Source organism: Chloroflexota bacterium (assembly GCA_018825785.1).
Classification (GTDB): Bacteria; Chloroflexota; Dehalococcoidia; order JACVQG01; family JAHKAY01; genus JAHKAY01.
In genome coordinates, this window is sequence record JAHKAY010000036.1 from 1 (window position 1) to 52686 (window position 52686).

57 protein-coding genes and 8 tRNA genes are annotated in these 52686 nt (G+C 61.0%); 20 read left to right on the forward strand and 45 right to left on the reverse strand.

The window, feature by feature from the left end; translation table 11 throughout:
- The coding region (locus KJ624_05095; GenBank protein MBU2009198.1) for a tetratricopeptide repeat protein at nucleotides 1-400 on the forward strand (400 nt) is incomplete at its 5' end.
- Between the two features lie 37 nt (nucleotides 401-437).
- Here KJ624_05095 and KJ624_05100 read toward each other — a convergent pair.
- From KJ624_05100 to lepB, 5 genes are all read right to left on the reverse strand, one after another.
- Nucleotides 438-992, reverse strand: coding sequence for an aldolase (locus tag KJ624_05100; GenBank protein MBU2009199.1), 555 nt, complete (start codon nucleotides 990-992; stop codon nucleotides 438-440).
- 97 nt (nucleotides 993-1089) lie between these two features.
- Nucleotides 1090-1719, reverse strand: coding sequence for a transcriptional repressor LexA (lexA, locus tag KJ624_05105; GenBank protein ID MBU2009200.1), 630 nt, complete (start codon nucleotides 1717-1719; stop codon nucleotides 1090-1092).
- Nucleotides 1720-1857: 138 nt separating this feature from the next.
- Nucleotides 1858-2475: an imidazole glycerol phosphate synthase subunit HisH gene (gene hisH, locus KJ624_05110; GenBank protein MBU2009201.1), complete on the reverse strand. Its 618-nt coding sequence runs from the start codon at nucleotides 2473-2475 to the stop codon at nucleotides 1858-1860.
- A gap of 6 nt (nucleotides 2476-2481) precedes the next feature.
- Entirely contained in the window at nucleotides 2482-3042 is a 561-nt protein-coding gene (gene pyrE / locus KJ624_05115; protein MBU2009202.1) for an orotate phosphoribosyltransferase, read from the reverse strand.
- Nucleotides 3035-3616 (reverse strand): signal peptidase I, encoded by a 582-nt coding sequence (gene lepB / locus KJ624_05120; protein MBU2009203.1) that lies wholly within the window; start codon nucleotides 3614-3616, stop codon nucleotides 3035-3037. The genes pyrE and lepB overlap by 8 nt, the downstream gene beginning before the upstream one ends.
- Nucleotides 3617-3694: 78 nt before the next feature.
- Between lepB and KJ624_05125 the strand changes: the two genes are divergently transcribed.
- Nucleotides 3695-4456 (forward strand): SIMPL domain-containing protein, encoded by a 762-nt coding sequence (locus tag KJ624_05125; GenBank protein ID MBU2009204.1) that lies wholly within the window; start codon nucleotides 3695-3697, stop codon nucleotides 4454-4456.
- A gap of 7 nt (nucleotides 4457-4463) precedes the next feature.
- Here the strand turns inward: KJ624_05125 and KJ624_05130 are convergent, their stop codons facing one another.
- Nucleotides 4464-4739, reverse strand: coding sequence for a Smr/MutS family protein (locus tag KJ624_05130; protein ID MBU2009205.1), 276 nt, complete (start codon nucleotides 4737-4739; stop codon nucleotides 4464-4466).
- Between the two features lie 51 nt (nucleotides 4740-4790).
- Between KJ624_05130 and KJ624_05135 the strand changes: the two genes are divergently transcribed.
- Genes KJ624_05135 through ribE form a run of 6 tightly spaced genes read left to right on the forward strand, consistent with a single transcriptional unit; the run spans nucleotide 4791 to nucleotide 9692 of the window.
- Nucleotides 4791-5651: a dCTP deaminase gene (locus KJ624_05135; protein MBU2009206.1), complete on the forward strand. Its 861-nt coding sequence runs from the start codon at nucleotides 4791-4793 to the stop codon at nucleotides 5649-5651.
- A 13-nt stretch (nucleotides 5652-5664) separates the two neighbouring features.
- Nucleotides 5665-6783 carry a bifunctional diaminohydroxyphosphoribosylaminopyrimidine deaminase/5-amino-6-(5-phosphoribosylamino)uracil reductase RibD gene (gene ribD / locus KJ624_05140; protein ID MBU2009207.1) on the forward strand — a complete coding sequence of 373 codons (1119 nt, stop codon included), beginning with the start codon at nucleotides 5665-5667 and terminating at the stop codon, nucleotides 6781-6783.
- Nucleotides 6750-7391, forward strand: a complete 642-nt coding sequence (locus KJ624_05145; protein ID MBU2009208.1) for a class I SAM-dependent methyltransferase — start codon at nucleotides 6750-6752, stop codon at nucleotides 7389-7391. The genes ribD and KJ624_05145 overlap by 34 nt, the downstream gene beginning before the upstream one ends.
- Nucleotides 7372-7995 carry a riboflavin synthase gene (locus KJ624_05150; protein MBU2009209.1) on the forward strand — a complete coding sequence of 208 codons (624 nt, stop codon included), beginning with the start codon at nucleotides 7372-7374 and terminating at the stop codon, nucleotides 7993-7995. Before KJ624_05145 ends, KJ624_05150 begins: the two co-directional genes overlap by 20 nt.
- 4 nt (nucleotides 7996-7999) lie before the next feature.
- Nucleotides 8000-9220 carry a bifunctional 3,4-dihydroxy-2-butanone-4-phosphate synthase/GTP cyclohydrolase II gene (locus KJ624_05155; GenBank protein MBU2009210.1) on the forward strand — a complete coding sequence of 407 codons (1221 nt, stop codon included), beginning with the start codon at nucleotides 8000-8002 and terminating at the stop codon, nucleotides 9218-9220.
- Entirely contained in the window at nucleotides 9207-9692 is a 486-nt protein-coding gene (gene ribE, locus KJ624_05160) for a 6,7-dimethyl-8-ribityllumazine synthase (protein MBU2009211.1), read from the forward strand. Before KJ624_05155 ends, ribE begins: the two co-directional genes overlap by 14 nt.
- A gap of 9 nt (nucleotides 9693-9701) precedes the next feature.
- Here the strand turns inward: ribE and KJ624_05165 are convergent, their stop codons facing one another.
- From KJ624_05165 to KJ624_05205, 9 genes are all read right to left on the reverse strand, one after another.
- On the reverse strand, nucleotides 9702-9959 hold the full coding sequence (locus tag KJ624_05165; protein ID MBU2009212.1) for a translation elongation factor-like protein: 258 nt from the start codon (nucleotides 9957-9959) through the stop codon (nucleotides 9702-9704).
- Between the two features lie 68 nt (nucleotides 9960-10027).
- Nucleotides 10028-11485 (reverse strand): Asp-tRNA(Asn)/Glu-tRNA(Gln) amidotransferase subunit GatA, encoded by a 1458-nt coding sequence (gatA, locus tag KJ624_05170; protein MBU2009213.1) that lies wholly within the window; start codon nucleotides 11483-11485, stop codon nucleotides 10028-10030.
- The gene (gene gatC, locus KJ624_05175; protein MBU2009214.1) at nucleotides 11482-11769 is read right to left on the reverse strand and encodes an Asp-tRNA(Asn)/Glu-tRNA(Gln) amidotransferase subunit GatC; all 288 of its coding nucleotides are present in this window, start codon (nucleotides 11767-11769) and stop codon (nucleotides 11482-11484) included. The genes gatA and gatC overlap by 4 nt, the downstream gene beginning before the upstream one ends.
- Entirely contained in the window at nucleotides 11766-12635 is an 870-nt protein-coding gene (locus KJ624_05180) for a dihydroorotate dehydrogenase (GenBank protein MBU2009215.1), read from the reverse strand. The genes gatC and KJ624_05180 overlap by 4 nt, the downstream gene beginning before the upstream one ends.
- A 51-nt stretch (nucleotides 12636-12686) precedes the next feature.
- Nucleotides 12687-13394 carry a ZIP family metal transporter gene (locus KJ624_05185; GenBank protein ID MBU2009216.1) on the reverse strand — a complete coding sequence of 236 codons (708 nt, stop codon included), beginning with the start codon at nucleotides 13392-13394 and terminating at the stop codon, nucleotides 12687-12689.
- Nucleotides 13394-14407 carry a type I glyceraldehyde-3-phosphate dehydrogenase gene (gap, locus tag KJ624_05190; GenBank protein MBU2009217.1) on the reverse strand — a complete coding sequence of 338 codons (1014 nt, stop codon included), beginning with the start codon at nucleotides 14405-14407 and terminating at the stop codon, nucleotides 13394-13396. The genes KJ624_05185 and gap overlap by 1 nt, the downstream gene beginning before the upstream one ends.
- The gene (queF, locus tag KJ624_05195; GenBank protein ID MBU2009218.1) at nucleotides 14392-14811 is read right to left on the reverse strand and encodes a preQ(1) synthase; all 420 of its coding nucleotides are present in this window, start codon (nucleotides 14809-14811) and stop codon (nucleotides 14392-14394) included. The genes gap and queF overlap by 16 nt, the downstream gene beginning before the upstream one ends.
- Nucleotides 14808-16091, reverse strand: coding sequence for a phosphopyruvate hydratase (gene eno / locus KJ624_05200; GenBank protein ID MBU2009219.1), 1284 nt, complete (start codon nucleotides 16089-16091; stop codon nucleotides 14808-14810). The genes queF and eno overlap by 4 nt, the downstream gene beginning before the upstream one ends.
- Nucleotides 16088-16567, reverse strand: coding sequence for a TIGR00725 family protein (locus tag KJ624_05205; protein ID MBU2009220.1), 480 nt, complete (start codon nucleotides 16565-16567; stop codon nucleotides 16088-16090). The genes eno and KJ624_05205 overlap by 4 nt, the downstream gene beginning before the upstream one ends.
- A 92-nt stretch (nucleotides 16568-16659) precedes the next feature.
- On the opposite strand from KJ624_05205, the gene KJ624_05210 reads away from it, so the two are divergent.
- The gene (locus KJ624_05210; GenBank protein MBU2009221.1) at nucleotides 16660-16872 is read left to right on the forward strand and encodes a hypothetical protein; all 213 of its coding nucleotides are present in this window, start codon (nucleotides 16660-16662) and stop codon (nucleotides 16870-16872) included.
- A 59-nt stretch (nucleotides 16873-16931) separates the two neighbouring features.
- Nucleotides 16932-17759 (forward strand): hypothetical protein, encoded by an 828-nt coding sequence (locus KJ624_05215; GenBank protein ID MBU2009222.1) that lies wholly within the window; start codon nucleotides 16932-16934, stop codon nucleotides 17757-17759.
- 56 nt (nucleotides 17760-17815) lie between these two features.
- Here KJ624_05215 and pth read toward each other — a convergent pair whose 3' ends face one another.
- Genes pth through ligA form a run of 3 tightly spaced genes read right to left on the reverse strand, consistent with a single transcriptional unit; the run spans nucleotide 17816 to nucleotide 21761 of the window.
- A complete protein-coding gene (pth, locus tag KJ624_05220; protein ID MBU2009223.1) occupies nucleotides 17816-18400 on the reverse strand; it encodes an aminoacyl-tRNA hydrolase in 585 nt (194 codons plus the stop codon).
- Nucleotides 18397-19464, reverse strand: coding sequence for a hypothetical protein (locus tag KJ624_05225; protein MBU2009224.1), 1068 nt, complete (start codon nucleotides 19462-19464; stop codon nucleotides 18397-18399). Before KJ624_05225 ends, pth begins: the two co-directional genes overlap by 4 nt.
- Nucleotides 19461-21761 (reverse strand): NAD-dependent DNA ligase LigA, encoded by a 2301-nt coding sequence (ligA, locus tag KJ624_05230; GenBank protein MBU2009225.1) that lies wholly within the window; start codon nucleotides 21759-21761, stop codon nucleotides 19461-19463. Before ligA ends, KJ624_05225 begins: the two co-directional genes overlap by 4 nt.
- A 102-nt stretch (nucleotides 21762-21863) precedes the next feature.
- Here ligA and KJ624_05235 point away from each other — a divergent pair, with 102 nt between their 5' ends.
- Complete coding sequence (locus tag KJ624_05235) at nucleotides 21864-23126, forward strand: DUF1015 family protein (protein MBU2009226.1); 1263 nt, start codon at nucleotides 21864-21866, stop codon at nucleotides 23124-23126.
- Nucleotides 23127-23164: 38 nt separating this feature from the next.
- Here the strand turns inward: KJ624_05235 and serA are convergent, their stop codons facing one another.
- The 6 genes from serA to aroH all read right to left on the reverse strand — a co-directional run bounded on the left by serA (nucleotide 23165) and on the right by aroH (nucleotide 29495).
- On the reverse strand, nucleotides 23165-24745 hold the full coding sequence (serA, locus tag KJ624_05240) for a phosphoglycerate dehydrogenase (protein ID MBU2009227.1): 1581 nt from the start codon (nucleotides 24743-24745) through the stop codon (nucleotides 23165-23167).
- On the reverse strand, nucleotides 24742-25836 hold the full coding sequence (locus KJ624_05245) for an alanine--glyoxylate aminotransferase family protein (protein ID MBU2009228.1): 1095 nt from the start codon (nucleotides 25834-25836) through the stop codon (nucleotides 24742-24744). Before KJ624_05245 ends, serA begins: the two co-directional genes overlap by 4 nt.
- A 64-nt stretch (nucleotides 25837-25900) precedes the next feature.
- A complete protein-coding gene (locus tag KJ624_05250) occupies nucleotides 25901-27097 on the reverse strand; it encodes a tyrosine--tRNA ligase (protein ID MBU2009229.1) in 1197 nt (398 codons plus the stop codon).
- The gene (locus KJ624_05255) at nucleotides 27094-28047 is read right to left on the reverse strand and encodes a bifunctional riboflavin kinase/FAD synthetase (protein ID MBU2009230.1); all 954 of its coding nucleotides are present in this window, start codon (nucleotides 28045-28047) and stop codon (nucleotides 27094-27096) included. The genes KJ624_05250 and KJ624_05255 overlap by 4 nt, the downstream gene beginning before the upstream one ends.
- 33 nt (nucleotides 28048-28080) lie before the next feature.
- Nucleotides 28081-29118, reverse strand: a complete 1038-nt coding sequence (gene aroF / locus KJ624_05260) for a 3-deoxy-7-phosphoheptulonate synthase (protein ID MBU2009231.1) — start codon at nucleotides 29116-29118, stop codon at nucleotides 28081-28083.
- A complete protein-coding gene (aroH, locus tag KJ624_05265) occupies nucleotides 29115-29495 on the reverse strand; it encodes a chorismate mutase (GenBank protein ID MBU2009232.1) in 381 nt (126 codons plus the stop codon). The genes aroF and aroH overlap by 4 nt, the downstream gene beginning before the upstream one ends.
- A 251-nt stretch (nucleotides 29496-29746) precedes the next feature.
- Between aroH and KJ624_05270 the strand changes: the two genes are divergently transcribed.
- Nucleotides 29747-31018 (forward strand): serpin family protein, encoded by a 1272-nt coding sequence (locus KJ624_05270; protein ID MBU2009233.1) that lies wholly within the window; start codon nucleotides 29747-29749, stop codon nucleotides 31016-31018.
- A 21-nt stretch (nucleotides 31019-31039) separates the two neighbouring features.
- On the opposite strand, the gene KJ624_05275 is transcribed toward KJ624_05270, so the two are convergent.
- The gene (locus tag KJ624_05275; GenBank protein ID MBU2009234.1) at nucleotides 31040-31981 is read right to left on the reverse strand and encodes a transketolase family protein; all 942 of its coding nucleotides are present in this window, start codon (nucleotides 31979-31981) and stop codon (nucleotides 31040-31042) included.
- Nucleotides 31978-32826 (reverse strand): transketolase, encoded by an 849-nt coding sequence (locus KJ624_05280; protein ID MBU2009235.1) that lies wholly within the window; start codon nucleotides 32824-32826, stop codon nucleotides 31978-31980. Before KJ624_05280 ends, KJ624_05275 begins: the two co-directional genes overlap by 4 nt.
- Before the next feature lie 337 nt (nucleotides 32827-33163).
- Between KJ624_05280 and KJ624_05285 the strand changes: the two genes are divergently transcribed.
- From KJ624_05285 to maf, 6 genes are all read left to right on the forward strand, one after another.
- Nucleotides 33164-33928, forward strand: coding sequence for a DUF362 domain-containing protein (locus tag KJ624_05285; GenBank protein MBU2009236.1), 765 nt, complete (start codon nucleotides 33164-33166; stop codon nucleotides 33926-33928).
- Between the two features lie 85 nt (nucleotides 33929-34013).
- Nucleotides 34014-35543: a 4Fe-4S binding protein gene (locus KJ624_05290; protein MBU2009237.1), complete on the forward strand. Its 1530-nt coding sequence runs from the start codon at nucleotides 34014-34016 to the stop codon at nucleotides 35541-35543.
- Nucleotides 35544-35583: 40 nt separating this feature from the next.
- Nucleotides 35584-35745, forward strand: a complete 162-nt coding sequence (locus tag KJ624_05295) for a hypothetical protein (GenBank protein ID MBU2009238.1) — start codon at nucleotides 35584-35586, stop codon at nucleotides 35743-35745.
- A 75-nt stretch (nucleotides 35746-35820) separates the two neighbouring features.
- Entirely contained in the window at nucleotides 35821-36003 is a 183-nt protein-coding gene (locus tag KJ624_05300) for a hypothetical protein (protein ID MBU2009239.1), read from the forward strand.
- Nucleotides 36004-36064: 61 nt separating this feature from the next.
- Nucleotides 36065-36634 (forward strand): hypothetical protein, encoded by a 570-nt coding sequence (locus tag KJ624_05305; GenBank protein ID MBU2009240.1) that lies wholly within the window; start codon nucleotides 36065-36067, stop codon nucleotides 36632-36634.
- A 39-nt stretch (nucleotides 36635-36673) separates the two neighbouring features.
- Nucleotides 36674-37249 carry a septum formation inhibitor Maf gene (gene maf / locus KJ624_05310; GenBank protein MBU2009241.1) on the forward strand — a complete coding sequence of 192 codons (576 nt, stop codon included), beginning with the start codon at nucleotides 36674-36676 and terminating at the stop codon, nucleotides 37247-37249.
- Between the two features lie 3 nt (nucleotides 37250-37252).
- On the opposite strand, the gene KJ624_05315 is transcribed toward maf, so the two are convergent.
- From KJ624_05315 to KJ624_05325, 3 genes are read right to left on the reverse strand one after another with little or no spacing between them, the layout of a single operon-like run.
- Complete coding sequence (locus KJ624_05315; GenBank protein MBU2009242.1) at nucleotides 37253-38581, reverse strand: NAD(P)/FAD-dependent oxidoreductase; 1329 nt, start codon at nucleotides 38579-38581, stop codon at nucleotides 37253-37255.
- A gap of 27 nt (nucleotides 38582-38608) precedes the next feature.
- The gene (locus KJ624_05320; protein MBU2009243.1) at nucleotides 38609-39613 is read right to left on the reverse strand and encodes a radical SAM protein; all 1005 of its coding nucleotides are present in this window, start codon (nucleotides 39611-39613) and stop codon (nucleotides 38609-38611) included.
- A 27-nt stretch (nucleotides 39614-39640) separates the two neighbouring features.
- Nucleotides 39641-40255, reverse strand: coding sequence for a peptidylprolyl isomerase (locus tag KJ624_05325; GenBank protein MBU2009244.1), 615 nt, complete (start codon nucleotides 40253-40255; stop codon nucleotides 39641-39643).
- 105 nt (nucleotides 40256-40360) lie between these two features.
- Here KJ624_05325 and KJ624_05330 point away from each other — a divergent pair, with 105 nt between their 5' ends.
- A complete protein-coding gene (locus KJ624_05330; protein MBU2009245.1) occupies nucleotides 40361-40552 on the forward strand; it encodes a hypothetical protein in 192 nt (63 codons plus the stop codon).
- Nucleotides 40553-40555: 3 nt separating this feature from the next.
- On the opposite strand, the gene KJ624_05335 is transcribed toward KJ624_05330, so the two are convergent.
- The 14 genes from KJ624_05335 to KJ624_05400 form a co-directional block, all read right to left on the reverse strand.
- A complete protein-coding gene (locus tag KJ624_05335) occupies nucleotides 40556-43837 on the reverse strand; it encodes a hypothetical protein (protein ID MBU2009246.1) in 3282 nt (1093 codons plus the stop codon).
- Between the two features lie 78 nt (nucleotides 43838-43915).
- Entirely contained in the window at nucleotides 43916-44428 is a 513-nt protein-coding gene (locus tag KJ624_05340; protein ID MBU2009247.1) for a prepilin-type N-terminal cleavage/methylation domain-containing protein, read from the reverse strand.
- Nucleotides 44425-44787 carry a type II secretion system GspH family protein gene (locus KJ624_05345; GenBank protein ID MBU2009248.1) on the reverse strand — a complete coding sequence of 121 codons (363 nt, stop codon included), beginning with the start codon at nucleotides 44785-44787 and terminating at the stop codon, nucleotides 44425-44427. The genes KJ624_05340 and KJ624_05345 overlap by 4 nt, the downstream gene beginning before the upstream one ends.
- Nucleotides 44788-45272: 485 nt before the next feature.
- Nucleotides 45273-46400, reverse strand: a complete 1128-nt coding sequence (locus KJ624_05350; GenBank protein ID MBU2009249.1) for a caspase family protein — start codon at nucleotides 46398-46400, stop codon at nucleotides 45273-45275.
- A 215-nt stretch (nucleotides 46401-46615) separates the two neighbouring features.
- Complete coding sequence (locus KJ624_05355) at nucleotides 46616-47446, reverse strand: DUF5050 domain-containing protein (protein ID MBU2009250.1); 831 nt, start codon at nucleotides 47444-47446, stop codon at nucleotides 46616-46618.
- A 1111-nt stretch (nucleotides 47447-48557) separates the two neighbouring features.
- Nucleotides 48558-49475 (reverse strand): DUF4412 domain-containing protein, encoded by a 918-nt coding sequence (locus KJ624_05360; protein ID MBU2009251.1) that lies wholly within the window; start codon nucleotides 49473-49475, stop codon nucleotides 48558-48560.
- 668 nt (nucleotides 49476-50143) lie between these two features.
- Nucleotides 50144-50227: transfer RNA gene (locus tag KJ624_05365), tRNA-Leu, on the reverse strand.
- 178 nt (nucleotides 50228-50405) lie between these two features.
- Nucleotides 50406-50479 (reverse strand) — tRNA-Cys (locus tag KJ624_05370).
- Between the two features lie 71 nt (nucleotides 50480-50550).
- Nucleotides 50551-50625, reverse strand: a tRNA-Gly gene (locus tag KJ624_05375).
- Nucleotides 50626-50630: 5 nt separating this feature from the next.
- A tRNA-Leu gene (locus KJ624_05380) sits at nucleotides 50631-50716 on the reverse strand.
- Nucleotides 50717-50725: 9 nt separating this feature from the next.
- Nucleotides 50726-50947, reverse strand: coding sequence for a hypothetical protein (locus KJ624_05385; GenBank protein MBU2009252.1), 222 nt, complete (start codon nucleotides 50945-50947; stop codon nucleotides 50726-50728).
- Nucleotides 50948-50982: 35 nt separating this feature from the next.
- Nucleotides 50983-51059, reverse strand: a tRNA-Trp gene (locus tag KJ624_05390).
- A 3-nt stretch (nucleotides 51060-51062) separates the two neighbouring features.
- Nucleotides 51063-51135: transfer RNA gene (locus KJ624_05395), tRNA-Arg, on the reverse strand.
- Nucleotide 51136: 1 nt separating this feature from the next.
- Nucleotides 51137-51208 (reverse strand) — tRNA-Ala (locus KJ624_05400).
- Nucleotides 51209-51447: 239 nt separating this feature from the next.
- Here KJ624_05400 and KJ624_05405 point away from each other — a divergent pair.
- Nucleotides 51448-51723 (forward strand): hypothetical protein, encoded by a 276-nt coding sequence (locus KJ624_05405; GenBank protein ID MBU2009253.1) that lies wholly within the window; start codon nucleotides 51448-51450, stop codon nucleotides 51721-51723.
- A gap of 102 nt (nucleotides 51724-51825) precedes the next feature.
- On the opposite strand, the gene KJ624_05410 is transcribed toward KJ624_05405, so the two are convergent.
- Nucleotides 51826-51897 (reverse strand) — tRNA-Ala (locus tag KJ624_05410).
- Nucleotides 51898-51975: 78 nt separating this feature from the next.
- Complete coding sequence (locus KJ624_05415) at nucleotides 51976-52533, reverse strand: cytochrome C (GenBank protein ID MBU2009254.1); 558 nt, start codon at nucleotides 52531-52533, stop codon at nucleotides 51976-51978.
- Between the last annotated feature and the right edge of the window lie 153 nt (nucleotides 52534-52686).

The following is a 52686-nucleotide window of genomic DNA, read 5'->3' on the forward strand; positions in this document are numbered from 1 at the left end:
GGGCGAGCTGGAAAAGGCCCTGGAGCACTACCAGAAAGCCCTGCAAATCCATAAAGAGACAGGGCACCGCCTGGGGGAAGCCAGTGACCTGGGCGACCTGGGCATCGTCTTCGGGCAGAAGGATGACCTGGATGAGGCCCGGGAGCACTTCCAGAAAGCCCTGGATATTAGCAAAGAGATAGGCAACCGCCTGGGGGAGGCCGCTGCCCTCAACAACCTGGCCAACGTATTGAGGCTCAAGGGAAACCTGAAAGGGGCGCTGATATACTATAGGGACGCGCTGGACCTGTTCCGGACAATACGCGCGGAGCGGGAGATAGCCCTGATGCAAAAGTCCATCGCCGAGGTGGAAGCGGCCATGAAGAAGCAGACGGGCCACGGGCCATCAGGCAAGGACTAGGTGCGGCTCCTGGAGGAAGCCCTGGCGGGCTAGCCGTCTATCTGGCTATGGACTTCAGGATACAGAGTATCTGGCAGCTTTCCTCCAGGGCAGAGGTGACCTGGTAGGCCTCCTCCAGGAGCTGGCCCACCGCAAAAGTACCGTGGCCGTGGACCAGGACAATCCGGTTGGCCAGCAGGGCCTGCGCTATCTCCTCCGCCATCTCCCCCGGCAGCACCTTCCTCCTCCAGCCCAGCACCGGCACTCGGGGGAGAAGAAAAGTCCCCTCGGTATCTGAGGGGACTACTTCCTTCTCGGTCAGGGAAAGGGCCACCGCATGGGGGGAATGGGCGTGGACAACGGCCTGGGCAGGGGTAAGGCTGTAGATGGTGCGATGGACCTTCAGCTCCGCCGAGGCGCGGGGGGTGGTGCGGTCATTCCTGCTGAGCCCTGTTTCTATTACGTCCTGCTCTCTGAGGCTCCCCAGCATGCACCCTCTCTTGGTGATGTGGAGGCGGTCCCCCAGGCGGACGCTCAAGTTGCCGCTATGGGAAGAGACCAATCCCCGCCGGAAAAGCTCCTGGCCCACTGCCTGGAACTGCGAGAAAAGCATGACCACCCCCTGCCCTGTTTGCTTTCTAATTTATACTGTGGGGGGGGAAAACGCAAATCGTCAAGGCCCCAACAGGGGGAACCGGCAGGTGAAGCCCTCAGGGCGTCCGGAGGACGGCTACCACTTTGCCCTGTACCTCTACATCAGAGGGGTGGCAGTAGATGGGGGCCATAAGGCTGTTTTCCGGCTGGAGCCGGACCCGGTCCCCCTCCAGGTAAAAGCGCTTGAAGGTGACCTCCCCTTTGTCCTTCAACCAGACAGCTACCATCTCCCCATTCTCCGCTTGCCGGGCAGGGCGCATCACCAGGGTGTCACCATCAGCGATGAGGGCATCTATCATGGAGGTGCCCTTCACCTTGAGGGCATAGACCCTCTCCCAATCCTTCACCACCTCCTGGGGCATTTCCAGCACCTCTAGGGGGGAGCTATGCCAGGCCTCCTCCCCGGGCAGTTTTAGGGGCTCCCCCGCGGCAATATAGCCCAGGAGGGGCACCCCCACCAGCCGTTTCCGCCCGGCCAGCTCAATCCCCCGGGATACCTCCCGGTCCCGCCGCAGGTATCCCCCCCTCTCCAGAAGGGTTAGGTTATAGTCCACCACCGAGGTTGAGCTCAGGCCACAGCCCCGCACGATGTCCCTCACCGTAGGGGGATACCCCCTCTCCCCCAGGAACTGCCGGATAAAGGCCAGCATCCTCTCCTGTTTGGGAGATAGAGCCTTCTGTTTCATAGCATCACTCCTTGAACAACAGTTCTAGCAGATACGATAGCAGGGGGAGGGGCGCATGTCAATAGCCTGCGGGAACCAGGGACGGTCATCCGGGCAGTGACAGGCCTGGTCCAGGACCGGGCCCGGCCCTCTCCTGGGCTATAGACTCGCCGACAGCGCCAGGAAGTTCCGCAGGACCTGGAGGCCCAGCTGGCCGCTCTTCTCGGGGTGGAATTGGGTGGCCACCAGGTTGTCCCGGATGATAACGCTGGAGAAAGGCAGGCCGTATTCTGTCTCTCCCGCCACCACCCCATCGTCCTCGGGGGCGGGGTAATAGCTGTGGACAAAGTAGAAAAAGGAGGGGTTGGGGACGCCCTGGAACAGGGGATGGGGCCTCTTCTGCCGGACCAGGTTCCAGCCCATATGGGGGACCTTCACTCCCGGGGGCAGCCTCTTCACCCTGCCCTTGAGGAGGCCCAGGCAGGGGCGGTCCCCTTCTTCGGTGAACTCAAACAGGACCTGGAGCCCCAGGCAGATGCCCAGGAAAGGCCGGCCCCCCTGAACGGCCCTCTTCAGGGGTTCCGCCAGGCCCCCGGCCTCCAGCTCCTGCAGGGCCGGAGAAGCCGCTCCAACCCCGGGGAGGATAAGGGTCGGGGCCTCCAGGATATCCTGGACGCTTCTGGTCACCCGCACCTCGCGGCCAAGATATCGCACCGCCTTGACCACGCTCTTGAGGTTCCCCGCCCCGAAGTCCACCACCACCACCGGCCTCAGCATATATGTTTACCTGAAAGAGCCCAGGCGCTGGAGGGGGACGCCCTGGCGGCAGAGGGGACATTCCTCCGCGCGATAAGTAGGCGCGGACGCGCGGTAGCAGCGAAAAAAGGGCACCCCGAAGTCCACCCCCCCGCTCCTGTCCACCACTACTCCGATGCCCACCACACTGCCCCCTGCCTTCCTCACCGCCTCCAGCATCTCCCTCAGGGAGCCCCCGGTGGTGAGAACATCGTCCACGATGAGGACCTTCTCGCCGGGAGAGATGGTCTGGCCACGGCGGAAGGCCCTACCCTCCTCCCCCCTTTCGGCGTAGACAGCCTTTACCCCCAACGCGCGGGCCACCTCATAGGCCAGCACCGCGCCCCCCAGGGCGGGGCCGGCCACCGCCCCCACCCCCTTTACCCGGAAGTGGTCCGCTATCAGCCGGCACAGCTCCCCGGTGAACTCAGGGTGCTGCAGGATGCGGAACTTCTCCCAGTAGACAGGAGAATGGAGGCCAGAACTCAGGAGGAAATGCCCCTCCAGCATGGCCCCCGTGCGGCGGAACAGCTCTTCCGCATTATCCATCGGCGTATGAGTAGTTGGGGGCCCGGCCGGGGGGCAGGAGGGAGAGCCAGGCCTTGCCGATGATGTTCCGGAGGGGAATAGGACCCACCCCCCCCCAGTCGCTGGAATCGGTGCTCTGGGAGCGGTTGTCCCCCATGACAAAATAGTTCCCCGCGGGCACCACCACAGGACGAAGGCTGGAGGGAGACCCGTGGGCGTAGGGCTCATCAAGGGCCTTCCCGTTGATATAGACCCGACCGTCCCTTATCTCTACCTCCTCCCCCGGCAGGCCCACAATCCTTTTAATCCAGACCTCCTCGGGGCGGCGGGGAGCGCTAAATACCACTATCTCCCCCCGGCGGGGAAGGTGAAAGAGATAGGCCCACTCCCCCTCCTTTTTCAGGGGAAGGACCCGGCCCAGCGTTCCCCCCAGCCTCCAGTAGATGGCCTTGCTTACCAGCAGGCGCTGGCCCTCATTGAGGGTCGGGTCCATGCTGTGCTTCTGCACCACAAAGCTCTGGACTGTTGCCTGAGCTACCGCAAAGATGATAACGGCGAGGACAAGGGTCTCCAGGATTTCGCGCAGTAACTTCATTTTCGCGCCATTATAACCTAACCTTTCCCTGAGTTCCATCGTTATAATAGTAGGAGGACCATAGAAAGGAGAGATGAAATGAGGAAGCTAGTACTTTTGGCCATCGTTGGTCTGCTTTTCCTCGCCGGGTGCACCCTGAGGGAGCAAGGGGCAGTGCCCCAGGGGGCCAGCGCCGTCCTTCAAGCCACGGAGCAGACGGGGCTGGTGGTGAGCGGGGAGGGGCTGGGCACCTATGTCCCCGATATAGCCGTCCTCCGGCTGGGGATTGCGTCCCAGGAGACCACAGTAGCCCAGGCCCAGCTCCGGGCCCGGGAGGCAATGGCCAAAGTTGTCGCCGCTCTGAAGGGGAAAGGGGTTGCGGACAAAGATATCCAGACCCAGTATTTCTCCATCCAGCCGGTGACGCAATATATTGAAGAGACGGTGGGGGGGATAAGAAGGGGCAGGCAGATTACTGTGGGCTACCTCGTGTCCAATACGGTCCAGGCCAAGCTCCGCAAAGTAGATGAAGCGGGGCCAATCATAGATGCGGTGGCCGAGGCAGGGGGTGACCTGACCCGCATAGACAGCATCGGCTTCACCAAGGAAGATATCACCCAGGAGAAGAACCTGGCCCGCGAGAAAGCGGTGAAAGACGCCCAGGCCAAAGCCCAGCAGATAGCCGGGCTCCTGGGCATTGAACTGGGGAAGCCACTCTACATCACCGAGAGCTCCCCGTATATGCCCGTCCCTGGCCCCATCTACGCAAGGGCTGAAGCCGCTGGAGCCCCATCCACCCCCATCCTTGTTGGGGAGCAGCAGCTCACGGTCACCGTCCAGATTATCTATTCCATAAAATAGGGAACAGCTACTTCTGCTGAAGCTCCGCCAGGGTGACTCCGGCCCCCCCTTCACCCTCAACCCCGGACCGGAAGGACTTCACCAGGGGATGATGCCGGAGCATCCCCTGGACCGCTTGGCGCAGGGCCCCGGTCCCTTTGCCGTGGATGACCCTCACCCAGGGGCTGCCGGAGACAAAGGCGTCGTTCAGGAACATGTCCAGCCTGATGAGGGCCTCATCCGCCCTCAGGCTGTGCAGGTCCACTTCCGGGCAGTCATAGCGCATGGCCCCTGATTGTATCACTTTCCCGTTGCAATCCAAGGGGAGGGGTGCTACACTGTCCCCCGAAAGCCTATGGTCCTCAGCGACCGCACAATAAGGGAGGAGATAGAGAAGGGGCGAATAGTCATTGACCCCTTTGACCCCTCCTGCGTCCAGCCCGCCAGCGTAGACCTGCACCTGGGTAGGAAGCTCTTGGTCTTCCGCACTTGGAAGTATCCCTACTATATTGACCTCAGACAGCCCCTTGATGGACTGACAACAGGAGTAGCAATACCCAAGCACCAACCATTTTCCCTCCAGCCCGGGGAGTTCGTCCTGGCCAGCACCGTGGAGTCCATCACCCTGCCCAATGATATTGTGGCCCGCTTGGAAGGCAAGTCCTCTTTGGGCCGCATAGGGCTCCTTATCCATTCCACCGCTGGCTATGTGGACCCAGGGTGGCAAGGGCACTTAACGCTGGAAATCTCCAGTGCCGCCAGAATGCCGATACTCCTCTATGCAGGCATGAGAATAAGCCAGATATCTTTCCTTCGTCTTACAACGCCCGCCGACCGCCCCTATGGTCACCCTGAACTCAAGAGCAAGTACCAGGGGCAAAAAGGTCCTACTCGTACCTTGTACTACGAGGAGTTTGGGCCGCAAGCGCAACTCCTCCCTCTCGCACCAGTCGCAGTCAAGGCAAAGGAAACCAAAGCTAAAGATAGTACTTTACGGGAATGGATAAGGACAAGTCAGTTCCGCGGCAGCGTAGCAAAGCTCGCAGAAGCCCTCGGGGTTCCAGTCAAGACTGTGGAGGATTGGGTGTATAGGGGTGCAAACCCCGGCGAGCAGAATAGGCGAAAGGTCTTCCAGATGACTGGTCTTCCCAGGTTCAAACCTAGAGGGGAATCTCCACAGCCCGAGCTAAGCAAGCAAGGTCTGCTAGAAGGCTGAGCCTGTGGACTACATGGCCCGGGCCCTGGAGCTGGCCCGCCAGGCCCTGGGCAACACCAGCCCCAACCCGGCGGTGGGGGCGGTGATTGTCAAAGACGGGGAAATCGTAGGGGAAGGTTTTACCCAACCCCCCGGCGGCCCCCACGCGGAGATAGCGGCCCTGGGAAGAGCGGGGGAAAGGACCAGGGGGGCCCGGTTGTTCGTCACCCTGGAGCCCTGCTGTATTTTCGGCCGCACCCCCCCCTGCACCCAGGCCATCATCCGCGCAGGCATCGCCAGCGTCCATATGGCCACCCTGGACCCCAACCCCCGGGTCTGGGGCAGGGGCAAGGTGGAGCTGGAGGAGGCGGGGATAGCAACTCATACGGGAGAACACGCCCATGAGGCCCTGGAGTTGAACGATGCTTATGTCAAGCACATCACCACCGGCCTGCCCCTGGTGGCGGCCAAGTTCGCCATGAGCCTGGACGGGAAGATTGCCACGAGAAAGGGGGACTCCCGCTGGCTCACCGGGCCCCAGGCCCAGGCTTTTGCCCACCGCCTGCGCTTCTGGTCCGATGCCGTGATGGTGGGGGCGAACACGGTCCTGGCCGATGACCCCCGCCTCACCGCCCGGGACGAGCAGGGCAACGAGATAAAGGCTCCCCTGCGGGTAGTGGTGGACAGCTCCGGGCGCACCCCGCCCTCGGCCCATGTCTTCCAGGGGCCAGGGAAAGCCCTGCTGGCCGTGGCCCGGCCCAGGCTGGGGGGAAGATACCCCAAGGCGGAGGTGGCCGAGCTCCCCGCCCCCGATGGCCGGGTGGACATTGAAGGGCTCCTCTCCCTCCTGGGGAAAAGGGGTATATCCCAGGTGCTGGTGGAGGGTGGGGGAGAGCTGCTCGGCTCCCTGTTTGACCGGGGCCTGGTGGACAAGGTATATGCCTTCATCGCCCCCGTTATTATCGGGGGGAAAAGCGCCATCCCCGCGGTAGGTGGGGAAGGGGTAGAAAAGCTAGCCCAGGCCCCCCGCCTGGAAGGTGTCCACCAGGAAAAGCTGGGAGAAGACCTCCTGATATGGGGCTACCTCCCCGGGAGGAGGCCCTCGCTGGAAAGGTTGCCATGGCCAGAAACCGTGGGCCGGAAGACCGTATAGCCCGGGAGCGCTGGGACCGCGTCTACCAGGAGACGCCCCTGGAGGAGATCCCCTGGGAAGAGGGACACCCCTCCTCCATCCTGGTGGACCTGGTAAGGCAGGGCAAGGTGAAAAAGGGGACGGCCCTGGACATCTGCTGTGGCACAGGCCACAACGCCCTCTTCCTGGCCCAGGCGGGCTTCCAGGTAGCCGGCATAGACATCTCCCCCACCGCTATCAACCATGCCCAGGAACGCTGCCAGCAGGCCGGGGTCTCCTGCCAGCTCGCCCCGGGGAACGCCACCCGTCTTCCCTACCCCGACGGCAGCTTTGACCTGGTCTTTGACCGGGGCTGCTTCCATCATATTCCCCCCTCGGACCGGGAGGCATTCATCCAGGGCGTCCACCGGGTGCTGAAGCCGGGGGGAAAATACCAGCTCATCTGCTTTTCCGACAGGGACCGCTGGGCCCCCCAGGGCTTCTCCCGGGAGCAGATAAGAGAATACTTCTCCCCCTTGTTTCAGATAGAGTCCCTGGAAGAGTCCACCTTCCGGGAAAAGGGCAGTCGCTTCCAGCGCCGTTTCTATTCAGCCCTGATGGAGAAGAGGGTTGTTCACCGGGATAGTTGAGGAGGTGGGGAAGGCGAAATACCTCCGGAGTGGGGAGCTGTTCGTTTCCTGCACCCGCGTCCTGGAGGGCACCCGGCCGGGGGACAGCCTGAGCATCAATGGCGCTTGCCTTACGGCAACCCGCGTGGAGAAGGACGGCTTTGCCGTGGAGCTTATGCCCGAGACGTTGAAGCGGACAAACCTGGGGGACCTGCGCCCCGGCCAGCAGGTGAACCTGGAGCGGGCCCTGGCACTGGGTGGGCGGCTGGGGGGACACCTGGTCCAGGGCCATGTGGATGCCACCGGCCACCTCCTATCCCTGACCCCCCAGGAGGGGGCAGTCCTGGCCCGCTTTTCGGCCCCCGCAGGGCTTATGACCTATATTGTGGAGAAGGGGTTCATCGCCGTGGACGGGGTGAGCCTGACGGTGGTAGAGGTTGGGCCGGACTACCTTACCTGTTCCCTGGTGCGGTATACTATGGAGAACACCACCCTGGGCCAGAAGAAGCCCGGGGACAGAGTGAACCTGGAAGGGGACATCGTGGCCAAGTATGTGGAGAGGTTCCGGGAAAGGAAAGGGATAACCCTGGAGTTCCTTTCCAGCCAGGGTTTTGTGCAGGAGTAAGGGAATGCCCTTTGCCACTGTCAAAGAAGCTATAGAAGAGGTCAGGAAAGGCAACTTCCTCATCATCGTGGACGACTACGACCGCGAGAATGAGGGAGACCTGGCCATAGCCGCCGAGAAGGTCACCCCCGAGGCCATCAACTTCATGGCCAGGCATGCCCGGGGCCTCATCTGCATGCCCGTCATCGGGAAGCGGCTGGACGAGCTCCAGGTACCCCTCATGGTCCAGGACAACACCTCCAAGCACGGCACCGCCTTCACCATTTCGGTAGAGGCCAAGCACCACACCTCCACCGGCATCTCGGCCCAGGACCGGGCGGCCACCATCAAGGCCATCCTGGACCCCGCCACCCGTCCCGAGGACCTGGCCCGCCCAGGCCATACGTTCCCCCTCCGGGCCAGAGAAGGGGGGGTCCTGGTCCGGGCGGGGCATACCGAGGCCATTGTGGACCTGGCCCGCCTGGCGGGCCTCAGCCCTGCCGGGGCCATCTGCGAGATACTGAATGAGGACGGCAGCATCGCCCGCCTGCCCGAGCTGGAGAAGCTAGCGGAGCGGTCCGGGCTCAAGGTCATCAGCGTGGCCGACCTCATTGCCTACCGCCGGCGTACGGAAAAGCTGGTGGAGAAGGTGGCCGAGGCCCGCCTCCCAACCCGCTACGGCAAATTCAGGGCCATAGCCTACAAGAGCACTACTGACCCCGACGAGCATGTGGCCCTGGTCCTGGGGGAGGTAGCTGGGGAGGAGCCGGTGCTGGTCCGGGTCCACAGCGAGTGCCTCACCGGTGATGTCTTCGGCAGCCTGCGCTGCGACTGCGGGGACCAGATTGGCCTGGCCATGCAGGCCATCGCGAAGGAGGGGAAAGGGGTCTTCCTCTACATGCGCCAGGAAGGGCGGGGCATAGGCTTCCACAACAAGCTCAAGGCCTATGCCCTCCAGGACCAGGGCCTGGACACCGTAGAGGCCAACCGCCGCCTGGGCTTCCCCGCCGACCTGAGAGATTACGGCATCGGGGCCCAGATATTGAGCGACCTGGGGATAAAGAACCTCCGCCTCCTCACCAACAACCCCAAGAAGGTGGTGGGGCTGGAGGGCTACGGGCTCAAGGTGGTGGAGACCGTCCCCCTCATCGCCACCCCCAACCCATATAACCGCCAGTATCTGGTGGCCAAAGAGAAGAAGATGGGCCACCGGCTGGGAATGGAGGCAAAGGATGAAGACCTATGAAGGCTCTTTCCTGGGGCAGGGACTGAGGTTCGCCCTCATCGTTTCCCGTTTCAACCACTTCCTCACCCACCGCCTTCTGGAGGGGGCTCAGGACTGCCTCCTCCGCCATGGGGTGGCCGAGGAGAATATTGACATCGTCTGGACCCCCGGCACCTTTGAGGAGCCCCTGGTGGCAAAGAGGCTGGCCCAGGGGGGCAGGTACAACGCCATTATCTGCCTGGGGGCGATAATCCGGGGCGATACCCCCCACTTTGACTATATCGCCGGCGAGGTCACCAAGGGCATCGCCCATGTGGGGATGGAGACTGGGGTCCCAGTCCTCCACGGCATAATCACCGCCGACAACCTGGAGCAGGCCATAGCAAGGGCAGGGACAAAAGAGGGCAACAAGGGCTTCAGCGCCGCGCAGGCGGCCCTGGAGATGGCTAACCTCCTCAAGGGGCTGGGCGCAAAGGGCCGGGCTACTCCTTAACTAGCCGGGCTATTCCCTGACCAGATAGACCCGGTCCCCCCGCCTGACACGGTCGGTGACCTTCACCCCGACCTGGTCCCTGGCATTGGCCACCTGGACCTTGACGTTGTTGACCTCCATGGACTCCACCACCATGGTGATGTCGGTGGTATGGCCCTTGATGTGGACCGTCTCCCCCACCTTGAGAGTGCCGGTGAGCTCTATCCCCGCTACCACCGGCCGGGCAAAGAAGTCATTGACCGTGCCTATCTCCTCTTCTACCGCCATAGAGACCTCCTGTGCTTTTCCTAGAGTATAAAAGTCGTCTTGGCAAATATCAATAGAGGGACCGGCGTCTAGAGGGGGGGCCTTCTCAGGTGGTGGCCGGTGGCCTGTTCATAGGCAAAACCTGTGCGGAACAGCAGCTCCTCGCTCAATGGGGGACCGATAATCTGCATCCCCACGGGGAGACCATCGGCGAAGCCGGCGGGCAGGGTGAGGGCGGGGACGGCAGCGATATTCACCGGGATGGTGAAAACGTCGGAGAGATACATCTGAACGGGGTCGGCCAGCTTTTCCCCCAGGCGGAAGGGCACCGTGGGGGAGGTGGGGGTGATAAGGGCCTGGCACCGCTGAAAGGCCTGGTCCAGGTCCTGGCGTATAAGGGTCCTCACCTTCTGGGCCTTGAGATAGTAGGCATCGTAGTAGCCTTTGGAGAGGGCGTAGGTCCCCAGCATGACACGCCTCTTAACCTCGGGGCCGAAGCCAAACTGCCGCGTCCTCTCCATAGCCTGCCACATCTCCGGGGCCATGTCGGAGAAGCCGTACTTCACCCCATCATAGCGCGCCAGGTTAGCCGAGGCCTCGGAAGGGGCCAGGATATAGTAGGCTGCCAGGGCATAGCGGGTATGAGGCAGGGAGATGTCCCAGTCCACCTCCGCCCCCAGCTCCTCCAGCTTCTTGATGGCCTGGCGCATCACCTTTTCCACCCCCGCCTCCAGCCCGCGGGGGAAGAACTCCTTCGGCACCCCCAGCCGGAGGCCCTTGAGGTCGGGGATGAATGCCCGGGTATAGTCGGGTAGGGGGAGGGCCAGGGAGGTGGAGTCGCTGGGGTCATGGCCGCCGATGGCCTGGAGGACTAAGGCACAGTCCTTCACGGTCCGGGCCATGGGCCCTATCTGGTCCAGGGAGCTGGCGAAGGCCACCAGGCCATAGCGGGAGACCAGGCCGTAGGTGGGCTTGAGGCCGACAATGCCGCAGAAGCCCGCTGGCTGGCGGATGGAGCCCCCTGTGTCCGAGCCCAGGGCAAAGAGGGCCTCCCCCGCCGCCACCGCCGCCGCTGAACCCCCACTGGAGCCGCCGGGCACCCGGGAGAGGTCCCAGGGGTTGTGGGTGGGGAAGAAGGCCGAGTTCTCCGTGGACGAGCCCATGGCAAACTCGTCCATATTGGTCTTCCCCACCATCACCGCCCCCGCCCCCTGGAGCCTCCCCACCACCGTGGCATCATACGGGGGGATGAAGTCCTCCAGCATCCTGGAGGAGCAGGTAGTGCGGACGCCCCGGGTGCACATGTTGTCCTTGATGGCGGCGGGGATGCCCAGGAGGGGATTCCTATCCCCTTCCTTGAGCCTTTTCTGGGCTTCTTCCGCCTGCTTCAGGGCCTCCTCCGGGGTGGGGGTAACGAAGGCCTTCACCCTGCCCTCCACCCCCTCAATCCGCTCCTGGACCGCCCGGACCAGCTCCGGGATGGAGACCCCCTTTTTTCTCAGGAGCTGATGGGCTTCCTCAATGCTGAGGTAGTAGAGCTCTTTCACTCCAGCACCGGCCGGACCTTGAAATGGCCTTCCTCCTGCCGGGGGGCATTGGCCAGGACCTCGCCCTGGGGCAGAGAAGGGGCTACTTCGTCCTCCCGCAGGACATTCTGGAGGGGGACAGCGTGGGTGGTGGGGGGCACCCCTTCGCTCTCCACCTCCTTCAGCACCTCAAAGTTCTCCAGGATATTGGAAAGCTGTTCCCGGAAGCGCTCCACATCCTCCTCGGTCAGCCCCAGGCGGGCGAGCCGGGCAATATGGAGCACCTCTTCCCGGCTCAGCTTCATCCTTCCCCCTTCCTGGCCAGGCCGATGAGCTGCTCAATATCCGTCATGCCCTCTCGCTTCAGGAACCCTTCTACCCCGTCCAGTACCTCCAGGGCGGCCCCGGGGTTGAGGAAGGTGGCCGTGCCCACCTGGACTGCCCCGGCCCCGGCCATGAGGAACTCCAGGGCATCCTGGGCGCTCATGATGCCGCCGCAGGCTATCACCGGGGCCTCCACTGCCCCGGCCACCTGATAGACCAGATAAAGGGCGATGGGCCGGATGGCGGGGCCGGAGAGGCCTCCAGAGACCGCCCCCAGCCCGGGGCGGCGCTTTTTCACATCTATGACCATCCCCCTGATGGTATTGGCCACGGTCAGGGCATCGGCCCCCGCCTCCACTACTGCCCGGGCCACCGCCACAATATCCCGGGCCTCGGGGCTCAGCTTCACCAGCACGGGGAGGCGGGTATTCTTCCTGACCGCCCTGGTAACCTCCGCCGCCAGCTCGGGGTGGGTGCCGAACTCCACCCCGCCCCGCTCCAGGTTGGGGCAGGATATGTTCACCTCCAGGCCGGCCACCCCCTCCACCCCATCCAGCCCCCGGGCCAGCGCGGCATACTCCGCCACCTTCTCCCCGGCAATGTTCACAATGACCGGTGTTTGCCACCGGGCCCAGAGGGGAGCCTTCTCCCCGACGAGCCTTTCCAGGCCGATGTTCTCCAGCCCTATGGAATTGAGAAGGCCGCAGGGGGTCTCCGCCAGGCGGGGCTGGGGGTTTCCGGGGCGGGGCTGGAGGGTGATTCCCTTGGTAACTACCGCCCCCAGGCGCTGGATATCCAGGAGCCCCTCCATCTCGTCCCCGTAGCCACAGGTGCCAGAAGCGGTCATCACCGGGTTCCTGAGCCTCAGCGGCCCCAGGCTGACAGAAAGGCCGGGCACCTAAATCCCCGTCACGAGTTCCACCAGGGGGATGAGGACAACCCCCAGCATGACCGAGGCCACCACCCAGTAATTAAACCGGCGGTGGGCTTCCGGCAGGAGGTCCGAGGCCCCCACGTACAGAAAGGCGCCCGCAGCGAAGGAGAAGAGGGGACCATAGAGGCTCTGGGGGAAAAGGCCCAGCAGGACCAGTCCGGCAGCCACGGGGGTGAGCAGGGCATCAATGGCCAGGGCCCCCAGCACCCTGACCCTGCGGTAGCCCGCCCCCTGCATGATGACAGAGGTTGTGAAGCCCCGGGGGAACTCGTGGACGATGACCGCGAGGGCCACAGAAACGCCCACAGCCGGGGCCAGGGAATAGCCCACTGCAATGGCCACCCCGTCCAGCAGGCTCTCCGCCGCAATGCCGATGAGGGCCGTCCACCCCAGGGAATGGACCTCACACTCGCCCTCGTGGCAGGTATGGACCATGATGAGTTTCTCGGTGGCATAAAGGCCGAAGAATCCCACCGCCAGGGCGATGAAGCTGGCCCCCTCCAGTTCTGCAACCTCCGGCAGCATCACCAGGAGGGCCACGGAGACCATCACCCCGGCGGCGAACCCTAGCAGGTAGCGGGTGGGTACCTGCCTGACCCTGGTGTAGACGGGGAGGAGCCCCCCTATCACCGTAGACAAGGCAGATAGGAAGGCCAGGGCCAGGACTGCCATCAGAGGCCCTTCTCCACCAGATAGGCCGTCAGGTCGGCCACCCGGCAGCTATAGCCCCACTCGTTGTCATACCAGGCCAGGACCTTGACCATGTTGCCCCCTATCACCATAGTGCTGGGGGCATCAAAGATGGCCGAGGCCGGGTTCCCCTTGAAATCGGAGCTCACCAGCTCCTCCTCGCAGTATTCCAGCAGGCCCTTCAAAGGCCCCTGGGCCGCCTCCCGGAAGGCCCGGTTCACCTCCTCCACGGAAACATCCCGGGAGAGGTCGGCCACGAAGTCGCAGAGGGAAACGGTGGGCACCGGCACCCGGAAAGCCACGCCGTGGAGCCTGCCCTTGAGCTCGGGGATGACGACCGTGACGGCCCGGGCCGCCCCGGTGGTGGTAGGGACGATGTTCATTGCCGCCGCCCTGGCCCGCCTCAGGTCCGAGTGGAACATATCCAGGAGCCTCTGGTCATTGGTGTAGGCGTGGATAGTGGACATGAGCCCCTTCACCACCCCGAACTTGTCATTAAGGACCTTGACCACCGGGGCAATACAGTTGGTGGTGCAGGAGGCATTGGAGATGACATGGTGGCGGGCAGGGTCGTAGGCCTTCTCATTCACCCCCAGGACAACAGTCACATCCTCCCCCTTGGCGGGGGCGGTGATGATGACCTTCTTGGCCCCGGCCTGGAGGTGAGCCCCGGCCTTGGCGGCATCGGTGAAGATGCCTGTGGACTCCACCACCACCTCCACCCCCAGCCCCTTCCAGGGGATTTTTGCCGGGTCCCGCTCCGCGAAAACTTTTATCCTCTTCCCGTCCACAATTATAGCGTCCGGGGCGGCTTCCACCTTCCCCGGGTAGCGGCCATAGTTGGAGTCCCAGCGCAGGAGGTGGGCATTGGTCCTGGGGTCGGTGAGGTCATTGACAGCCACCACCTCCAGCTTATCCGGGTGGCGTTCCAGGACGGCCCGGAGCGTCTGCCGGCCCACCCGGCCAAACCCGTTGATGCCTATCTTTGTTGCCATGATTCCTCCTTTTCTCGGTGGTATTCCACCTTCACCTGGGTCCTTATCCCCCCCCTCTCCCGGAAGCGGGCCTCCACCTCTATCTGCAGGGGCCGGAGCAGCCCCGCCAGGTCCCGCAGGATGCGGTTGGGGCTGTGCTCCTGTAGGATGCCCACATTGCGGAAGGAGATAAGATAAAGCTTCAGCGACTTGAGCTCCACCAGCTTCTCCCCGGGGATGTATCTTATCGTCAGGTGGGCGAAGTCGGGGAGGCCGGTCCAGGGGCAGACGGAGGTGAACTCCTCGGTCTCATAGACCACCTCGGTGGGTGGGCCCGAGGTATAGTCAAAGGGGATGGCCTCCAGGAGGTCGGCGCGGATGGCCTCCTCCCCCTGAGCGACAAATTGCTTTTCGGACATCTTCATGCCAGGAAGGGAAAGGCCCCTCTCCCGGCAAAGCGGGCGGAGGTGCCCAGCTCCTCCTCTATGCGCAGGAGCTGGTTGTACTTGGCCACCCTCTCCGAGCGAGCGGGGGCACCGGCCTTGATGAGCCCGGCCCCCATGGCCACTGCCAGGTCCGCGATGGTGGTGTCCTCCGTTTCCCCGGAGCGGTGGCTGACGACGAGGGCAAAGCCTGCTTTTTTCGCCATCTCCCCGCAGGCCAGGGTCTCGGTGAGGGTCCCTATCTGGTTGGGCTTGATGAGGATGGCGTTGGAGGCCCGCTCTTTTATCCCCCGTTCCAGACGCCGGGGGTTGGTGGCATATAGGTCATCCCCCACCAAGAGGAGCCTCTTCCCCAGCCTCTCGGCAAGGAGACGCCACCCCCCCCAGTCCTCCTCGGCCATGCCGTCCTCCAGGGATGCCAGGGGGTATTGGGAGGCCAGCCCTTCATAGTAGTCCACCAGGTCCCCGGAGGAGAGGGTATGCCCGTCCGTGGGGATAGTATAGCTGTCCTCCCGGTAGAAGGAGCTGGAGGCGATGTCCAGGGCCAGAAAGATGTCCTCCCCCGGCCCGTAGCCCGCCTTCTTTATAGCCTGGACCAGGAGGTCCAGGCCCTCCTCGTTGCGGGCCAGTTTTGGGGCGAAGCCACCCTCATCCCCCACCCCCAGCCCCAGGCCCTTCTTCTCCAGGATAGCCCTCAGGGCGGAATAGACCTCGGCCCCCATCCTCAGGGCCTGGTCAAAGCTCTCGGCCCCCAGGGGCACCACCAGGAACTCCTGGAAATCGGCCCCCCCGGGGGCGTGCTTGCCCCCGTTGATGAGGTTGAACATAGGCACCGGGAGCTGGTTGGCCCCCACCCCCCCGAGATAGCGGTAGAGGGAGAGCCCCAGGTAGGCGGCCCCGGCATGCGCCACCGCCAGGGAGACCCCCAGGATGGCATTGGCCCCCAGCCGGCCCTTGTTGGAAGTCCCGTCAAGCTCTATGAGCTTTCTGTCTATGGCCTCCTGCTCCAGGGCAGAAAAACCGATAAGGGCCGGGGCTATCTCCTCCCGGATATTCCTGATAGCCTTCAGCACCCCCCGGCCGCCGAAGCGCTTGGGGTCCCCGTCCCTCAGTTCCAGGGCCTCAAACCTGCCGGTGCTGGCCCCCGAGGGCACCGCCGCCCGGCCGAAGGTCCCGTCAATAAGGACCACCTCCACCTCTACGGTGGGTTGACCGCGGGAGTCCAGGACCTCCCGGGCCTCTATTTCCTCAATGGTGCTCAACGGGCCTCCTTGGCCAGCTCCAGGGCCTTCTCCACCGCCTCCTGAGGGGTGGCAGCCGGAACTATAGAATTGTCCTCCCGGCCATTCCGCGCCAGCTCCCAGGTACCCAGGCCCACCACGGGGATGTGGTTCTGAAGGGCATGGGCTATCTCCGAGAGGGTGCCGTAGCTCCCACCGATGGCGATGGCGGCCCTTGCGGACTTGACCACAATGACATTGCGGGCATGGCCCATGCCGGTGACAATGGGAAACTGGACAAAGGGGTTCGCATCCCCAGGGCTGTTCCCGGGGAGGATGCCGATGGTCCTGCCCCCCGCCTTCAAGGCCCCCCGACAGGCGGCCTCCATCACCCCTCCCAGCCCCCCACAGACCAGCACCGCCCCCCTCCGCGCCAGCTCCCTCCCCACCTCCTCCGCCACCCCGGCCTCCCTGGGGGTACACTGGCTGGCCCCGATGACCGCAACAAGGGTTTCCATAGGCTGTTTCCGATTATATCACCCAAGGCTATCTCTGCCAATGAGCTTGCTTCAGATTCCCCTCCGGGGCTATACTGCGCGGGGGGTGCTTCTTGAGACAAAGGGTTGAAATAGTCCAGGGGAAGCTGGAGGGCATCAGCGAGACCAAGGTAATCCTGAAGCTACCGATGGGGAAAGAGTGGGTGGAGAAGGAGTTCCCCCGGGATGAGCTGGCCGTAGGTCTGGAGTGGGTCTTCTCCCACATGGGCCAGTGGGTCCGGGTCAAACTGGTGGACGGGGTGGCCAGAGAGGTGAGCGAAGGGTAGGAGGTCCCTACGCCGGTGGTTTTACACAGAGATTAGGGATATTACCATTGGGGGTCTATATGAACGAGCTGCTAAGTCTACAAGCGGCAATCGCCAATCTTAGGATGTCGCTTACCCGCGCGGACCGCTCCTTCGCTGAGTTCGTGTTTGAGGACAACGAATGGAGCGACCCATCTTGGCTCATCGAAAAGTGTTCTCTGCAGTTACTTGCCATTGCCGAAGCCATGGGATTGTCCGAACTCCACAAAATGATTCTCTCGGAGTATTTGGCGGAGAAGAAATCAGAAGAGCCTTTCTTACGGCAAGGAACGACACCGGATGGTGAGCCATATTCACTGAGTCTTTCAAGGCTGCGGAAATTCCTGGGTGCGGTCGAGCAGTTTTTCCCCCAGAAAGAGCCTACAATCATAAGTAAGGACCTTCTTCAAATCATCCGAGATATCAATTATACGATTACCGACAAAGAGCTATTCCGGGGCGTTCCTCAGACTGAAAGAGATGTGCACATTCGTATTGAGGGGATACTGAAGTGCGTATTCCCTGACCTGAAACACAAGCCCGCGTTGACCAAGCAAATCAAGAACTTCGAACCAGATACAGGGATTCCGTCAATCCAGACACTTATTGAATATAAATTCCTTTCCAGTGCCAAAGATGTGCCTGCTATTGTTGAAGAGATATTGGCCGACACACGTGGCTATGCTTCAAAAGAATGGGGTCGTCTTATTTACGTTATCTATGAGACGAATCGATTTTGGACGGAAAAAGCATGGATTCAGATGCTAAGGGAATCTGGAGTGCCCGAAAACACGACCATTGTTGTTCTTAGCGGGGAACCTCGCAAGAGACGCAAGGGGAAAAAGCCAATTACTTCCGTCAGAAAATGACGGTGATGTCCTAATCTAGTGTGTACATAGGAGCAGGCAGTTTCTCCCAGGGGACCTTATGGTTTTTCAACCTCATCGCCCTTCCGGCGGTTGAAACGGGTCATGGCTTCTTCCAGGCCCTCCGCCAGATAGCATTCCAGGGCCTCCACCGCAGTGGCCACGGCTTTCTCTACTTCTTTATCCTCCTCGGGGGAGAAGTCCTCCAGGACATAGGACACGACATCGCCGCCGCTGGGACGGCCTATGCCCACCCTCAACCTGGGGAAGTCCCGGCTCCCCAGGGCAGCGATGATGGACTCCATGCCGTGGTGGCCCCCGGCACTGCCCCCTGGCCGCAGGCGGACGGCGCCCAGGAGCAGGTCCAGGTCATCGTATATCACCAGCAGGTCCCGGGCGGTTATCCTCAGGGCCTTCACCAGCCCGGCCACGGCCACGCCGCTCCGGTTCATAAAGGTCTGGGGCCTGGCAAGGACCACCTCCTCCCCCCCCACAACCCCCCGGGCGATGCGGGCCTGGCACTGGCTCCGGGAAAAGGCCAGGCCGTGCCGGCGGGCAAAGGCATTGACACAGCGGAAGCCCACATTGTGGCGGTGGCGGGCAAAATCGCGGCCCGGGTTGCCCAGGCCCACGATGAGCTTCATTCTTCCAGGAGCCCCCGGATAAAGACCAGGACCTCTTCATCCAGCAGTTCCGCCAGGCCGGACAGGTCGCTGACCTGGACCGCCTGGATAAACCTCTCCAGCCGCGGACTTGGCTGGGCCATAATCCGGCCGATTACCCGGCGGGAAAGGCGCTGGAGCTGTCCCTGAAGTGCCCTCTGGAGCCCCTGCAGAAAGGCCTCCACCTCCCCCTGCGGAAGGGTCATAAGCAGGCCCAGATGGCAGAGGGAGCAACAGGGCCCTTCTTTCAGGGGAACCTCCACAGCGGGGCAGGGCCTGAGCCCCTCCAGCAGGCCCAGATATTCACCGGCCAGGCCGGCCCCCAGGGGCTCCCCCAGGGCGGAGAGGGAGTTGAGCCGACCCAGGGCCATAACCCAGCTTTCCTTCTCCTCCAGCCGGGCCCGCATCCGGGATATTTCTTGATGGTATTGGCGGTGGTGCTCCCGGTAGACAGGGACATACTGGGAGCGGAGCCAGTCAAACAGGGCCTTAATGCTTTCCCAGAGGTGGGGGCTCTTGAGGAGATAGTCCGGGGAGAGCTGTTCCAGGAGGGAGGCCCGGTCCAGGGCCATCTCCCCCTCCGGGAGCTCCACCCCCTCCAGATACCTCCTGGCCCTCTCCGCCTGGGGCAGGAAGGGGAAACGGCCCTCTATGTGCTCCAGCAGGGCCCGGGCCAGAAGGTCAAAGCGGCGGGGGTTGTCCTCTAGAGAGAAGACCTGCTCCGGGGTGACGGTGAAGGGGGCCTGGGCTATGATTCTGCCCAGGCCGTAGAGCCGGGCCTCCTCCCGGGGGGACCTCTCCTTTACCTGTTTCCTGGCGGGGGCGGGGACGACCACCACCAGGCGGGGGTCAGGCGGAGGGGGGACCTCCTGGGCCCGGGTAAGGAAGATGAGCCCGAAGTCTTTCCCCAAGGCAAGATTTTCCAGTCCCGGCTTCCAGGAAGAGGTGAGGAGCACTTCTCCCCGGCATTCCCGGCCCCCGTGCGAGACCTGCCAGGAGAGAGGGGTGTCCAGTGGCAGCTCTGAGAGATAGGAGGGAAAGCTCAAGCCTTCTCCCCGATAAGGGCCAGGAACTCCTTTTCCGTAAGCAACTTTATCCCCAGGGAGCGGGCCCGGTCCAGTTTGCTGCCGGGGTCAGCCCCCGCCACCAGGTAGGTGGTCTTGCGGGTAACATTGGAGCCCACCACGCCCCCTTTCTCCCTTATCATGGCCTCTGCCCTCTCCCGGGCAAAGGACTCCAGCCTCCCGGTGATGACGAACTCCATCCCGGAGAGGGGCAGGGCTTCAGGCTCGGCCTCTCTATCCTCCAGCCTCACCCCCGCCCGCCCCAGTTTCTCAATTATCTCACTATTCCTTGGCTCCCGGAAGAAGGCCGCCACGCTCTGGGCTATCTTGGGCCCGATGGTGGGAACAGCCGTCAGCTCCTCTTCCCCGGCCTTCATAAGCCTGTCCAGGCTCTTGAAATGTTCTGCCAGGAGCCGGGCGACCTCCTCTCCCACATGGAAGATGCCCAGGCCAAAGAGGAGCCGCGCAAGAGAACGGTCTTTGCTGGCCTGGATGGAGGCGATGAAGTTGGAGGCGCTCTTCTCCGCTATCTTCTCCAGGGTCAGGATGTTCTCCCAGCTCAGCTGGGGGCTGGCCCCTACGGCCTCAAGAACGCCAGGGAGGACATCGTCCACCACCTCCCGCAATGCTACCAGCTCCTGCTCGGTGAGACCATACCTGGCGCCGACGGCCCTGGTCTCTCCGGCATCATAAAGAACGCTGTCGGTCAACCTCTTCACAACAGTATGCTGGATTGGAGTGAGGTCCCGCCTGGTGGCGACCGCCCTGCTGACCTCCTCAATAACCCTATCCGCCTTCCCTTTCGCTTCCAGCAGCCCTTCCCGGGTCAGGCGGTAGTAGTCGGCCACATCCTGGAGGAGCCCGGCCTTGAAGAGGGCCAGGGTCATCTTTTCGCCCAGCCCCTCGATGTCCATAGCATTGCGGGAGGCGAAGTGCCCCAGGCGCTGGTGGACCTGGGCAGGGCAGGCGGCATCGGGGCAGCGGACCATCACCTCGCCTTCTGGCCTGACAGCCTGGGCCCCGCAGACAGGGCACCTCTGGAACCTTTCCAGGAGCTCCCGGTCCTGGTCCACAGGTAGCTCGTTCCCCTTCCTCAGGCCCACCACCGACCCCACCACCTCGGGGATGACCTCCCCCGCCCTCTGAACGATGACCATGTCCCCCCGGCGGATGTCCTTGCGCCGGATGTCATCCAGGTTGTGGAGGGCAGCCTGGCGGATGGTGACCCCGCCCACGGAGACAGGCTCCAGTACGGCGAAGGGGTTGAGGGTTCCGGTGCGGCCCACACTTATCCGGATATCCATCAGCCGAGTGTTGACCTGGGTGGCGGGGAACTTGTAGGCTACCGCCCAGCGGGGCTCATGCCCTACATCCCCCAGCTCCTCCTGGAGGGCCAGGGGGTTCACCTTCACCACCACCCCGTCCACGTCATAGGGCAACTCCTCCCGCCTCTCTCGCCAGTAGCGGTAGTATTCCTCCGCCTCCTCCAAGCTCTCCACCTTCCGGCTGGCGGGGTTGACCTTGAAGCCCAGGCCTTTCAGGAGCTCCAGGCACTCCCAGTGGGTGGGGCGGGGGATGGCGGGGTCGGCCCAGCCCAGGGCATAGACATAGATATCCAGGGGGCGCGAGGCGGTGATGCGGGGGTCCAGTTGGCGCACCGACCCCGCCGCCGCGTTCCTGGGGTTGGCAAAGAGGGGCAGGCCCTGGGCGGCCCTCTCCTCGTTCAGCTTCTTGAAGGCCTGGTGGGGGAGATAGACCTCCCCCCGCACCTCAAAGCGGGGTGGGACCTTCTCCCCGGGAACGGATAAGGGGACGGCGCGGATGGTCCTCAGGTTCTGGGTCACCTCCTCCCCCCGTAAGCCGTCCCCCCGGGTGGCCCCCGCCACCAGACGCCCGTACTCATAGGTCAGGGCCACCGCCAGGCCATCAATCTTCAGCTCGCAGACCATATCAAAGGGGCGGCCGGGGACAAGATTGGTCACCCTCTTGTGCCAGGCTTCAAGCTCCTGGTCGTCAAAGGCATTGGCCAGGCTGAGCATGGGGCGGGGGTGCTCCACAGTGCCGAACGCCTCCACGGGGGTTGCCCCCACCCGCTGGGTGGGGGAATCGGGGGTGATGAGCTCCGGGTGCTCAGCCTCCAGCCTCTTCAGCTCCCGCACCAGCTCGTCATATTCGGCATCGCTGACCTCGGGGCTGTCCAGGACATAGTACCTGTAGTTGTGGCGGTTGATGAGCCGCCCCAGCTCCTCAATCCTCGCTTTCACCTGCTCATAGCTCATCCCCGTCTCCATAGCAGCCTGACCACTAGTATATGTAGCCCGAGAAGAATTGAAAAGGCGGGTCTTGAAGGTGGGGCCCTTTTACCCTAGAATATATAGGCTATGGCAGATATAAGGCCTTTCCGAGGTCTCAGGTACAGCCCCCGCTTCGTCCCCGACCCCTCCCTGGTCCTCTGCCCCCCCTATGATGTCATCTCCCCCCAGACCCAGAAGGCGTTACATGAAAGAAGCCGCTACAATATCATCCACCTGGAATACGGGGAAAGACGGCCTGGCGATACCGCTGAGGACAATCGCTACACCAGGGCTTTTTCCCTCCTCTGGGAATGGCTCACAAAAGGGGTCCTCCCCCGGGAGGCAGAGCCAGCCTTCTACCTGCATCACCAGACCTTCACCTTCGGGGGGAAAAGGTATACCCGCCGCGTGCTCATGGCTGCGGTGGAGCTGAACCGGGACGTCATCCGGGCCCACGAGGGCACCCTGCAGGCACCCAGAACGGACCGCCTGGACCTCCTGCGGGCCACCAAGACTAACATCAGCCCCGTCTTCTGCCTTTACCAGGACCCGACGGGGAAGGCTATGGAGGTCTTTTCTCAAGTTGAACAGTCCCACCCCGTCCTGGAAGCCCAGGTGGAAGAGGAGGAGCACCAGCTCTGGACCATCACCGACCCGGGCCTTCAGAGGGAGCTCCAGGAGCTCCTCTCCCCCCTCCCCCTCTATATCGCGGATGGCCACCACCGCTTCTCAAGCGCCCTGGCCTACAAAGAGGAAATGGAAAGGGCGTGCGCCCCCGGAGATGAGCACAGCTTTGTCCTGATGGGCCTGGTGGAGTTCCATGACCCGGGGCTCCTCATCCTGCCCGTTCACCGCATGGTGACGGGGCTGGGGCCCAAGGCCCCCACCTGCCTAGTGGCCGTGGCCGAACTCTTTCAGGTCCAGCCCTTCCCGTCCCCCGTAGCTCTTCTGGAGGCCATGACCCGCGACGAGTATGGCCTGGGCCTCTATTGCGCCGATGGCTTCTTCCTCCTCACCCCCCTCCAGCGCCTGCCCTATGAGAAGCTGTTGAAGCTCCTCCACCGGGAGGTGCTGGAGAGCTTCCTGAAGGCGGAGAAGGTGGCCTACACCCACAGCGCCGAGGAGGCGGTGGAGAGGGTGAAGAAGGGGGAATACACGATAGCCTTCCTGATGAACCCTCTAAAAGTTGAAGCCATCAAGGCCGTCGCCGATGCCGGGGAGACCCTTCCCGGCAAGTCCACCTACTTCTACCCCAAGCTCCCCACCGGCCTGGTCCTGAGGCCGCTCTTTGACCCGCCTATGACCTGGGAGGAGTACGAAGAGGCAAAGTCGCATTGGGAGGAGTCCTGACATAGGCACCTCCGTGGTTGAAGAGGGCGGAGATAACCCTACAGCTTAACCAGCTTGGCGGCCTGAATATCGGGGAGGGCCAGGAGTTCCTTCTTCTGTTCCTCGGGGAGGGGGGCATCCAGGCCCAGGACCATTAGGGCCTTGCCCCGGGGCTGGAGGCGGAAGAGTTGCATGGAGTGGATGTTGATGTCAGCCCTGCCGATGATGTTACCCACCGCCCCGATTAGCCCTGGGCGGTCCAGGTGGTCGCAGAAGAGAAAATAGCCCCCCGTGGGCACTATATCCAGCCAGAACTCGTTCACCCTCACTATGTGGGACTCCCCCCGGATAACCGTCCCGGCCACAAGGGTCTTCCCAGCGCTGGTGGTGACCTGGACGGTGAGGAGGCTGGGGTAAGGCTCCTCGGCCCCCCCTTTTTCCTCAATTATCCTCAGGCCCCGCTTCCTGGCCACCATGTCGGCGTTGACGATATTCACCCTCTCCTCGCTCACCCTCTCCAGGAGGCCCCCCAGGGCGGCGGTCCTGAGTGGGGATGGGTCATAGTTGGCTACCTCCCCCTGATATCTGAGATGGAGGGCTTCCATGTGCCCCTCGCTAAGCTGAAAAGCCAGCCGACCCACCGCCTGGGACAGTGGGACAAAGGGGCCCAGCACCGGTATCAGGTCAACGGGGATGAAGGGGGCATTCACCGCATAGCGGGCAGGCCGGCCCTGGAGCACGGCCACCACCTGCTCCGCTATATCCACGGAGACGGTTGTCTGGGCCTCCTCGGTGGAGGCAGCGATGTGAGGGGTGACGATGACCTTATCGCTCTTGAGAAGGATGTTGCCCTGGGCGGGCTCCACGGTAAAGACATCTATTGCTGCCCCGGCTACCCGCCCCTCCTCCAGGGCCTGGTAGAGGGCCGCCTCATCTATCAGCCCACCCCTGGCGGTATTGATGATGCGCACCTGGGGCTTCATCATGGACATCTCTCGGGCCCCGATGACGCCCCGGGTCTCCTCGGTAAGGGGCAGGTGCAGGCTGATGAAATCGGCGGTCCTGAGGAGTTCCTCCAGCGGGACCAGCTTCACCTGGAGACGGCGGGCATATTCCTCCGAGACGTAGGGGTCATAGCCAATAACATTCATTTCCAGCCCTATGCCCCTGCGGGTCACGGCTGAGCCCACATTGCCCAGGCCCATAATCCCCAGCGTCTTCCCCCTAACCTCCACCCCCATAAAATGGGACCTCTTCCACACCCCTTCTCGGAGAAGGGCGTGGGCCTGGGGGATGTGGCGGCAGAGGGCCAGCATCAGGGCGATGGTATGCTCAGCGGCAGCGATGGTATTGGCGGTGGCAGCGTTGACCACCACGATTCCCCTTCTGGTGGCCTCTTCAACATCAATATTGTCCACCCCCACCCCCGCCCGCCCGATGACCTGGAGCTTCTTTCCAGCCCTGATGACCTGGCCATCCACCCTGGTCTGGCTCCTCACTATCAGGCCCTCAAAGTCAGGGATGTGCTCCACCAGCTCTTTGTTGGAGAGTCCCATGTGGGAGTCCACATCGGCATGGGCCCCGAGGAGCTGGAGCCCTTCCTCGGCGAGGGTTTCGGTGACCAGAACTCTCGGCTTCATCCTGCCCTGACATACCCGGCCCGGGCCAGGGCCTTCTCCACCCCCTTCATCACCACCTCCCCATCCTTTTCATCCACCCAGCCCAGGTGTCCAATGCGGAAGGTCTTCCCCTCCAGAATCCCCTGGCCCCCAGCCAGTGTGATCCCTTCCTCCTCCCGGAGGTATTTCAGCATCCCCTTTACCTCCACCCCCTCGGGGGCCCGGATGCAGGTGACGGTGTTGGAGGCAAATTTTTCATCAGGGAAGAGCTTAAGGCCGAGACTCTTTACCCGCCCTCTCACCAAATCCGCCACCCGCCGGTGGCGGGCAATGATGTTGGCCTGTCCCTCCCGGGCCATCATCTCCAGGGCAGTATCCAGGCCGTAGAAAATGGAGATGGCCGGGGTCCAGGGGGTCTGGCCCTTCTCCAGAAAGCGCCTGGCCCTGGAGAGGTCCCAGTAGTAGCGGGGCATCCGGGCCTGGGTATGGTATTGCCAGGCCCGGGGGCTTACTGCTATCATCGCCAGCCCGGGGGGCACCATCCAGCCCTTCTGCGAGCCGGTGACCAGCACATCCACCCCCCACTCATCCATGGGGAGCTCCACGGATCCCAGGCTGGATACAGCATCCACTATCAAGAGACGGTCAGAGGCCCTCACCACCTGGGCCAGCCCCCGCAGGGGATTGGTGAGGCCGGTGGAGGTCTCATTGTGGACAACAACAACCGCCTTGATTTCCCTGTCCTTCTCCAGGGCCGCCTTGAGGGCCTGGGGCTGGGCGGCCTCCCCCCAGGGGAACTCCAGCCGGGTAACCTGGGCACCAAAAGCCTCGGCGATGCCGGCAAAGCGCTCCCCGAAATAGCCGTTGGTGATGACCAGCACCTTGTCCCCGGGGGAGAGGTGGTTCACCACCGCCGCCTCCATACCCCCCGTCCCCGAACCGGTCAGTACATAGAGGTCGTTCTTGGTATTGAAAAACTCCTTGAGCCGGGTGGTGACCCTCTCCATGAGGGCCTGGAACTGGGGCCCCCGGTGGTTGATCATGGGCTGGGCCACCGCCTGGAGGACCGCCTCCGGGCAGGGCGTAGGCCCAGGGATACGAAGCTGTTTCATCTTGCCTCCACTCCTATTTTCGGTTGAGACATTATAAGATTCCTGGGCTGGAAAACGCCAGGGGTCAGTCCTGCGGGAAGCGGAGGCGTACGAAGCGCCTCTTGCCCACCCGCAGGACGCTCCCCTCGTGATAGGGCCAGCTGTCCTGGGTGACCCTCTGGCCATCCAGTTCCACCGCCCCCTGGGTGATAAGCCTCTTGGCCTCGCTCCGGCTGGGGGCGAGGCCTGCCTGGACAATCAGGGAGACCGTGCCCAAAGGGACGTTCTCCCTGGGGAGGACGAACTCCGATATCTCCTCGGGGAGTTCCCGGCGCTGGAAGACCCGTTCAAACGCCGTCTCGGCCTCGCCGCCGGCCTCAGGGCTGTGAAACCGGGCCACGATTTCCCGGGCCAGGCGCTTCTTGAGCGCCATGGGGTTCACCCCACCCGATTCCATCCCTATCTTGAACTCCCCCATCTCCTCATCGGGGACATCGGTGAGGAGCTCAAGATAGTTGACAATCAGTGGGTCGGGGATGGACATGACCTTGCCGAACATCTCCTGGGGGGATTCGTCCAGCGCGATATAGTTGCCCAGGCTCTTGGACATCTTCTTCAGGCCGTCGGTGCCCACCAGGAGGGGGACCAGGAAGACCTGCTGGGGACGCTGGCCCAGCGTTGCCTGAAGCTCCCTGCCCACCAAACAGTTGAACTTCTGGTCCACCCCACCCAGCTCCACATCGGCCTCTATCTTTACCGAGTCATAGGCCTGTAGGAGAGGATAGAGGAGCTCGGTGAGAGAAACGGGCCGGCCAGTCTGGAGGCGGTTGTCGAAGTCCTCCCTGGCCAGCATCTGGGCCACGGTAAAGTGGCTGGTGAGGGCGATGACATCCCTCAGGGCGAAGGACTCATACCACTCGCTCTGCCAGCGCACCTCGGTCCTGTCCTTGTCCACCACCTTGAAGAACTGTTTCAGATAGGTCTGGGCGTTGGCTGCCACCTCATCGCGGGAGAGCATGGGGCGTGTCTGGGACACGCCGCTGGGGTCACCTATCTGAGCAGTCCAGTCCCCCACGATGAGGATGACCCGGTGGCCCAGTTCCTGAAACTGACGGAGCTTCCTCAGCCCCACCACATGTCCCAGATGGATATCAGGACGGCTGGGGTCAAAGCCCTGTTTCAGCCGCAGAGGACGGCCCTGCCCCAGAAGAGCCACCAGCTCTTCCTCCACGATTATCTCCGCCACCCCCCGCTTGAGGAGCTTGCCGTATCCTGGCCTCATACCTTCAGCAACTCACGCGCCCGCTGGACATCCTGGGCTATCTGCGCCTGGAGCTCCCCCGGGCCCCTGAAACGCCTCTCTTCCCGAAGCTTTTCCACCAGCTCTATTGAAAGCTCCTTCCCATAGAGGTCCCTATCGAAGTCCAGGATATAGACCTCCACCACCCTTTCGCCCCCACCAAAGGTGGGCCTCACCCCGATATTGGCCAGCGAGGGGCGGGCTTTCCCGCCCAGGTGGGCCAGGCCGGCATAGACACCGTCGGCGGGGAGGGCCTGCTCGGGAGCGACCCTCAGGTTGGCGGTGGGGAAGCCCAGGCCCCGCCCCACCCCGCTCCCAACCACCACCAGGCCAGAAAGGGCATAGGGTCGGCCCAGGAATTCCCGCACCCTCCTCATATCACCCACCTCCAGGGCCTGGCGGATAAAGGTGCTGGAGACCACCCGCCCGTCCAGGACAAAGGGGAAGACCACCTCCAGTTCAAAACCCATCTCCACCGAAAGGGCCTTCAGGGCCTTCCCACCGCCCTCCCTGTCCCGCCCCAGGGCAAAATCCGGTCCCACCACCAGCCCCCTCATCCTGAGGTAGCGGATGAGGAGTTCCAGAAACCCCCGGGCCGAAATCCCCGCCACTTCCCTGGTGAAGGGAATGGTTACTATCACGGGTATCCCCAGGGCCCTGAGCAGCTTCCTCCTCGCCTTGAGAGGGGCAAGATAGGAGATGGGGGTTCCCGGGGAGAGGACCCGGAGGGGATGGTGGCGGAAGGTTAGCACCCCGGGGAGGGCGTTTCTTTCTTCCGCCTTCTCCTTTAGCCGGCGGAGGAGGTGCTGGTGGCCCAGATGCACCCCGTCAAAGACACCTACCGTAAGGAAAGTGTCCCCAGGGGAAGACCTTTTTTGTAGCTCTTGTTCCAGTCCCATATGGAGGTTCTGCCCGATGTTATCATGGGGCACCTAGGCCGTCAAGTTGGAAAGGCTAGGGGGGAACTATTGGGGGAGGGGTGTAGCTACCTTCCTTCCCACCGCCGCCGCCACGGCCATCAGCCGGGCCATGAGGGTCTGGAAATTCTCAAAGTTAAGGGACTGGGCGCCATCTTTGAGGGCCAGCTGGGGGTTGGGATGGACCTCAATGAGGAGGCCATCCGCCCCTGCCACCACCGCCGCCAGGGCCAGGGGTGTTACCAGGTCCCACTTGCCGGTGCCGTGGCTGGGGTCGGCGATGATGGGGAGATGGCTTTCTTTCTTAACGATAGGGATAGCACTGATGTCCATGGTATTGCGAGTATAGGTCTCGAAGGTCCGGATGCCCCGCTCGCAGAGCATGAGCTGGCGGTTGCCCTGGGAAAGGACATACTCCGCTGCCAGGAGCCACTCCTGGATGGTGGCCGACATCCCCCTCTTGAGGAGCACTGGCTTTTTCACCTTGCCCACCTCATCCAGGAGGCTGAAGTTCTGCATGTTCCGGGTGCCTATCTGGAGGATATCAGCATAGCGGGCCACCACCTCCACATGATGGGGGGCCATGACCTCGGTTATCAGGGGCAGCCCCGTCTTCTTCCGCGCCAGGGCCAGGATTTTGAGTCCCTCCTCCCCCAGGCCACGGAAATTATAGGGGGAGGTGCTGGGCTTATAGGCCCCACCCCTAAGGATGGTGGCCCCGGCGGCCTTCACCGCCTGGGCGGTGGCCATTACCTGCTCCTCCGACTCCACAGCACAGGGGCCGGCCATAACTACCAGCTCCCCCCCACCAATGGTGACCGGGCCCACCCTTATAACCGTAGCCTCCTGCTGGAATTCCCGAGAGCTCAACTTATAGGGTTTGCTTATGGGCACTACCTCGGCCACCCCCGGCATCCGCTCCACGGCCTCCCGCAGGATGGGCTTGGTGGCCACGTCTCCCAGCACCCCGATAATGGTCCGCTCCACGCCCCGGGAGAGGTGAGGCTTCATCCCAGCCTCCTCCACCCGGGCCACGACAGCGGCTATCTCTTTCTCCCCCGCATCCCGTTTCATCACCACAATCACTTCTTCGCCCCTTCACCGGCTGGCGGCCTGAGGGCCTGGGCCTCCTTGAGATAGACATGGGCCATCTCCTCCGCCCGCTTACTGGTATTGGCCAAGAGGAGCACCCTCAGACATCGCGGCAGGGCCCCCGGCACCTCCATCTCCTGCCCGCAGAGGAGGGGCACGTCATTCCACCCCAGCTCCCGTGCCCCTGCCGCCGGGAACTCTGCGTTGAGGTCCGCGGTGGTGGTGAAGATAGCACAGGCCATGTCCTTTACCTCCAGCCCGTTGGCCTTCATCATCGCCCGCAGGAGCTCCCGGGTGGCCCCCAGGATGGCCTCCCTGGTGTTGGCCTCCACGCTAATGGCCCCCCTTACCCCACGACACAGCATCTTAATCTTGAGACATTAGCCTATATCCTCCGCACTGTCAAGTCGCCTAGATAGGCGGTTTGGGCATGATTTACCCCCGCGAGCCGGAAATGAGTGCCTTCACAGCAGTCCAACCCGTCCTGCTACGTCTTACCTGGGAAGCCGCAAGACTACTTCTGCTGCTCTGGAAGAAGCAACCAAGAACGCTCTCAATCGTTATAATCTCTGGCGTTATAATCTCTGGATATTTCGTGTACAATTCTGATGAGGGGTGTGAAATGAAGAAAGTTTTGCTCTTCGGGTTACTCGTTGCCATTGCGGGGCTTGGAGGCTGCGCTCAGCCGGCCTCCGGCGAGGTGTTGCGGTCGGACAAGCCGCGGGTCACCGCGCCAGCGGCAGACCAAGCGGGCCTGTCTGCCCTGGTCGATGGCAATAGCTCCTTTGCCTTTGACCTGTACCAGGCGCTGAGGAAGGCTGAAGGCAATCTATTCTGTTCTCCTTACAGTATCTCGCAGGCCCTGGCAATGACCTACGGCGGGGCGCGAGGCCAAACGGAGAAACAGATGGCTGACACGCTTCACTTCACACTGCCCCAGGCCCGTCTCCATGTTGCGCTAAATGCCCTTGACCTTGAGCTGGCCAGGCGCGGTCAGGGGGCAAAAGGTAAGGATGGGGAAGGGTTCCGGCTGCGTATCGTCAACGCCATCTGGGGCCAGAAGGACTACAGGTTCCTTCAGCAGTACCTTGACCTTCTTGCCGAGAACTACGGGGCAGGGCTCAGGACTCTGGACTTTGTGAGAGCGCCGGAGCCGTCCCGCAACACCATCAACGGGTGGGTCAGCGACCAGACGGAAGGCCGTATCAAGGACCTCATTCCGCAGGGGGCCATTAACGATTTGACCCGGCTCGTCCTCACCAACGCTATCTACTTCAATGCGGCGTGGCAGTCGCCCTTCCCCAAAGAGGCCACCTCTAACGGCGACTTCCAAACGTTGAACGGGAGCAGGGTTAGTGTGCCCCTGATGAGGCAGACCGGGCCATACGGCTATGCGGAAGGCGACGGCTATCAGGCAGTGGAATTGCCCTACGATGGCAGTGAGCTATCGATGGTTATCTTCCTCCCCAGGCAGGGGCAGTTTGCCCCGTTTGAGGCATCGTTGACCAGCGAAAAGGCAAAAGGCATCCTCAATAGTATTAAGAGCCGGCAGGTCAAGCTGGCGATGCCGAAGTTTGAGTTCGACTCTTCCTTCAGCTTGAAACAGGTCCTGGCTGCCATGGGTATGCCTATTCCTTTCACCACTGACGCCGATTTTTCCGGTATGACGGGCAACAGGGAGCTGTTCATCCACGCGATACTGCATAAGGCCTTCGTTGCGGTGGACGAAGCTGGCACCGAAGCCGCCGCCGCTACGGCCGTGATTGTGGGGGTTGTGTCTGTCCCGGAGTCTCCGGTTGAGGTGACCATCGACCGGCCCTTCATCTTCCTGATTCGGGATATCAACACCGGGGCAATCCTGTTCCTGGGGCGTGTGGTAAACCCCGCCGGGTAGGCTACATGTCCTACGATAACTCTACTTCCGGCTAACGGCGCGCTTTATGGCATCGGCGATGGCCTGGGGGGTGAGGCAGCATTTCTCCAGGAGCTCCTCGGCCTGGCCAGATTCGGCATAGTCCTTTAGGGCCACCATCTCCAGGGGAGCGGGGTGATTCCGGCCCAGCACCTGGGCCACCCGGCTTCCCAGCCCCCCGTGGGCCAGGTGCTCCTCGGCGGTGACCACCGCCCCCGTCTCCCTGGCCGCCTGGATAATCGCTTCCTCATCCAGGGGCTGGAGGGTGGCCATGTTGAGGACCCTTGCCGAGAGGCCTTCTTCCGCAAGCTCCTCCGCCGCCTGAAGGGCCCGGGCCACCATCAGGCCGCAGGCTATGATAGTGGCATCGCGGCCTTCCCTGAGCAGCTCGGCCCGGCCGGTGGCGAAGACGTAGCCAGCGGGGTGGAGAACTGGAGTCTTGGGGCGGGCAAGGCGGATATAGAAGGGCCCGGGGGTGCGGGCGGCGGCCCTTACCGCCTGGACCGTCTCGGGGGCATCGGCGGGGACGATGACGGTGAATCCGGGGAGGGAGCACATCAGGGCCAGGTCCTCTATGGCCTGGTGGGAGATGCCGTCCTCGCCCACGGAGATGCCCGCATGGGTGGCCACTACTTTCACGTTGAGGTGGGGCATGGCGATGTTGACCCTCATCTGGTCAAAGGCCCTGGCGGTGGCGAAGGTGGCGAAGGTGCTGGCAAACGCTGTCCGGCCGGCGGCGGCCAGACCGGCGGCAATGCCCATCAGGTTCTGCTCGGCCAGGCCGCAGTCAAAAAAGCGGGAGGGGAACTCCCGGGCAAAGTATTTCGTCATGGTGGAGGTGGAGAGGTCGGCGTCCAGGACCACCAGTTCGGGGAGCTCCTTCCCCAGCTCCACCAGGGCCTTTCCGTAGGCCTCCCGGGTGGAGGCCTCGGGGAAGGGCCTCACGCCAGCTCCTTCAGGGCCTGCTCCAGCTCGGCGGGGGCGGGGGGCTTGCCGTGGAATTCAGGGTTGTTCTCCATAAAGGAGACCCCCTTGCCCTTCACAGTCCTGGCGATGATGACGGTGGGGCGGCCCCGGGTGCTCCTGGCCACCTCCAGGGCGTGAAAGAGCTGGGGGAAGCTGTGGCCGTCTATCTCCAGGGCCTGCCAGCCGAAGGCCTGCCACTTCTCCTTCAGGGGGTCAAGGGCGATGATGTCCTCGGTGAAGCCGCTGAGCTGGATGCGGTTGCGGTCCACGATGGCGGTGAGGTTATCCAGCTTGTGGTGGTGGGCGAAGAGGGCGGCCTCCCATACCTGTCCCTCCTGGCACTCCCCGTCTCCCAGGAGGACATAGACCCGGTAGGGCCTCCCGTCCAGCCGGCCGGCCAGGGCCTGGCCGATGCCGAAGGAGAGCCCCAGGCCCTCGGAGCCTGAGTTCATCTCCACCCCAGGGGTGCAGGTCATATCGGTGTGGCCCTGGAGGCGGCTCCCCATCTTTCTCAGGGTAAGAAGCTCTTCTACGGGGAAGAAACCCCTTTCCGCCAGGGTGGCGTAGAGGGCGGGGGCGGCGTGGCCCTTGGAGAGGATGAAGCGGTCCCTATCGGGGTAGCAGGGGTCCTGGGGGTCAACCCTCATCACTCCCAAAAAAAGGGCGGTGAGGATTTCCACGCAGGAGAGGGAGCCCCCGGGGTGGCCGCTCCCAGCCTGGCCGACCATGGTGACTATATGGCGGCGAAGCCTCTTGGCCATGGCTTCCATCTCCTGAAGTGAGCGAGGCTGGCTGGCCGGTGCCCGGGGGTCCTGTTGAGACATTCTCTGCCAGATTATAGCACCGGGGAAGCCTTCGGTCTATCTGGTTCCATTCGCCTCCGAACCGGTCTCCATGATTGCTTGCACGTGATGAAGCCTATCTTCTACAATATTCAAGATGGAAGTATCCCGGCGCGAGTTTGTTGAACGGATGATTTCCCTTGGATTCAGCGCGGCAACCGCCGGCCTCCTGTATTCTTTGCTGCGCTGCAGCCCAACGGATGTGCCTTTGGCTACACCCACACCAGCACCCACACCACTGCCACCGCCAGCTGTTGCGCCTGCTCCCACCCCTGGCGGCACCTATTTGGCCGTAGCTCGAGGCAAGAGTCCAACCGCCATGGTCCAGGCAGCCATCAAGGCCCTCGGCGGCATCGAGCGTTTCGTCAGGCCGGGAAACGACGTCATCATAAAGCCAAACATCTGTGTTGCCTATCATTCCTACGAGTATGCGGCCACTACCAACCCCGAGGTAGTCGGTACTGTCGTAGGGCTTTGCCTGGGTGCCGGGGCCAGGCGGGTGCGCGTGCTGGACCAGCCTCTTGGCGGAACAACACAGCAAGCGTACAACCGTAGCGGTATTGATGAGGCCGTGCGGGCAGCCAGCGGCCAGATGGAAGTAATGAGCAGCATGAAGTTTCGAGACGTATCCATCCCCCAGGGACGTGATATTACGAGATGGTCGGTTTACGGTGATGTGCTGGATGCCGATGTAATCATAAACATACCCATCGCCAAACAGCATAATCTCGCCCGATTGACTCTGGGTATGAAGAACCTCATGGGTATTATCAGGGACCGGAATCGATTCCACTCCAATCTGGGTCAGCGTGTTGCTGACCTTAACAGCCTGGTGCGGCCGGGTCTGACGGTGGTGGATGCCGTGCGCATCCTCGTAAACCACGGCCCCACCGGCGGCAGTCTGGATGATGTGAAACTCACCAATACTATCATCGCCAGCCCCGATATTGTGGCGGCGGATGCCTATGCCGCTACCCTTTTCGGGCTGACCGGGGCTGATATCCCCACCGTTCGAGCCGGGGCGGAGATGGGACTGGGGACAATGGACTTGAAGACCATAAAGACAGAGGAAATAGAGGTCTAACCTGCGACGGAACCTGAAGACGTCAGCAGAAGCAAGAAGGCGCGAGCGCGGAAAATGGCACCGGCTGCGCCAGGCAACCCAGATAATGGCGTTGCTCCTGTTCCTCTATCTGCTTTTTGAAACCCGGCAGCAACTCAACACCATAATCCCCCACGACCTTTTCTTCCGCCTCAACCCCTTGGCGGCAATCTCGGCCATGCTGGCCAGCCGGAGCTGGATGTTGCCCATGGCCCTGGCCGGCATCACCTTGCTGCTGACGATTGCGGTAGGTCGCGCCTGGTGCGGCTGGCTCTGCCCCCTCGGCACACTGCTGGACTGGATACCATCGCGCCGCCCCAACCGAAAAGGGCTGGACATCTCCACCTACTGGCGGCAGGGCAAGAATATTGTCCTCTTCACCATTCTTTTGGCCGCTGCCGCGGGCAACCTGACGCTTCTTTTCCTCGACCCGATAACTATTCTCTTCCGCACCATTGCCTCAACGGCTGCCCCCATAGCTAACTGGGCAGTAACCTCAGCCCAGGAATGGCTTTATCAGCTTGCGGCGCTTCGTCCCGCTCTGGAATGGTCTGATAGATTGATACGAGGCGCACTGCTCAGCGACCAGCCTTTTTATCTGCCGGGCCTGCTAATCGCCCTGCTATTCGCTGGTGTCTTGGCGTTGAATGCCATTCGGCCCCGCTTCTGGTGCCGCTATCTCTGCCCCCTGGGTGCGCTATTGGGGCTGGTATCCAGGATTGGCCTGGTGCGGCAGAGGGTAAACCAGGAGCAGTGTACTAAGTGTTTCCGCTGCGCTGTTGAGTGCCACACGGCTGCCATCAAGCCCGAGCGCAGGTTTGTTGCCGATACCGCCGAGTGCACCACCTGTCTGGACTGCATGGAGATTTGCCCGGCGAAAGCTATCTCCTTTGGTGGTCAACGGGCTCCATCATTGCTTCCGCGCTACGAACCATCGCGGCGGCAGTTCCTGGTCTCCCTGGGTGCTGCCGCCGCAGGGACGGCGCTCTTGCGGATACCATCTGCTCTCGGCGGTGCGCACGCATCGCTTGTCAGGCCGCCAGGCGCAAACGAGGACCAGTTGGCGAGCAAATGCATCCGCTGTGGCGAATGTGCCAGGGTCTGCCCAACTGGGGTGATACAGCCAAGCGTTGCTGACTGGGAGGGGGTGTGGACGCCGAGGATGGTTACCCGCCTGGGCTACTGTGACTACTCCTGCAATGCCTGCGGGCAGGTGTGCCCCACCGGGGCCATCGCCAAGCTGGCACTGGCCGATAAACAGCGGGCGGTCATTGGCATAGCCGTAGTTGATGAAAAGCGCTGTATTCCTTTCGCCGAGGGCCGTGAATGTATCGTCTGTGAAGAGGTGTGCCCCATACCGGAAAAGGCCATTAAACTTGAGGAGAAAGCGGCCTCGGATTCCCTTGGCCGGGCGGTTTTGGTGCGCCAGCCCAGAGTAGTAACAGATTTATGCACAGGCTGCGGCATCTGTGACTACCAGTGTCCGGTCAGCGGCAAGTCCGCTATCCCCATATATCCAACAGGTGAGAGTGGCGTTGGCTATTCAGCGACATTGACAGCTAGTGAGAAGGGAGTCAAACATAGGCCCAGCGGCTGATACGGAGAATGGCAGTTGAGACCTTGCGCGGACCGGTAGGATGCTGAAGAACCTGCTGTTCTACACGATTGCAGGCAGTGTGATTGCCCTCATAGCGCAAGCTGCTGGAGCAAACCTCTCCGTAACACTGCTTTCGTCCCTTATAGGCCCTCCGTTTCTTCTGCTGGTTCTCGCGCTCCTCCGCTACAAGAGAATACTCTAACGGATTGCCCCGCGGCTGGAAGATTGCGGCCGGACCGCTTGACGGTGAGCCCGCTGGGGCCTATCATAGGATTGTATGTTCAACAACAGCTTCCGAGTCCTGGGGGTCGTCTTCCTGTCCGTAATGCTCCTTCTCTTCCTGGGCGCAGCATACCTCGACACCATACAGAAGGGCCAAGCTGCCATCGGGCCGCTCGTCTTTGTGGGCACACTTCTCTTCGTTCCCGGGCTCCTGCTTCTACTTCTCTGGCGCTCTTAACAAAGACGAACTCGCTCCCGTTGGGGCCGCGTTTGGCCCCTGAAACTCTTGAGGGAAGCTGATGACTCGATGGTTTTTCCGAGCCTTTGACGCTCTGAAAGGACCGAGAGCATTAGAAATCCCCTGGCGCATCCTCACCAGGGCCAGCCGGCTCACTCCAACCGAGACCGATGCCGCTTCAACTGTGTTCGGCAGTGGTGCCATCCGGTTGGACGCCGTGCGAGTCGCTGATGGTGGCCTTCTGCGTCTGCTGTTCGTATGCAAGAGGATAAGACCCTTCACCACCTTCCACACCATAAACCTCCGGAGTTCCGGGGAGCATTCAAGGTCGAACCTGGACATCGTCGTCCACGAGATAACGCACGTTTACCAGTTTGAGGTTGCGGGCAGCATCTATATCTGGGAGGCAATTCGTGCCCAGCGCACCAACGGCTACGTATACGGGGGGTGGCAGCAGCTGCAGGTGGACCGGGGCAACGGAAGACATTTTCGGGACTATAATCGGGAGCAGCAGGGGCAGATTGCACAGGACTACTATGCCGAGGTTGTCAAAAAGGGGCGCTCGCCCCAGGACCCAGTATGCCAGGCATATGAGCCTTTCATTACGGAACTGAGGAACGGAGACCTCTGATACCGTGCCGGCTCCAGATCTAGGATACCCCAGGACAACATGAAGGCAATAATACTGGCCTCGGCATCCCCAAGAAGAAAGGAATTGCTGGAGCAAATCGGCCTGAGCTTCAGGGTCGAACCCAGCAACTATCAGGAGAACATACGCTTTGATTTGGAACCGCATGACCTGGCAAGAGCGCTATCCCTGGAAAAGGCCAGGCTGGTTGCCCGAAACCACAGGAATGCCCTGGTCATTGCGGCGGATACTTTTATTGTCTTTGAAGGTAAGATACTGGGCAAGCCGCGCACTGAAACCGAGGCCAAAAAAATGCTGGAAACAATGAGTGGGAAGCCCCATTCGGTTATTACCGGTTTCACTATTATAGATGCCGATAGCAACAAGACAGTATCAAGGTCGGTAGAGACAAGGGTCCACCTCAGAGAACTGAGCTCAAATGAGATTGATGCCTATGTCAGGTCGAAAGAGCCGCTAGATAAGGCTGGCGCCTATGCCATTCAAGGACTGGGCTCGGTTATCGTAGAAAGAATTGAAGGCGATTATTTCAATGTAATGGGGCTTCCCTTGAGCGCCCTGGCAGAGAGTTTGAAAGAGTTCGGCGTCCACGTACTGTAGCAATCACGAGCCTGCGGCTCTGAGGGCAGCCTCTTCGCCGGCGACGTAGCCCGTGGAAAAGGCGGCCTGAAGGTTGTAGCCGCCGGTGTCGCCGTCCAGGTCCATCACCTCCCCGCAAAAATACAGTCCCTCGACCAGGCGTGAGGCCATGGTGCGGGGGTTGATTTCCCTGAGGGAGACACCGCCTGCGGTGACCATGGCGGAGGCCATAGGCAGCGGGCCCTTGATATTGAACCGGAGGGACTTGAGCAGAAGTAACAGCCGTTCCCGTTCATCGGCGCTTATCTGATTGCCGGGCCTATCAGGCGGGATGGCGGTCATGTGGACAAAGGGCTCTACCAGTTTGCGCGGTAGCAGTCCCCTAAGGATGTGCCCATAGCTCCTCTTACCGTAGCGGTCGAAGTCCCCTTGAAGCCGCTGGCGCAGCTGCTTTTCGTCAAGGGCTGGTTTTAGGTCGATGGATACACTGACCGGGCCCTTCTCCAGGGCATCCACTATCGCCAAGCTCATCAGCAGTGTTATTGGCCCACCAATGCCGAAGTGGGTTATCATCATCTCCCCCATGCGGCTCTGGATGATGGGCCAGGGTGATTGTCTGCCGCTTGTGCCGCGCCCCCGGTCGTTAGTCAGTGTCAGAGAGGGATTGATCTCCTCAGCGGGGCACTGATAGGCGGTCAGGCGCACATTGCGCAGACTGACGCCCTGCATGCTCTTAGCCCACTGGACTTCATGGACGACCAGGGGAACCAAAGCCGGGCGCAATTTAGTGATGGTGTGGCCGAGGGCGGCGGCTAGCCGATAGCCATCGCCGGTGGAGCCAGTTTCGGGGTAGGAGGCACCGCCAGTCGCTAGAACTACTGCCGTTGCCGGGAGCGTCCCCTCCTCTGTCTGTACACCAACAACTCCGCCACTGTCAACCTGTATCCCAGTCACCCTGGTATCGGTGCGCAACTGGACACCGTAGTCAGCCATGTACTGCCTGAAGGCTTTGACCACATCGCGGGCATCATCAGAGGCAGGGAACACCCGCCCACCCCGCTCACCCTTGGTTTCCACGCCATAGCGCCTCAAAAAGGCGAGCAAATCATCGCGAAAGAAGCAGTGGAAGGCGCTATAGAGAAAACGGCCGTTGGGGCCGTACATGGCGATAAAGTCATCCAGCTCTTTGGCGTTGGTCAGGTTGCAGCGTGTCTTCCCACTTATAGCGATTTTGCTACCAGGGCATGTGGTCTTCTCCAGCAGGATGACGTTGGCACCCAGCTCTGCAGCTCTGCCGGCGGCCATCATACCACCTGCCCCGGCGCCGACTACGATGACAGGCTTGGTGGTCACAGAATACCCTTGTAGTTGACTTCTCCCTTATCTAAGGGGCGGGGGAAAAGGGTGGCCTTCTCGTTCAAAATCAGGGAGGTAGTTTTCGGCTGCCCCCATTTCCTGTACCCAGCCGTTTTCAAGTCCTAAGCTATCAAGGAGCTGGATGACCCTTTCATACTCAGCCACGGAAATTGTCCGGGAAAGCAACGGTATTCGTGGCGCGCGGTGCAATGGTAGATACTGGGACATCATGCTGACCGTCACCGTTGGAGAAAGCTCGCGGGCCAGCCAGTCCAGCGATTCCTCACTCCCCGCCAGGCCGTTGGGCAGAATAAGATGGCGCACAATGAGTCCCTTTCTCGCCAGGCCAGATTCGTCCACCGCCAGGTCCCCAACTTGCCTGTACATCTCCCTGATGGCCCGACGGGCCCGCGCCACATAGTCCGGCGCAGACGAGAACTTTTCGGCCCAATCATCGGAGGCATATCTCAGGTCCGGCAGATAGATACTTATTATGCCGTCCAGCTCTCTTAGAGAAGCAACGGAATCATACCCGTTAGTGTTGTAGACCAGTGGAACGCGGAGCCCCATGGGCACCGCATCCAGGACTGCCCGAACAAGCTGGGGCACAAAATGAGCCGGTGAAACGAAGTTAATATTGTGGCAGCCCAGCTCATCCTGGAGATAGAGCATCCTTTCAGCCAGGGCGTGGCAGTCAATCCCCTTTGACTCTTGCGCTTTCCAGTTCTGACTTATCTGGTAGTTCTGGCAATAGACGCATCTCATATTACAGTTGCCAAAGAATATTGTTCCTGACCCTCTGGTCCCCGAAATAGCCGGTTCCTCTCCCTGATGACGGCACACCGCCGAGACTATCGGGAGACGGCCAGAATGGCAGAAGCCCAGTTCAGCTTCTAGCCGGTTTACCCTGCATTCCCTGGGGCAGATATCACAGGAGGCTAACCGGGCTTCAAGGGCACGGGCACGGCGCTCCAATTCACCAGAGTGGTATAAGGCAATGTATCCTGATTCCACAGATACCACAGGCATCGTTAGAGAACGCTGCATGACGAAGAGCTATCTTTCCTCAATAGTGATTGTCTCTATATGAACATCCACCGTGGGGGAGGAGACCTCGCCACCGGGACTGGCCGTGACCGGCACATTCCCTATCTTCAGCGCGACGTCAAAGCCGCCAGTCACCTGGCCAAAGATGGTGTAGTTCTTGGGCAGCCTGGCCCGGAGGTCGGCGAGGGTGATGAAGAACTGGCTTCCATTGGTATTGGGGCCAGCATTGGCCATGGCCAGGATACCCGCAACATAGTCCCGGGTTACTTTTTCATCGGCAAAGTCGTATCCCGGTCCCCCCCTCCCGCTGGCCGTTGGGTCGCCGCTCTGGATGACAAAACCCTTCACCACCCGGTGGAACTTCACCCCGTCATAGAAGCCCTGGCGGGCCAGGAAAACGAAGCTGTTTACCGCCAGGGGGGCATCTTTGGGAAAGAGCCCCACTACGATATCGCCGAAGTTGGTCCTGATGGTCGCCACGTATTGCCGGCCCGGGTCGATGGTAACCGGAGGCGGGCTGAGCCATTGAAGGACCTTTCCTTCCCCCGTGGGGGAAGGGGTCGGCCTTGGGGTTGCCGCCGCCCCGGTTCTTTCAGGGGGTGTAGGGCTCTGCGTTGGACTCATCTTAGAATTTGACCTACAAGCCGAGAATGGGAGTACCGCCGCGACCAAGAACGCGAGAAGAAATGATTGCTGGGCTTTCTTCATCGTCCCTCCAGGAGTCCAGCAGTGGATACATCACTGCCAGTTTACCACATCGTGGAGGGAGGTGGGAAGCTGCCGTTCTACCTGAATGCTGCCAAGGCCATTGTGAGAACGGTGGTGGAGGCGGTCTGCGCTGCGGCGCTGCCCCTGCCTCCGCAGCCGGGCCCCCACCAGGCAAGCACCCCGGGGACGCCGGCCACACCATGGTCGGGCTAACGGCTATCCTACTATGAGGTAGGCGATGGTGCCGTTGCCAGTGGTCCTCGAGCTGCGGAAGGACAGGATGATATAGACCAGGTTATAGATTTCAGAGCCGTTATCCAGTACCACCACAGCCGAAGAATCGTCCGGCTGAATAAGACTGGACACGTCAAAGTCATCAATGTCTACCCCGCTGAGGCTCGGGTTATCCAGCATGTTGGAATAGGAGTTGAAGGCGTTGTTCCAGGGGTTGACGGCGTCACTCAGATAGGAGCCGTTTAGCTTGATGGAGTCGCCGGCATAGAAGTTATCGCCCTCCCCAACGAAATAGGTCAGGTGGCTGCCCGTTGTATCGTTGGGAGCCAGGAAGTTGTTGATGGTGAAGGTCAGTTCGGTGTCCAGGGCGATATAGCGAAGGGTGTCAAAGAGATAAAGCTGATGCCCCGCCGTTTCCGGGCTGGAATAGACGATCACCAACGACCAGCCAGCCCAGGTCCACTGGTATCTGCTCGGATAGGACCCACTCACTTTGACCGCGGGGGTACCCAGGGGATACCCTGTGGTGTCGCCGGTGGGTAGCCCTGTCTGTGCGTCGTAGAGCGGGTATGAATTCGGCCCATTCTCCAGCCAGTGACCCAGGGTGAAACTTCCGCTCAAGGTGTTAGGGTCGAGGGCGGCGCGCACAATGCCGGTGGCGTCAAAAAAGCATGAATAGGTCAATGAGTTCGGCGCACCAGAGACGTTGGTTGGCGCCGCCTGCCACTCCTCAGCCACTACTGGAGTGCCATTGAAGATGACCCGGTTGACCTTGGCGTTCTGAATTGCCTCATAGCCTGTAGAGGGCACATTGATTTGAACATCGTCAACGTAGGCGTACTCATTGGACTCGCTGAAACCGTCCAGGTAGAATCTCATTCTGAATTGACTGGTGCGATACTGGCTTGGGACAGTGTAATTATAGTACACCGGTGTGGCACCACCAGAGAGGTCGTCGGCAAAGACGGTAACCAGGCTGCTCCAGGAACCGCCGCCATTCCCGCTGAGCTGGAATTGCAGGCGGTCAGCGGACTCCAGCTGGCTCCCATCGGTCTCCCAATACTTGAAGGTAAGTGTAACGCTTTCCGATGCATAGGAGCTCAAGTCCAGGTTGGAGCTCGTGGCCAGATATCTGCCGGGGCTGGACTTACCAAAGGCGAACCCACGAAAGCTCTTTGCTGAGCCTACCTCTGTATAGGCTATCTCTACAGGCAGCCAATCCAGCCTCACCTCCTCCGCCGTGCCCTGCGTATAGGCGTCTGCCCTCACCTTCAGGTTGGCGTCACTTAACTTGTCTGGCGTCCAACTCGTGGCGGAGGTAAAGTCAAACCAGTAGGTTATCTCGCCGCTTGTCAATGTCTGTGTTGCCTTGCTTGACCAGCTTGTACCGCCGTCCCATGACACGTCTACCCGTATCTGGTCATTGTACTCGGTACCGTTCCCGTATATGCGGAACATGTTATCCCTGCTGCTATCCATTGAGCCAGTGCTCCAATTTCCGCCGCCGTTGCTCCTGCCATACATGCCGTTGGCGTAGGTAGGGCTGGTGCCATCGTAGCGCCAGCGGGGACAGCTGGAACTGCCGCCCCCGGCAGCGCTGAGCACGAGGGCATAGGTGGTGCCCGCGCTGAGTGCGTAAGGCGTAAGGGAAATCGAACGCCATTCGTACGGCGACCCGGTTGGAAGAGTGCCACCGTTTGTAGTACCTGAAGTCAGGGCACTTCCTGTGGGGTAGGCGGGGTTGCCCGTCGTGTCGTATATTCCAGCCGTTATCGTGCCATTATAGCTCCCGGTCCTGTATAGCAACACCGACGCACTTGTGATGGTAAAGGGTGTGCTGGAGGAGAAAGTTTGGCCCATCGCATAGTTCGAATAGAAGCTGTCGCTTCCATCATCGCCCGTGTCGTACTGGATTGTCACCGGGGTTGTTGCGCCGGCAGTCAAGGCATCGTACCTCACTCTGACCTGGGTGATAGTCTTGCCGGCAAGGCTGAAGCCGTATGTCCCGTAAGTCGCATCTGCCGATGGAGTACCGCTCGTTACATACGCATATCCGCCCCCGTTCGAATAGGCGTTGAAACCATTGTTCCATCCGCCGTTGTCACTGGACGGGGAATTGGTGATTACACTGGGCGTTGCATAGATTTCCCAGGCGCTCCCGGCTGTCCAGCTATCGAAGGTGGAGCAGTCGTCCAACCATACTGTTTTCCAGGCCTCCTCGATCCACCCTGACCAGTAGAGCCAGGCGGCATCAATGAAAGCAGTATCTGGAATGTCAGCCGCATCCACGGTGCCGCTGCTCTCCTTGAAGAGCATGGCCCGGTAATACTGGCTATCGGTTGGCGTCATCAGGGTATTGCCGATGGACAGGTAGTCCCCGCCAATGGTAGAACCGAGTCTCCGCAGCTCACCCTTGGTGGTATAGGCTTCAACCTCAGTGCCGCCAGCGACAGACGCGATCTTGTAGACTGTGCTGCCGGCATCCCAGGTAAAGCTAACGCTGGGACTCCCGCCCTGGGTCAGGTCCAGGTTAGTGTCTATCCAGGCGATGGGCTCGGGGCTTCTGTTCGCTGGCCCGGTGAACTGGAAGGAAACGTTGCTCACCATAGGGTTGTCCCCGGGGTTGACGCCGGGGAAGGGGCTACCCCCATTCCCATCGAACGGGTAGGAGGTGAAAGTCCAGATGATGGCTTCACCACCCGCGTGGGGAATTATGCCCCGGCTACTGTAGTAGCCGTCAAGGTTGCTGGCGACGGCTTCGTCATAGTTAAAGCCGGGCGGCAGCCATACCCCGAAGGTGGATATCCGCAGGTCTTCGCCAGCTTCCGGGTAGTACTGTATCTTCGCGTTGAAGGTGGAGGGAGCGGGGATGCCCCCGGTCAAGATTACTTTCGGAGGCTTGGCTGGGGTTGGGGGGTTCGCTGGGATTCCCAGGATAATACGCTCTGCGTTCGCTGCGCTTGGTGGCGTCAGTCCCCGGGGTATCCAGGAGTTCTGGAGGGTAACGTTGACCTCAATTCCGTTCACCAGTTCAGGCAGCTGGTAACCCCAGCCAGTGGTGTAATCATAGGGGCTATAGCCGGGGAAATCCTGCTCCTTGTCGTACCTTATCTGCCAGACGCCGTCTTCTACGCCAGCGTCAGCAGCAGCCAGTTCCTCTGTATTCTGCCGGTATATCACACCGGTCTTAGCCCCGGTGGCCATGAATCCCAGCATCGGACTGACCAGCAGACTGGCCACCATGAGCAGGGCCAGGACCATCATGAAAACGTACCCTTTCTCATCTCTTATGCCCTGTTTTGCCGAAGCTTTGGGCAATATGCGCATCTCAGCACACCCCTATCATTGCGCCGCCCTGGGCATAATCTCCCCTACCCTGCTCTCAAGGGCTGGCCTGGAGCCAGCAACGGAGGCGGTTATCTTGAAGGTAAACACGCCATCGATAAACTGAAGATTGGTTTCTGCCGAATCAGAGTCAATGTGTCGCGCAACCACATTTGTGACTGGCCCGCCGCCTGTAGAATAGGCCCGCTCGAGTTCATCGCCTACGAGCGTGTATGTGACCTGCTCCACCACACCATCCCAATTCACCCAGGTGAGGTTGACGGGGAAACCAGAGTCCGGGCCCAGGTCTAAGACCTGAGCCTGCTGGACATCGCGCCTCAACCAGTGGATGGCGTTCTCCACCTGTTTAATAGCCGTCATGTGAGTCGTGCTCTGGACATGGCTGGTGAACACCTGGTAGATGCCCGTGGATATGGCACCGGTGATTGAGCTGGCAATAGCCATGGCTACAAGCGCCTCCACCAGTGTGAAGCCCCTCTGGTTATTGGTCCCTGGTCTGCCCCACCTCATCTATTCACCTTGTAGCCCTCCAGGGCTAGCACTTGCTCGCCGCCGTGACTGATGGTGACGGTTACTTTCTGGATGTTGCCGTCTCTTGAGGTTATCGGCCCGGAGCTGATAGTGGCCGAGTAACCGGGGTATTCGCCAGGAATTGGAGCCGCAGGATAGGAGCCAGAGGACTCGTAAGCCAGGCTCTTAGCGTATTCCATCTGGCTCTCAGCCAGGTTCTTGGCGGTCTCTAACTCGTCCGTCCGGGGCAAGACAATCAAACCAGTACTCAGGGCGGCGAGAAAGCCGACCCCAACCATGCCGAGGATTCCCAAGCCCACCACCACCTCCACCAGAGAGAACCCCTTTTCATTTTTCATCGCCGCTGTCTTTTACCTTTCCTTAAGCCCGGCTTCATTCTATATGGCAGGTGCCGGCTGGGATATGCCCCATTAGTCTTTCGCTGGGTGGGAATTAGGTCCCCCTTACCAGACATCTTGCTTCCATCTCCCAGGCCATCATCTTCCTTCAATCCCCTGGACCATAATCTAGCAGGCCAGGGTAAACAGGAAAGTAAAGAGCGCCGTCTTGCAGGTAGAGGAGGGCTAAGCTTTCATAAAGGAGGGTGAAGAAACGGTCAAGACACCAGACCTGCGAGATAGGATATTCAGAGCGAGGAGGAGGCCTTGACAGGCTGGAAGGTTATGCCCATCAACGGGGAGACCTCCCCGAACCTGGAAGGGGACAGGCTACCCGTCCCCGACTCGGCCCTGAAGACCCAGGATGACCTGCCCCCCCAAAAACCAGTCCAGTTGTGATGTTGGACTGGAGATTAAGAAGACCCCTTGTGCGCTATTCTGCTGGGTTATCCTTTTCCGTGAAAAGGCGGCGGTTCCTTGGTTCGTTCCTTCAAAGGTGACGGTAGAGCCTGGAGAAGCATATCCGCACAAAAGAGGTCCACAATGACAGGAGTCCCCCATAGGGCGGCTATCTCTTCTCCATAATAGTACGCAAGTTCCCCCTGAATGAGAGGAGTCATATCTATCAATGAGAATGAGGCGAAGTTGTAAGCCTCTTCCACGGTTACGTCCGGCACGCCGGGCAGATGGTCATAGGCATCAGCCTCTGGGACCAGGCCAGACAGCGCCGCAAGGAGGAAAAAGGTAAACAGCCCGTGGTCAATTACCATGTCACCGAATTGCCCGACCTCAACAGCAATGCCGGTGCTGGTCGTAGCCCCAGCGACAATCCTGCCCTTCCGGGCCAGCTCAGTCATGCCACCGGCCAGGCACATATCGAATACGAATACAATCCTGTCGGTGCGAAAGCTGCTGAATTCCTTTGCTAGCTCCTCATCCCAGAGGAAGTCCATTTTTTTGCCATCACCCTGGTCGCTCACAATTCCCTGATGAATAACACCCACGCCTTTATGTTCCCGGTCTTTCTCTTTCCATCCGCGAGCATACTGTCGGGCACCATGTCCGCTGTAGAAGAACACAACCTCATCACCAGGTTTCGCCAAACGTCCTATTTGCTTGATGGCATTCAGGATGTTATGACGGCTGGCGGCATCACCTATTAGTGGAATGACGGTATCAAAACCATAGGCCGCAAGCAATCCTGCCATCGCTTGAGCGTCGGCTTCGGCATATTCGAGTTCGACATCAAATGGAGGAATCAGGGGAATCTGCCCATCAGCCGCTACACTCCCCTGGTAGTTGCTACCGATAGCGATGGCGTAACCCTTTTTGCCTACTGAAAGCGCCCCCAATTTGCCGGTTATGGTGGCAAACTGCTGCCCGCCGGACCGTCTAGGTAATCCTCCTTCATGCTGCCCATCATTGAAAGCTGCTTTCTTCACTATCTCCATATCTCTGGCATCCGGCTGAGCGGCAGAAGCCGCGGTTGGCAATATCAAGGTGACCACCAGAGACAGCACCAAGCACAAGGCCCCTACTTTCCCTACACCACGTCTGCTTCTTTGCAACGTCATTCCAAGCATTCTTACCTCCCTTGAATGGGTTAACTGAAAGTACCGGGCAGTTAACCCGCATTCGTGCGCGCATCCTAACAGGCGAGGTAACTGAGACACGGTAAAGTTAGTTTAAGATTTGGTGTAGAGTTGTTAAGATTCGGTTTAGTTTGCCATCAATCGTCAGGGGGGACTGTTGCCGAAGTGGGGTTCGGTGCTAGGTGTTGGGGTGGGGGTTACTGCGGGGACCAGGCCGGGTATATGTCCATGGCGGGGTTGTTGGTCAGGCGGGTCTGCCTGCCGCCATCGGCGTTCATCACATAGATTTCCCTGTTCCCATTCCGGTCGGAGACGAAGGTAATCGTGGTGCCATCGGGGGACCAAGCCGGGTACAGGTCCGAGGCGGGGTTCCTGGTCAGGCGGGTCTGGCCGTTGCCATCGGCGTTCATCACATAGATTTCCCTGTTCCCATCCCGGTCGGAGACGAAGGTAATCGTGGTGCCATCGGGGGACCAGGCCGGGTACAGGTCCGAGGCTGGGTTGTTGGTCAGGCGGGTCTGCTCACTGCCGTCGGCATTCATCACATAGATTTCATAGCTCCCATCCCGGTTGGAAACGGAGGCAATCCTGGTGCCATCGGGGGACCAGGCGGGGTACAAGTCCAAGGCGGGGTTGTTGGTCAGGCGCGTCTGCCCACTGCCATCGGCGTTCATCACATAGATTTCATTGTTCCTATCCCGGTCGGAGACGAAGGCAATCCCGGTGCCATCAGGGGACCAGGCCGGGTACAGGTCCGAGGCGGAGTTGTTGGTCAGGCGGGTCTGCTCACTGCCGTCAGCCTTCATCAGGTAGATTTCATTGTTTCCATCCCGGTCGGAGACGAAGGCAAACCTGGTGCCATCGGGGAACCAGGCCGGGAAATGGTCTTGAGCGCCGTTGTTTGTCAGGCGGGTCTGCTCACTGCCATCGGCCTTCATCACATAGATTTCATTGTTTCCATCCCGGTCAGAGGTGAAGGCAATGTACCCGCCGACAAAGGTGGCAGTAATGCTCTTGTTGGAGCTCATGGTTATGGTGGCCGGGTTCTGAAAGCCCGTGAGGTCGCCACTCCAGCCAGAGAGCTGCCAGCCTGACGCTGGCGTGGCTGTCAGCGTCACCAGGGTGCCCGCTACGTAGCTCCCATCGGGGGGGCTAAGGCTCACTTCCCCCTGCCCCTGGAGGCTGACCATCAGGGTGTAGGTGGGCGCCTGGGTCTGGAAGTAGATGGTGTTGGAGACATTGCTCCACCCCCAGGGGCCGTGGGCCTGCAGGTTCCACCGGTACTTCTCACCGGCCACCAGGGTGCCGCTGGGTACCGTCGCCGAGCTGCCACTGACCTGCTGGGGGTTGTAGATGATGTTGCCGGAGCCATAGGGGTACCTGCTGATGACCACGGCGTAGTAGTCGGCCCCCGCTACACCACCCCATTGAAGGGTCGGGGTGAGGGTGCTAATCACCGGCCCCGGCTCCGTGGCCGAGCCAGGTGAGATGGCTATAGGCGCTACTACCGGGGTGGGCGTGGGTGTTGGTGTACGGGTGGGCGTGGGTGTTGGTGTACGAGTGGGCGTGGGTGTTGGTGTACGGGTGGGCGTGGGTGTTGGTGTACGAGTGGGCGTGGGTGTTGGTGTACGGGTCGGCGTTGGTGTAGGGGTTAGGGTTGGCACCGGAGCCGGAGTAGAGGTGGGCGTGGTAGTTGGGGTCAGTGCTGGCGTTGGTGTAGGCGCCGGTGTTGCTGTTGGGGTCCGCGTTGGTATAGGGGTCGGTGTAGGTGTAGGGCTTAGGGTTGGCACCGGAGCCGGAGTAGAGGTGGGAGTGATAGTTGGTGTCAGTGCAGGCGTTGGGTTGGGTGTGGGCGTGGCTGTTATGACCGGTGTGGCAGTATGCGTGTCAGAGGGCGTGGCCGGGGCGGGCAGAGAAACGGGTGTCGGCGTGACTCCGGCGCGGATGGCCCAAAAGATAACCAAGCCGGTGGCCATCAATACCGAAACAACGGCCACCAGTAAGATGACTCTTCCTTTGATCTGCCCCTCCTCCCCTCAGGATATCACACGCAAACGAATTCAACATCCCTTGTGCCGGGGCAACAGCAGCACCCCCGGGGAGGCTTCAGGACTGCCTCCTTCCTCCCGATTACCTCAGCTAGCCTGGCATCTGTACTATCTGCACCCCTGCCGGAAGCTCGAACATGCTGTCTGGGATGTCAGCAAATTCTATGTTCTTGAACTCCATGACCGTCGTGCCCTCAGGGGTTGCCATCTCCACGCGGATAGGAAATCCCTTCTCTTTCCACATCCAGGACTTCGTCTTAGTCCCCTCGTCCGTGTATTCAACGACCAGGCAAACCTTTCCGTCCAGGGTCTCGGTGCCAATGACTACCGGCTTATACTCCTCAATATTTTGGGTGGGGGCTTCTGGGGCCTGGCTGAAATCCATTTTCATAGCCATGTTCTCCGCTGGAATATACATATACATCGTTCTTACATCCATATCTACTAGCTGGACCACAGTTTGCCCTTCCGCAGTGAACTCTGTCCTCATCTTGTTCTTCTCTAGCCACACCTTTGCAGTCGTCGTTGGCGTTCCCGGGGCTGTGATTGTCATGTCATATTTGACGGAGACTATGCCTGCTGCCTGGGCGAAAATCTGGCTCAACTCACTTGGCGTTGGGGTCGGAGCAGGGGTTGGGGCGGGAGTTGGGGTCCGAGTTGGCGTTGGGGTGGCTGTAGGCGTGCTGGTAGGAGTAGGTCCTGGGGTAGACGTCGGCGTCGGAGTAAGTGCAGGAACAGGAGTTGGAGTGGGAGTTGGTGTCCGAGCCGGCGTTGCGGTGGCTGCAGGCGTGGGGGTAAGACCTGGAGTGGGGGTTCCGGAAGTGGACGTCGGCGCGGCCGTGGGAGCGGGAGTCAGTACAGGAGCCGGGGTAGGGGTAGATGTGACCAAAGGCAAAGGTGTGGGCGTAGAGGTCGGTGTCGGCTCGGCGGTGGGCCGAAAGACAAAAAACAGCCCAATGGCGATCAGGATAAGGAGAACAAGAATCCATATGCCTGGTTTCCTAAACACTATTCCCTCCTGAGGCAAAAATTACTGGCACGGGGGTGGCCGTGCGGCGGACACAAGCACTCATGCTGAGGAGGAAGGTTGCCTGTATCAACAAGAGAACCCAGCACTTCCTCGGTATTACCTCCCCCCTCTCTCAGGTTACGTGCTGGGTAGCTTTGACGAACGAAGTGTATCATCACGAAGACAAGCTGTCAAGGAAAGAAGGCCTCTCGGGTTAGTTCAGTCATGGTGACAGCCTTCCTTACTTTGTAGTGGCCGAAGCGGGCTGGCAAGGCTTCTTGCTTGTAGCTATAATTGGAGAAAGGTCAAAAGAGCGGGAGGGGACCGTGCTTGGATGGTTCAAACGTTTGCGGGAAGCAAGAGAAAAGGCGAGGCGGCCACAGGAAGAAAGAGAGAAGAGGGTCGCCACCTGGGTAGATGAGGCGTTAAGCCAACAGAGTCAGCCGAGAGTCTGCCCAAGATGTAAAGGAACCGATTGGCGATACCTAGAACTCTACAATTTGTGGCAATGTGGGACGGATTGGTGTGGCAACCTTATGACTTTCACCGGACCTCAGGTCAGCCCTCCTGACGACCCGACAGCACCCCGAAACCCGTATTCCGAATGAGAAAGTCGAACCAGGCGGGCAGGCCAACCACGATTCAACTGAACGCAGACGGGTCATATCTGCCGGGGACAGGATTCGAACCTGCACGGGGTATTACCCCAGCGGATTTTAAGTCCGCCGCGTCTTCCCTTCCGCCACCCCGGCCGTTTAGATTATGACATAGCAGGGAAAGGGGGGGCAATGGGCAGGCCCTGGTGGTATGAAAAGCATAAGAAAAAGCGCTGGAGGCCCTCCCGGGACCTGTGGTTCTGGGGGGCCCTCCTCCTGGTTGTCCTCCTGGTGGCCCTGGCACGGACCTGTGGTAGAGGGTAAGGTACAAAAGAGGCGGCGACCGGATTCGAACCGGTGAATAGGGGTTTTGCAGACCCCCGCCTTGGACCTCTTGGCTACGCCGCCGCCAGCCTGATTATATCGGACAACAGGGGACAAATAAAGGCCCCGCCAGAGGCGGGGCCTTTGATTTTCTCTGGAGCGGAAGACGGGATTCGGACCCGCGACCTCCTCCTTGGCAAGGAGGCGTTCTACCGCTGAACTACTTCCGCTCTTTTGGTGCCGAGGAGGAGATTTGAACTCCTACGGGCTAAGCCCACAGCCCCCTCAAGACTGCGTGTCTGCCAATTCCACCACCTCGGCATGACCTTCCTACTGCTCCCCCTCCTTCTCCTCCCGTCCCCAGCACCCGCACCAGGGGCCCCATCCAGAGCGCCTTCTTCGGAAGAGCAAGGGCCATTTAAGGAACCAGGAAAGGCCCAGGATGATGAGGAGGATGGGCCACGTGAGGCCCCAGATGCTCCCCGTCACCACATCCAGCTTCACTAGGAGGGCCACCACCCCGATGACTATCAGAATAAGCCCTACGAACATCTTCCCCTTCCTTTCAGGCCACTTCTATTATAACATGGCAGGGGTGGCAGGATTTGAACCCGCGACCGGCGGTTTTGGAGACCGCTGCTCTACCGGGCTGAGCTACACCCCTCCGTACCCCTGGGGCGACTCGAACGCCCGACACGCGGTTTAGGAAACCGCTGCTCTATCCTCTGAGCTACAGGGGCATGGAGATAGGGGGATTCGAACCCCCGACCTCTGCGATGCGAGCGCAGCGCTCTCCCACTGAGCTATATCCCCCTTTGTATTCTAACAGGGCAGGTAAGGGGCGTCAACGGGCGAGCACCTACGGTTCCACCCACCTGGGGTCATGGCAGGCGGTGCACGCGCCATCATGGCATAGTGTGCACCTCAGGTCAAACACTCTCTCATGGCCTGGTACCGGCATCCCTGTGCCGCCCGCCACACCCGCCCCCGGCTGGCCTACTTTATGGCAAGCGTTGCACGGGACAAATTCCATTGCCTCATGGGTCATGGGCATGGCATGGGGCGTGGGGGTAGCCAGCGGCGTCGGGATAGGCGTCGGCCCAGGAGTGGGCGTTGGGGCTGGCGTCGCGGTGGCCGTCGGCGTTGGCGTGGGTATAGGCGTGGGGGCATTCGTTGGGGCAGGCGTTGGGGTAGCTACTGGCGTAGCCCGGGGGGTAGGGGTGAGGGTGGCCGCCGGAGTCGGGGCAGCCGCTCGCTTGCAGGCCAGGAGTGAGAACAGCACCATACCGGCCAGAAGGGCCACAAGAGATGGCGCCGCTTCTCCGTAGCCCCCATCAGGGAGAAACGCCCCAGGCAATAGCCCAAGCTTCCTATTCTAGACCTCCCTTGAAATAGAGAACTGCTGCTCTATCCTCTGAGCTACAGGGGCATGGAGATAGGGGGATTCGAACCCCCGACCTCTGCGATGCGAGCGCAACGCTCTCCGCCCGAGCTATATCCCCCTTTGTATTCTAACGGCCCCTGGAAAAGGTGTCACCTGCCTCTTTAGGGAACTGAGGGTCTCTGTCTACTCTTTAGACTTACTGCTTAGCTGACGCTTCCCTGAAGAGCTCAACAAGGGCCTTTACGTCCCTGAGCCAGGGCTCCTCGCCCCCCGCCGTGTTCTTAAAGGCGGCCACCTGAACCTTCTTGGTGGGCGCATAGTCGGGAGGGGATGCGAGAAAGGCCACCAGAAGCTCTCCCGCCTTCACGGGGTCCCCTTCCGGACGGGCAAGGCCCTTCTCCTCAAACCATCTTGGCAGGGGGTAGAGGGCAGAAGCGGTGCCCGTGGGAACACGGCCCAGCAGCACCGCGGAAAGGTCGGGCCCCAGGGTGCCCCCAGGCATGTTTAAAGCGCTGATGCTGTGGCACACGTTACAGACATACTTAGCTACGAACAACTGCCTTGCCTGCCGGGCCAGGGCTTGGTCAAAGGTTATCGCCGCCGGGGTGCCCGCCGGCGTCGGGGTAGGTGTTGGAGTGACCACCAGCGTTGGGGTGGGGGTGGGGGTAGCTTTCGGCTTGCAGGTCAAGAGCAGGAGAGAAGAGAGCAACAACTCGGCTATGAGGACCAACTGCAAACGGCTCCGCTTGTTCAAGTCATACCTCCAAGGCGGCATATGCTACATCCCTGACCTTCCCCCGTCAAGGTTCCCTGTGTTCTCTCACAACTTATGGTACAGGTGCGTACAATGAGGGATGCGCAGAAGAGAGATTCGGGAGATAATAGAGACCTGGAAGGCATGTGGTGA

What these genes read in the sequence shown, in the direction of transcription:
- KJ624_05180 (MBU2009215.1), bottom strand. Translation starts at nt 12,635, where the DNA reads ATGACCGCTTCTGGCACCTGTGGCTACGGGGACGAGATGGAGGGGCTC.
- KJ624_05245 (MBU2009228.1), bottom strand. Translation starts at nt 25,836, where the DNA reads ATGAAACAGCTTCGTATCCCTGGGCCTACGCCCTGCCCGGAGGCGGTC.
- KJ624_05235 (MBU2009226.1), top strand. Translation starts at nt 21,864, where the DNA reads ATGGCAGATATAAGGCCTTTCCGAGGTCTCAGGTACAGCCCCCGCTTC.
- ligA (MBU2009225.1), bottom strand. Translation starts at nt 21,761, where the DNA reads ATGAGCTATGAGCAGGTGAAAGCGAGGATTGAGGAGCTGGGGCGGCTC.
- KJ624_05295 (MBU2009238.1), top strand. Translation starts at nt 35,584, where the DNA reads ATGCTGAAGAACCTGCTGTTCTACACGATTGCAGGCAGTGTGATTGCC.
- ribD (MBU2009207.1), top strand. Translation starts at nt 5,665, where the DNA reads ATGGCCCGGGCCCTGGAGCTGGCCCGCCAGGCCCTGGGCAACACCAGC.
- gatC (MBU2009214.1), bottom strand. Translation starts at nt 11,769, where the DNA reads ATGAAGCTGAGCCGGGAAGAGGTGCTCCATATTGCCCGGCTCGCCCGC.
- KJ624_05305 (MBU2009240.1), top strand. Translation starts at nt 36,065, where the DNA reads ATGACTCGATGGTTTTTCCGAGCCTTTGACGCTCTGAAAGGACCGAGA.
- KJ624_05320 (MBU2009243.1), bottom strand. Translation starts at nt 39,613, where the DNA reads ATGCCTGTGGTATCTGTGGAATCAGGATACATTGCCTTATACCACTCT.
- KJ624_05165 (MBU2009212.1), bottom strand. Translation starts at nt 9,959, where the DNA reads ATGGCGGTAGAAGAGGAGATAGGCACGGTCAATGACTTCTTTGCCCGG.
- KJ624_05185 (MBU2009216.1), bottom strand. Translation starts at nt 13,394, where the DNA reads ATGGCAGTCCTGGCCCTGGCCTTCCTATCTGCCTTGTCTACGGTGATA.
- KJ624_05270 (MBU2009233.1), top strand. Translation starts at nt 29,747, where the DNA reads ATGAAGAAAGTTTTGCTCTTCGGGTTACTCGTTGCCATTGCGGGGCTT.
- KJ624_05325 (MBU2009244.1), bottom strand. Translation starts at nt 40,255, where the DNA reads ATGAGTCCAACGCAGAGCCCTACACCCCCTGAAAGAACCGGGGCGGCG.
- KJ624_05350 (MBU2009249.1), bottom strand. Translation starts at nt 46,400, where the DNA reads ATGACGTTGCAAAGAAGCAGACGTGGTGTAGGGAAAGTAGGGGCCTTG.
- pth (MBU2009223.1), bottom strand. Translation starts at nt 18,400, where the DNA reads ATGAAGCTCATCGTGGGCCTGGGCAACCCGGGCCGCGATTTTGCCCGC.
- KJ624_05385 (MBU2009252.1), bottom strand. Translation starts at nt 50,947, where the DNA reads ATGTTCGTAGGGCTTATTCTGATAGTCATCGGGGTGGTGGCCCTCCTA.
- gap (MBU2009217.1), bottom strand. Translation starts at nt 14,407, where the DNA reads ATGGCAACAAAGATAGGCATCAACGGGTTTGGCCGGGTGGGCCGGCAG.
- pyrE (MBU2009202.1), bottom strand. Translation starts at nt 3,042, where the DNA reads ATGGATAATGCGGAAGAGCTGTTCCGCCGCACGGGGGCCATGCTGGAG.
- KJ624_05215 (MBU2009222.1), top strand. Translation starts at nt 16,932, where the DNA reads ATGAACGAGCTGCTAAGTCTACAAGCGGCAATCGCCAATCTTAGGATG.
- KJ624_05145 (MBU2009208.1), top strand. Translation starts at nt 6,750, where the DNA reads ATGGCCAGAAACCGTGGGCCGGAAGACCGTATAGCCCGGGAGCGCTGG.
- KJ624_05155 (MBU2009210.1), top strand. Translation starts at nt 8,000, where the DNA reads ATGCCCTTTGCCACTGTCAAAGAAGCTATAGAAGAGGTCAGGAAAGGC.
- KJ624_05340 (MBU2009247.1), bottom strand. Translation starts at nt 44,428, where the DNA reads ATGAGGTGGGGCAGACCAGGGACCAATAACCAGAGGGGCTTCACACTG.
- maf (MBU2009241.1), top strand. Translation starts at nt 36,674, where the DNA reads ATGAAGGCAATAATACTGGCCTCGGCATCCCCAAGAAGAAAGGAATTG.
- KJ624_05345 (MBU2009248.1), bottom strand. Translation starts at nt 44,787, where the DNA reads ATGAAAAATGAAAAGGGGTTCTCTCTGGTGGAGGTGGTGGTGGGCTTG.
- KJ624_05280 (MBU2009235.1), bottom strand. Translation starts at nt 32,826, where the DNA reads ATGTCTCAACAGGACCCCCGGGCACCGGCCAGCCAGCCTCGCTCACTT.
- lexA (MBU2009200.1), bottom strand. Translation starts at nt 1,719, where the DNA reads ATGAAACAGAAGGCTCTATCTCCCAAACAGGAGAGGATGCTGGCCTTT.
- KJ624_05300 (MBU2009239.1), top strand. Translation starts at nt 35,821, where the DNA reads ATGTTCAACAACAGCTTCCGAGTCCTGGGGGTCGTCTTCCTGTCCGTA.
- KJ624_05290 (MBU2009237.1), top strand. Translation starts at nt 34,014, where the DNA reads ATGGCGTTGCTCCTGTTCCTCTATCTGCTTTTTGAAACCCGGCAGCAA.
- KJ624_05125 (MBU2009204.1), top strand. Translation starts at nt 3,695, where the DNA reads ATGAGGAAGCTAGTACTTTTGGCCATCGTTGGTCTGCTTTTCCTCGCC.
- KJ624_05285 (MBU2009236.1), top strand. Translation starts at nt 33,164, where the DNA reads ATGGTCCAGGCAGCCATCAAGGCCCTCGGCGGCATCGAGCGTTTCGTC.
- KJ624_05100 (MBU2009199.1), bottom strand. Translation starts at nt 992, where the DNA reads ATGCTTTTCTCGCAGTTCCAGGCAGTGGGCCAGGAGCTTTTCCGGCGG.
- serA (MBU2009227.1), bottom strand. Translation starts at nt 24,745, where the DNA reads ATGAAGCCGAGAGTTCTGGTCACCGAAACCCTCGCCGAGGAAGGGCTC.
- KJ624_05405 (MBU2009253.1), top strand. Translation starts at nt 51,448, where the DNA reads ATGGCATGGGGCGTGGGGGTAGCCAGCGGCGTCGGGATAGGCGTCGGC.
- hisH (MBU2009201.1), bottom strand. Translation starts at nt 2,475, where the DNA reads ATGCTGAGGCCGGTGGTGGTGGTGGACTTCGGGGCGGGGAACCTCAAG.
- queF (MBU2009218.1), bottom strand. Translation starts at nt 14,811, where the DNA reads ATGAAGATGTCCGAAAAGCAATTTGTCGCTCAGGGGGAGGAGGCCATC.
- KJ624_05135 (MBU2009206.1), top strand. Translation starts at nt 4,791, where the DNA reads ATGGTCCTCAGCGACCGCACAATAAGGGAGGAGATAGAGAAGGGGCGA.
- KJ624_05250 (MBU2009229.1), bottom strand. Translation starts at nt 27,097, where the DNA reads ATGAGGCCAGGATACGGCAAGCTCCTCAAGCGGGGGGTGGCGGAGATA.
- KJ624_05335 (MBU2009246.1), bottom strand. Translation starts at nt 43,837, where the DNA reads ATGATGGTCCTGGCCCTGCTCATGGTGGCCAGTCTGCTGGTCAGTCCG.
- KJ624_05205 (MBU2009220.1), bottom strand. Translation starts at nt 16,567, where the DNA reads ATGGAAACCCTTGTTGCGGTCATCGGGGCCAGCCAGTGTACCCCCAGG.
- ribE (MBU2009211.1), top strand. Translation starts at nt 9,207, where the DNA reads ATGAAGACCTATGAAGGCTCTTTCCTGGGGCAGGGACTGAGGTTCGCC.
- KJ624_05355 (MBU2009250.1), bottom strand. Translation starts at nt 47,446, where the DNA reads ATGAGCTCCAACAAGAGCATTACTGCCACCTTTGTCGGCGGGTACATT.
- lepB (MBU2009203.1), bottom strand. Translation starts at nt 3,616, where the DNA reads ATGAAGTTACTGCGCGAAATCCTGGAGACCCTTGTCCTCGCCGTTATC.